The 57,671-nt window shown below is 55.1% G+C and carries 45 protein-coding genes (1 of these 45 running past the window's edge); 17 read left to right on the top strand and 28 right to left on the bottom strand.

The window, feature by feature from the left end:
* The 4 genes in view from SWE17_RS13170 to SWE17_RS13155 are tightly spaced (at most 40 nt apart) and all read right to left on the bottom strand, a layout consistent with a single transcriptional unit that may run on beyond the window.
* A protein-coding gene (locus SWE17_RS13170; RefSeq protein WP_322993548.1) for a type I secretion system permease/ATPase crosses the window boundary here: on the bottom strand, window positions 1-905 show its 5' portion. It extends 841 nt beyond the left edge of the window; the window shows 905 of its 1,746 coding nt (coding positions 1-905); its start codon is at window positions 903-905; its stop codon lies beyond the left edge, outside the window.
* Window positions 902-1,549 (bottom strand): hypothetical protein, encoded by a 648-nt coding sequence (locus SWE17_RS13165; RefSeq protein WP_322993547.1) that lies wholly within the window; start codon window positions 1,547-1,549, stop codon window positions 902-904. Before SWE17_RS13165 ends, SWE17_RS13170 begins: the two co-directional genes overlap by 4 nt.
* 40 nt (window positions 1,550-1,589) lie before the next feature.
* Window positions 1,590-2,924: a PKD domain-containing protein gene (locus SWE17_RS13160; protein ID WP_322993546.1), complete on the bottom strand. Its 1,335-nt coding sequence runs from the start codon at window positions 2,922-2,924 to the stop codon at window positions 1,590-1,592.
* Window positions 2,921-3,298 carry a hypothetical protein gene (locus SWE17_RS13155; protein ID WP_322993545.1) on the bottom strand — a complete coding sequence of 126 codons (378 nt, stop codon included), beginning with the start codon at window positions 3,296-3,298 and terminating at the stop codon, window positions 2,921-2,923. The genes SWE17_RS13160 and SWE17_RS13155 overlap by 4 nt, the downstream gene beginning before the upstream one ends.
* A gap of 162 nt (window positions 3,299-3,460) precedes the next feature.
* Here SWE17_RS13155 and SWE17_RS13150 point away from each other — a divergent pair, with 162 nt between their 5' ends.
* The 4 genes from SWE17_RS13150 to SWE17_RS13135 all read left to right on the top strand — a co-directional run bounded on the left by SWE17_RS13150 (window position 3,461) and on the right by SWE17_RS13135 (window position 6,825).
* Window positions 3,461-3,922 carry a hypothetical protein gene (locus SWE17_RS13150; protein ID WP_322993544.1) on the top strand — a complete coding sequence of 154 codons (462 nt, stop codon included), beginning with the start codon at window positions 3,461-3,463 and terminating at the stop codon, window positions 3,920-3,922.
* A 102-nt stretch (window positions 3,923-4,024) separates the two neighbouring features.
* On the top strand, window positions 4,025-4,828 hold the full coding sequence (locus SWE17_RS13145) for a hypothetical protein (RefSeq protein ID WP_322993543.1): 804 nt from the start codon (window positions 4,025-4,027) through the stop codon (window positions 4,826-4,828).
* A gap of 26 nt (window positions 4,829-4,854) precedes the next feature.
* The gene (locus SWE17_RS13140) at window positions 4,855-6,408 is read left to right on the top strand and encodes a calcium-binding protein (RefSeq protein WP_322993542.1); all 1,554 of its coding nucleotides are present in this window, start codon (window positions 4,855-4,857) and stop codon (window positions 6,406-6,408) included.
* Between the two features lie 30 nt (window positions 6,409-6,438).
* Window positions 6,439-6,825 carry a hypothetical protein gene (locus SWE17_RS13135; protein ID WP_322993541.1) on the top strand — a complete coding sequence of 129 codons (387 nt, stop codon included), beginning with the start codon at window positions 6,439-6,441 and terminating at the stop codon, window positions 6,823-6,825.
* 156 nt (window positions 6,826-6,981) lie between these two features.
* Here the strand turns inward: SWE17_RS13135 and SWE17_RS13130 are convergent, their stop codons facing one another.
* Complete coding sequence (locus tag SWE17_RS13130) at window positions 6,982-9,606, bottom strand: hypothetical protein (protein ID WP_322993540.1); 2,625 nt, start codon at window positions 9,604-9,606, stop codon at window positions 6,982-6,984.
* Window positions 9,607-10,021: 415 nt separating this feature from the next.
* On the opposite strand from SWE17_RS13130, the gene SWE17_RS13125 reads away from it, so the two are divergent.
* A complete protein-coding gene (locus SWE17_RS13125) occupies window positions 10,022-11,155 on the top strand; it encodes a hypothetical protein (RefSeq protein ID WP_322993539.1) in 1,134 nt (377 codons plus the stop codon).
* 132 nt (window positions 11,156-11,287) lie between these two features.
* On the opposite strand, the gene SWE17_RS13120 is transcribed toward SWE17_RS13125, so the two are convergent.
* From SWE17_RS13120 to SWE17_RS13080, 9 genes are all read right to left on the bottom strand, one after another.
* On the bottom strand, window positions 11,288-11,881 hold the full coding sequence (locus tag SWE17_RS13120) for a TlpA disulfide reductase family protein (protein ID WP_322993538.1): 594 nt from the start codon (window positions 11,879-11,881) through the stop codon (window positions 11,288-11,290).
* A gap of 5 nt (window positions 11,882-11,886) precedes the next feature.
* The gene (locus SWE17_RS13115; protein ID WP_322993537.1) at window positions 11,887-12,798 is read right to left on the bottom strand and encodes a hypothetical protein; all 912 of its coding nucleotides are present in this window, start codon (window positions 12,796-12,798) and stop codon (window positions 11,887-11,889) included.
* A 12-nt stretch (window positions 12,799-12,810) separates the two neighbouring features.
* Window positions 12,811-13,839 carry an FAD:protein FMN transferase gene (locus SWE17_RS13110; protein ID WP_322993536.1) on the bottom strand — a complete coding sequence of 343 codons (1,029 nt, stop codon included), beginning with the start codon at window positions 13,837-13,839 and terminating at the stop codon, window positions 12,811-12,813.
* Window positions 13,840-13,858: 19 nt separating this feature from the next.
* Window positions 13,859-14,998, bottom strand: coding sequence for a DUF3570 domain-containing protein (locus SWE17_RS13105; RefSeq protein WP_322993535.1), 1,140 nt, complete (start codon window positions 14,996-14,998; stop codon window positions 13,859-13,861).
* Window positions 14,985-15,206 carry a DUF4266 domain-containing protein gene (locus SWE17_RS13100; protein ID WP_322993534.1) on the bottom strand — a complete coding sequence of 74 codons (222 nt, stop codon included), beginning with the start codon at window positions 15,204-15,206 and terminating at the stop codon, window positions 14,985-14,987. The genes SWE17_RS13105 and SWE17_RS13100 overlap by 14 nt, the downstream gene beginning before the upstream one ends.
* Window positions 15,196-17,226 (bottom strand): M10 family metallopeptidase, encoded by a 2,031-nt coding sequence (locus tag SWE17_RS13095; RefSeq protein WP_322993533.1) that lies wholly within the window; start codon window positions 17,224-17,226, stop codon window positions 15,196-15,198. The genes SWE17_RS13100 and SWE17_RS13095 overlap by 11 nt, the downstream gene beginning before the upstream one ends.
* Window positions 17,219-18,589, bottom strand: a complete 1,371-nt coding sequence (locus SWE17_RS13090) for a DUF1501 domain-containing protein (protein ID WP_322993532.1) — start codon at window positions 18,587-18,589, stop codon at window positions 17,219-17,221. The genes SWE17_RS13095 and SWE17_RS13090 overlap by 8 nt, the downstream gene beginning before the upstream one ends.
* A complete protein-coding gene (locus SWE17_RS13085; RefSeq protein ID WP_322993531.1) occupies window positions 18,586-20,208 on the bottom strand; it encodes a DUF1800 domain-containing protein in 1,623 nt (540 codons plus the stop codon). The genes SWE17_RS13090 and SWE17_RS13085 overlap by 4 nt, the downstream gene beginning before the upstream one ends.
* 124 nt (window positions 20,209-20,332) lie before the next feature.
* On the bottom strand, window positions 20,333-20,704 hold the full coding sequence (locus SWE17_RS13080; protein ID WP_322993530.1) for a hypothetical protein: 372 nt from the start codon (window positions 20,702-20,704) through the stop codon (window positions 20,333-20,335).
* Between the two features lie 15 nt (window positions 20,705-20,719).
* Between SWE17_RS13080 and SWE17_RS13075 the strand changes: the two genes are divergently transcribed.
* The 5 genes from SWE17_RS13075 to SWE17_RS13055 all read left to right on the top strand — a co-directional run bounded on the left by SWE17_RS13075 (window position 20,720) and on the right by SWE17_RS13055 (window position 23,644).
* The gene (locus tag SWE17_RS13075) at window positions 20,720-21,199 is read left to right on the top strand and encodes a hypothetical protein (protein ID WP_322993529.1); all 480 of its coding nucleotides are present in this window, start codon (window positions 20,720-20,722) and stop codon (window positions 21,197-21,199) included.
* Between the two features lie 463 nt (window positions 21,200-21,662).
* The gene (locus tag SWE17_RS13070) at window positions 21,663-22,145 is read left to right on the top strand and encodes a hypothetical protein (RefSeq protein ID WP_322993528.1); all 483 of its coding nucleotides are present in this window, start codon (window positions 21,663-21,665) and stop codon (window positions 22,143-22,145) included.
* 10 nt (window positions 22,146-22,155) lie between these two features.
* Entirely contained in the window at window positions 22,156-22,659 is a 504-nt protein-coding gene (locus SWE17_RS13065) for a hypothetical protein (RefSeq protein ID WP_322993527.1), read from the top strand.
* Between the two features lie 12 nt (window positions 22,660-22,671).
* A complete protein-coding gene (locus SWE17_RS13060) occupies window positions 22,672-23,094 on the top strand; it encodes a hypothetical protein (RefSeq protein WP_322993526.1) in 423 nt (140 codons plus the stop codon).
* A 40-nt stretch (window positions 23,095-23,134) separates the two neighbouring features.
* Window positions 23,135-23,644 carry a hypothetical protein gene (locus SWE17_RS13055; RefSeq protein ID WP_322993525.1) on the top strand — a complete coding sequence of 170 codons (510 nt, stop codon included), beginning with the start codon at window positions 23,135-23,137 and terminating at the stop codon, window positions 23,642-23,644.
* An 89-nt stretch (window positions 23,645-23,733) separates the two neighbouring features.
* Here SWE17_RS13055 and SWE17_RS13050 read toward each other — a convergent pair whose 3' ends face one another.
* A complete protein-coding gene (locus SWE17_RS13050; RefSeq protein WP_322993524.1) occupies window positions 23,734-24,924 on the bottom strand; it encodes a serine hydrolase domain-containing protein in 1,191 nt (396 codons plus the stop codon).
* Between the two features lie 271 nt (window positions 24,925-25,195).
* Here SWE17_RS13050 and SWE17_RS13045 point away from each other — a divergent pair, with 271 nt between their 5' ends.
* Window positions 25,196-27,862 carry a hypothetical protein gene (locus SWE17_RS13045; protein ID WP_322993523.1) on the top strand — a complete coding sequence of 889 codons (2,667 nt, stop codon included), beginning with the start codon at window positions 25,196-25,198 and terminating at the stop codon, window positions 27,860-27,862.
* 41 nt (window positions 27,863-27,903) lie between these two features.
* Window positions 27,904-30,060, top strand: coding sequence for an Ig-like domain-containing protein (locus SWE17_RS13040; RefSeq protein ID WP_322993522.1), 2,157 nt, complete (start codon window positions 27,904-27,906; stop codon window positions 30,058-30,060).
* A 342-nt stretch (window positions 30,061-30,402) separates the two neighbouring features.
* Here the strand turns inward: SWE17_RS13040 and SWE17_RS13035 are convergent, their stop codons facing one another.
* The gene (locus SWE17_RS13035) at window positions 30,403-30,609 is read right to left on the bottom strand and encodes a hypothetical protein (RefSeq protein ID WP_322993521.1); all 207 of its coding nucleotides are present in this window, start codon (window positions 30,607-30,609) and stop codon (window positions 30,403-30,405) included.
* A 49-nt stretch (window positions 30,610-30,658) separates the two neighbouring features.
* On the opposite strand from SWE17_RS13035, the gene SWE17_RS13030 reads away from it, so the two are divergent.
* Entirely contained in the window at window positions 30,659-32,179 is a 1,521-nt protein-coding gene (locus SWE17_RS13030) for a DUF4214 domain-containing protein (protein ID WP_322993520.1), read from the top strand.
* Here the strand turns inward: SWE17_RS13030 and SWE17_RS13025 are convergent, their stop codons facing one another.
* Window positions 32,180-32,917 (bottom strand): GNAT family N-acetyltransferase, encoded by a 738-nt coding sequence (locus tag SWE17_RS13025; protein ID WP_322993519.1) that lies wholly within the window; start codon window positions 32,915-32,917, stop codon window positions 32,180-32,182. It lies immediately after the preceding gene.
* Window positions 32,918-33,029: 112 nt separating this feature from the next.
* On the bottom strand, window positions 33,030-34,529 hold the full coding sequence (locus tag SWE17_RS13020; RefSeq protein WP_322993518.1) for a hypothetical protein: 1,500 nt from the start codon (window positions 34,527-34,529) through the stop codon (window positions 33,030-33,032).
* A gap of 149 nt (window positions 34,530-34,678) precedes the next feature.
* On the opposite strand from SWE17_RS13020, the gene SWE17_RS13015 reads away from it, so the two are divergent.
* Window positions 34,679-35,773 carry a hypothetical protein gene (locus tag SWE17_RS13015; RefSeq protein WP_322993517.1) on the top strand — a complete coding sequence of 365 codons (1,095 nt, stop codon included), beginning with the start codon at window positions 34,679-34,681 and terminating at the stop codon, window positions 35,771-35,773.
* Here the strand turns inward: SWE17_RS13015 and SWE17_RS13010 are convergent.
* The 7 genes from SWE17_RS13010 to SWE17_RS12980 form a co-directional block, all read right to left on the bottom strand.
* Entirely contained in the window at window positions 35,760-36,872 is a 1,113-nt protein-coding gene (locus SWE17_RS13010; RefSeq protein WP_322993516.1) for a glycosyltransferase, read from the bottom strand. The genes SWE17_RS13015 and SWE17_RS13010 overlap by 14 nt on opposite strands.
* 63 nt (window positions 36,873-36,935) lie before the next feature.
* Window positions 36,936-37,718: a glycosyltransferase gene (locus SWE17_RS13005; RefSeq protein ID WP_322993515.1), complete on the bottom strand. Its 783-nt coding sequence runs from the start codon at window positions 37,716-37,718 to the stop codon at window positions 36,936-36,938.
* Between the two features lie 30 nt (window positions 37,719-37,748).
* On the bottom strand, window positions 37,749-37,970 hold the full coding sequence (locus tag SWE17_RS13000; RefSeq protein ID WP_322993514.1) for a hypothetical protein: 222 nt from the start codon (window positions 37,968-37,970) through the stop codon (window positions 37,749-37,751).
* Window positions 37,967-38,863 carry a peptidylprolyl isomerase gene (locus SWE17_RS15370; RefSeq protein WP_416235015.1) on the bottom strand — a complete coding sequence of 299 codons (897 nt, stop codon included), beginning with the start codon at window positions 38,861-38,863 and terminating at the stop codon, window positions 37,967-37,969. Before SWE17_RS15370 ends, SWE17_RS13000 begins: the two co-directional genes overlap by 4 nt.
* A 180-nt stretch (window positions 38,864-39,043) precedes the next feature.
* A complete protein-coding gene (locus SWE17_RS12990) occupies window positions 39,044-40,312 on the bottom strand; it encodes a glycosyltransferase family 4 protein (protein ID WP_322993513.1) in 1,269 nt (422 codons plus the stop codon).
* Between the two features lie 55 nt (window positions 40,313-40,367).
* Window positions 40,368-43,340, bottom strand: a complete 2,973-nt coding sequence (locus SWE17_RS12985) for a calcium-binding protein (protein ID WP_322993512.1) — start codon at window positions 43,338-43,340, stop codon at window positions 40,368-40,370.
* A gap of 288 nt (window positions 43,341-43,628) precedes the next feature.
* Entirely contained in the window at window positions 43,629-46,718 is a 3,090-nt protein-coding gene (locus SWE17_RS12980; protein WP_322993511.1) for a calcium-binding protein, read from the bottom strand.
* 201 nt (window positions 46,719-46,919) lie between these two features.
* Between SWE17_RS12980 and SWE17_RS12975 the strand changes: the two genes are divergently transcribed.
* The gene (locus SWE17_RS12975; protein ID WP_322993510.1) at window positions 46,920-49,283 is read left to right on the top strand and encodes a calcium-binding protein; all 2,364 of its coding nucleotides are present in this window, start codon (window positions 46,920-46,922) and stop codon (window positions 49,281-49,283) included.
* Window positions 49,284-49,370: 87 nt separating this feature from the next.
* On the top strand, window positions 49,371-51,122 hold the full coding sequence (locus SWE17_RS12970; protein ID WP_322993509.1) for an LTA synthase family protein: 1,752 nt from the start codon (window positions 49,371-49,373) through the stop codon (window positions 51,120-51,122).
* Window positions 51,123-51,149: 27 nt separating this feature from the next.
* Here the strand turns inward: SWE17_RS12970 and SWE17_RS12965 are convergent, their stop codons facing one another.
* The gene (locus SWE17_RS12965; protein ID WP_322993508.1) at window positions 51,150-55,088 is read right to left on the bottom strand and encodes a hypothetical protein; all 3,939 of its coding nucleotides are present in this window, start codon (window positions 55,086-55,088) and stop codon (window positions 51,150-51,152) included.
* An 88-nt stretch (window positions 55,089-55,176) separates the two neighbouring features.
* On the opposite strand from SWE17_RS12965, the gene SWE17_RS12960 reads away from it, so the two are divergent.
* On the top strand, window positions 55,177-56,247 hold the full coding sequence (locus SWE17_RS12960) for a Calx-beta domain-containing protein (RefSeq protein WP_322993507.1): 1,071 nt from the start codon (window positions 55,177-55,179) through the stop codon (window positions 56,245-56,247).
* Between the two features lie 11 nt (window positions 56,248-56,258).
* Here the strand turns inward: SWE17_RS12960 and SWE17_RS12955 are convergent, their stop codons facing one another.
* Together SWE17_RS12955 and SWE17_RS12950 are read right to left on the bottom strand one after the other, a co-directional pair.
* The gene (locus SWE17_RS12955; RefSeq protein WP_322993506.1) at window positions 56,259-57,461 is read right to left on the bottom strand and encodes a class I SAM-dependent methyltransferase; all 1,203 of its coding nucleotides are present in this window, start codon (window positions 57,459-57,461) and stop codon (window positions 56,259-56,261) included.
* Between the two features lie 16 nt (window positions 57,462-57,477).
* On the bottom strand, window positions 57,478-57,671 hold a 194-nt coding region (locus tag SWE17_RS12950), incomplete at its 5' end, for a hypothetical protein (RefSeq protein WP_322993505.1).

Below are 57,671 nucleotides of genomic sequence, written 5' to 3'. Positions count from 1 at the left end.
CTCACGACTGCACTCCACTGCTGCACCACCTGGGTCAAGGGCGCCAACAAGCGACCCACCAGTACCGAGCCGATGATCAGCATGGCATCGCCGCCATTGAGCTTGCCTTCCAGCAACATCCAGGCACCCAGGCCCAACATGACCGAGCCCATCAACTGCTGCAGCAACTTGGACACCGCGTTCAAGCCGCCCGCCCGCTCAGAAGCCTGCGCCTGGAATGCCAAAAACGCGTCTTGCTTTTTTTGCCACTGCGCCAGCACGGCGGGCATCATGCCCATCGACTCCATCACCTGCGTGTTGCGCAGCGACGCGTCAGCGTACACCTGCGCCTCTTGCGAGCGGCGCTGCGCCTCCAGCAAGGGCTTACGTGACGACTGTTGAATCATCCAAGCCACCAAAGTCTGCGCCAAAGCACCCACCACGCCCGCCCAACCCAACAAAGGATTGATCAAGAACAGCAAGAACACCGCCACCAGCGCCACCGGCACCTCAAACATCGCGCTCAAGGCCGGGTTGTTAAAAAACTCGCGCACCGTTCTGAAATCGTTTTGCACCTGCATGGCCGCGCCGCCCATTTGCTTTTTCAGCAAACCGTCGAACATCGCGCCATAAATCCGGTCCGACAGTTTCATCTCGAACTGAATGCCCACGCTCCAAAGCAAGCGCGAGCGGATCTTCTCTAAAAGCTCCATGACCGCGTAAGCGCCAAAAGTGACCACCGTCAGCATCACCAAGGTGTTCACGCTTCGGCTGTTGACCACCCGGCCGTAGACCTCCAGCATGTACACCGTGGAGGTGAAGCCCAGCAGAGCCACCACCACACTCATGACAATGGCCGAACGCCAGGCCGGCTTGAAATCGAGCAACGCCAAGCGCAACTCGGACACAGAAGAATCCAGCTTCATGTTGGGGCAACCTCTACAGACACATATTCAGGAATGGAAGACTCGGGGGCTGCCGCAGCATCGCCCAAAGCTTCATCGGACACATCACCGTCTGCGCCTTCAGCCCCATCGGGTGAATCGGCAGACATCAGGAAAAAAGACAACTCGAACGTCTTGTCCAAACGCTCGTTCAGCACAATCTCGCGCAGCTTGACCTGCTCAAACAAAGCCAGCTTGTCGCCGTCCAGCTGCAGCTCAAAGCGCATGCGCCCGTCCATGGTGAACAGCGACAACTGACCCGGCTTGATGCTCAGGGTGTGGCGGTCAAAGTAAACGGGGCAACTGTCTGCAAACTTGAGCAGGGGCAGCGGCTTGCCCGGCAAGCGCGACACGTTGTAAGGGCTGGCCGCAGCCTGGTAAATCAGGCGCGACATTTTGGACACCGCGTAAATGGCGTTGCACACCATCTGCGAGCCCAACTCCGGGAACTTGGCCCGCAAGCTGCGGTAATGCAAATGGTGCAGTGCCACCCGGTTCCAGACCCGTGACTGCTGCACCTGCGGCGCCAGCTCGTTGCACACCCGCGCAAACACCGCCCGCAGCTCGCACAAGCGTGCGTGCTGCTCGGGTGAAGTGTTCAGGGGTACGCGGATCAAAAAATTCATATAGGAGAGTATACACAACTCCTATATGAAGTTTCCTCCGTCACGGAGTAACAGTGATCGCCACAGTTGAAGCGGGGCTATTCACCTTGCCATCAGACACCATCAAGGTGGCCACATACACACCCACCACATTCGGCGTGAAGGTCGATTTGGCCGCATTGAGCGGGTCCACCGTCAATGTCGCGGTGTTGCCTGTTGGCACCGTGGTCAATGTCCAGGTGTAGGTCAAGCGGTCAAAGTTGGCATCGGTGCTGCCCGTTCCATCCAAGGTGACCAATTTGTCTGCCGTAAAGGCGGCCAAACTCACGGTACTCCTGGACGCCGCCGCCACCGCTATTGGGGCCAAATTGGCCACCGCCGCCGTCACCCGCACCGTCGACAACGCCTGGCTGTCGGCCTTGAGATCGTTGACGATCAAGCTCGCCACGTAGTCACCGCTCACATCGGCAACAAACGTGGGCTGGGAAGGCACCGTCAAAAGCAAAGCCGCCGCGCTGCCTGAGGGCCTGCTGAGCGTCCATCGGTAAGTCAGCGCATCGCCATTCGCGTCGGTACTGCCCAAACCGTTCAGCGTCACGGTTGAGCCTGTGATCACATTTTGGTCAGGACCTGCGTTGGCCACAGGGGGCGCATTGACCTTAGAAACGGTCACTGTCACAAAATCTGGTGCGCTGTTCAAGCTGCCATCCCTGACCACCAAACTTACAACATATGCGCCATCGATTACCGGCGTGAACTTGGGCTTGGCAGAGGTAGCCGAGTCAAAAGTCACGTTGCTACCTGCGGGTTGAGACACCCAGGCCCAGGTATGCGTCAACACATCCCGGTTCGGGTCTGTGCTGGCAGAACCGTCCAAAGTAACGGGCGTGTTGATCGTGACACTCTGGTCAACACCCGCATTGGCCGCAGGGGCCAGGTTTTCCGGGCTGGCCGTGACCGTCACCACCTCTCTTGGACTGCTCAAATGGCCGTCTGAGACCACCAAGCCAAAAACGTAAGCGCCCGACAAGGTCGGCGTGAAGGTGGGCTTCACCGCAGTCGCGTTTTCTTCCTTTGCTTCATTCAGCGACAGCCTGAAACCCGTAGGCGCAGAAACCACGGACCACAGGTATTTCAACTTGTCGTTGTTGGCATCGCTGCTGGCGGTGCCATTCAAGGTCACCTCCTTGCCCGTGACCACCGTTTGGTTGCTGCCTGCGTTGGCCACAGGTGCCACATTGGCACCGCCGCCCGACGCGCCACCCGATGCACCGCTGGAAGAACCACCCGAGGAACCACAAGCCAGCACACCATAAGGGCAATCACTGCCCCCACCACCACAAGCCATCAACAAAGACACGCCGCCCAGGGCCACAAAATATTGAAACAGCTTCATGGCATACCCGCATAGTTACAAGATGGAAACACGACCTGCAGCTCTTGCGGGTACTGCAAGCCGCGGGCGGTTGCCACATCGACCCCAGCGCCCACCACGCCGCCCAAAAGCACATTGCCGGCCATCGCTTGCTGCACCGTCGGCCACACACGCAAAGTGTGCGAATCGACAAACACCGACTTGCACGTCACCCGCAAAGCCGTCAAATCACGCTGCACAGTCACTTGGCCAGGCGCAAAAAAGCGCGTACGGCCCCGGCCGTTTTCGGCCACACACTGGGCCGGCATGCTGCGGCCGTAGCAAACGGCTTGCACCGAGACGGTCTGCTTGCCCTCACCAATGAAGCTCGCGCACCCTGTCGTCAGCAACAGCATTATTGTAGAAACGACGATTTTGAACATGCACGACCACCCATTGAGACAACTCGACCTGTGTGAATCGGCACAGCGGCGCACAACTTGAGGCCGCCAATGCGTGCGCGAAGAAGCTGGTTGACCCTGTGGGAGCCCCGCCCTCGGGGCGAAGGGATTCTAAAATTGGGATCTGACCCCAATTCCGTTCAAAGCATCGAGCGCCTGAGCTTTGCGAACCGCCAAGTCGCGCTCGACCTGAACGGCAACGCCGGCTCGGTCGCCCGCGTCATTGGCGCCGTGTTTGGCGAAGCCACTGTGCTCGCGAGGCCCGACTACGTGGGCATCGGCCTGTATTACATGGACACCCTGGGCTACAGCGCCCTCAAACTCGCAGGCCTGGCCCTGGGGGCCAAACTGGGCCCCACGCCCACCCCGCAGCAAGTGGTCGACCTGCTCTACACCAACGTCATGCACCAAGCGCCCAGCTCGGCCGAGCGCGACGCCTTTGTGAACTTGCTCACCACTGGCACCCACAACAACACCAGCCTCACCGACTTGGCGGCGCGGGCCCCACAAAACGAAGCCAACATCCAGCTCACAGGGTTGAGCAACACGGGCATCGACTACATCACTTACACCGGATAACTCGACCAAGAAAAAACAAAGAAACAAGAGTTAACAATTAATTTAGATAAAGCACCATTTGGTGAATAAACTCGGATCTCCAACAACCCAGGAGATTCCCGAATGACCACACGCGCCAACCTCGCCAAATACGGCGTCACGCTGACCCAGGCACACGACTTCATCAAAGCCAACCTCGGCTCACCCGCCACCATCTACCAAGTGGCCAAACAATATGGCGTGGACAGCCAAATGCTGGCCGACATCATGTCGATTGACTACACGGGTCTGAGCGCCGACACCGTGGAAGCATTTTTTCAGAACCAAGGCCTCGCAGGTGCCGCACTGCACAACGCCAACACGGGCACACCGACCAACCTGCAACTGCTGAAAGACAAATTCACCGGCCTGAGCGGCCTGGTGAGCTTCAACCAACACACAGGCGACCTGTCCAACGAAGCGCTGCGCGCCAACGTGGCGGCCAAAACCGGTCTGGACAACTACAAATTCGCATTTGCCCCGTTCAACTACCAAGGCAACGCAGACGGTACTTTCAGCGCCACCGACTTGGGCGTCACGGGACTGAGCAGCTTCAAGGCCACCTGGGAAAACATGGAGTCAGTCTGCATGGGCACCGCCATCTCAATGCTTGAAGCCATTGACCAGACCGAGATGGCCAATGTCAAAACCTTCATCGCCACGCACAAAGACCTGCTGGACAAAGACGACGATGCAACGCTGACCCAGCTTCGCACCAAAGTCATTGACATGTTCAACACGCCGGTCACCAACAACAACCCGTACTACACACACGCAGAAATGGTGGATGCGCTCACCAGCGCGAGCACGCAAGCTGTCACGCTGATTGGCCAGAACGCCGAAAGCGACTTTATTGGCGTCTTACTCGGTCAAATCGTCGGCGCCTGACGGCAGCCCACCAGACAGGAGCCACCATGCCCGTCACCACCACCCAAAAACAACAACTGACCGCCGCCGCCATCGCCATGTTTGGCGTGCCCATGGGCGGCTACGCCAGTTGGCTGCAAGACCAACTGCAGGCCGCCAACGGCAACCTGCAAACCGTGCTCGACCAACTGGCCGCGATCGACTACTTCAAAACCACCTACTCCGGTGACCACGCCACCGTGGCCACCAAACTGGCCGCCACCTACGGCTTCACCTCGGTCAACGGGGGGCTGGGCCAAGGCGTCAAAGCCTTCTTCCAGAGCAACCTCGACGCAGGCGCCTCGGTGGCCTCGCTCATCAAGGCCGCCAACGACTTTTTGCTCAACACCACCGACCCCACCTACGCCGACGCCCACAACCTGCTGGTCAACAAAGTGACCGTGGCCAGCTTTTACACCGACACCCTGCAAGGCAAAAGCCAAGACCTGGGCATACTGGCCCAAGTGCTCAGCGGCGTCAGCAGCAGCACCGACAGCGTGACCAGCGCCCAGCAAAAACTGCTGCTCTCACTCGAAAGCACAGGCCTGTACAACACCAACATCAAAACACTCACCGCAGCAGCGGACAACCACACCGCCACCGCCACCAACGACACCATGGACGGCTTGGGTGGCGACGACAGCATCTCGGGCGGCAACGGCTCGGACCACCTGATCGGCGGCGCGGGCAACGACCGCCTGTACGGCGATCGCGGCGCGGACTGGCTCGAAGGCGGTGTAGGCAACGACATCCTCGAAGGCGGCAGCTACTCTGACGGCAGCTTCGTCAACGGCATCTACATCACCACCTATGAAGCCAGCACCAACGTGCTGCAAGGCGGCGACGGCGCAGACATCCTCACGGGCGGCTACGGCTCTGATGTACTCGACGGCGGCACTGGCGCCGACACGATCATTGGCGACGCATTCACCATTTACAAAGTGGGCATGAGCCCTGAACAACTGGCAGGCCTGCTGAACGACACCATTTATGGCGGTGATGGTGCAGACATCATCGATGGCGGTGACGGCCAAGACTGGATCGACGCGGGCACCGGGGCTGACAGGGTCAATATGCCCACAGGCGGCGGCTACGCCAACGGCGGCGAAGGCAACGACTACCTGGTGGGTAACGAAGGCAGCGACACCCTGGTGGGCGGCGCAGGCAACGACGAATTCAACTACACCAACGCCGGCACGGGCAGTGACCTGCTGGACGGTGGCGATGGCGACGACCTCATCACCACTGGCAGCAGCAAAAACAGCACCGTCACCGTGTTGGCCGGCACAGGCAACGACCGAGTCGTGCTGATTTCGGTGGACGGCAAAGCCACGGTGAGCCTGGGCGAAGGCGCAGACAATGTCGAACTGGGCAAAGGCTTGTACACCCTGGACCTGAGCGAAACCACCCCCATGACCGACACGGTGAACGTGGGCGGCATCTATGCCGGCCAAACCGACACCACCACGATCTCCACCGCCAAAGGCTTCAACGTAGCGACCGACCGGCTGGACGTGGGGCGCTTCAACCTCTGGGGCGGCAACAGTTACAGCAGCGTGTAGACTGGCTACGACCAATTCTCCAGTGGCCTGGTGACCGCCAAATACGTGCAAACCATCGGCTCGGCGGCCACCGCGTTTCAGGGGCCAACGGGCGTTTCCATCTCTTATGTGAACGGCCAACCCGTCTACAACCCCGACTACGCAGGCAAAGGCATCTTCGTCATCACAGGTGCCAGCGCATCGGCCGCTGACAGCACCACCGTGGCGCAGTTCCTCAACCCCTATGGCAACAACGCCACCTACGCGGCCGGGTCGAGCTACTACTTTGTGGTCGACGTGGCGGGCCAAGGCGCGGCGCTGTATTTGTTCAAAGACGACAGCAACGGCGACAGCAACATCGTGGCGGACGAGCTGACGCCCCTTGTACTGCTCAGCGGCTTCAACGCCGCCGACTTGAACTACACCAACTTCATCTGACCCACCGGGCGCAGCGCAGCGCCCCCTGAGCACGCCACCGCAAGGTGGCGTGCTTTTTTAAGCGCCCAATGAAAAAACCCCGCCCCCTTGTGAGGGGCGGGGTTGGAAGGTTTTCACCTCAAACCCCGGCCTTGCGGCGGGGGCTCTTTTCTGGAATTACACCAAGAAGAAGCTGTCTGTACCAACGACTTCCGTCAAGTTGGTCACGCCGCTCACACCAGTCAACTTAACGAGCACATCATTTGCAGAAACATCGACAATACCGACAACGTGAGCTGCATCACCTTGCGCGAACACGTATGTATCACCCAGGTATTGGAAAGCCACTGTTTCGCCTTTTACGTCTGCAAAGTCGTCAGCGATCACCAGAGCGGCAGCCAATGTGGCAGGACCGGCACCGGTAAATGTGAGCACACCGTTCGACAAAGTAGCCGCCAATGCACTCAAGCTTGCATTGGCAACAGCTTCGTTGGTAGCGCCACCCACATCCACGGTCAACTTGTCAGCGGCAGCACTGCTCACAGACACAGCAGCCGTCTTGGCAAAGCCAGTGATGCTTTCGGCACCTGTGGTATTGGACGCAGCCGTTGCTGTGATCACATCGGTGCCAGAACCCAGCTTGATCATGCCGCCATCTTTCAAATTGGCCAGCGATGCGGTCAAACCGCCCGTGGCAGCAGATGCGTCAACCGAAGCCAGTTTGGCAGCAGTTGCCACGGACAATGTCAAAGCTTGTGCACCCGTCACGGTCACGGCAGTCAATGCACCGCCGACTGCTGTGTCTGTCACGTTCAAAACGTTTTTAGCGTTGGCACCACCAGACACCACAGCCAATGTCGTTGCTGCTTTGGTTGACAGCGTGATTGTGGAGACGTTGTCTGTTACTGGAGCTTCATCACCTTGCGATCCGGCCACGTTAGCGTAAGCGGCATCGAATGTTGCCGTGACGGCAGTTGCATTGTCAGCAACAACCGACATAGCAACCGTGTCATCACCTGCAGCTTCCGCGGCCTGATCTGCATCCAGCGTGACTGTCAGGGCGCCTGCAGTCTTCTGTGTCAGGGTCAAGGCATTCACTGCGAGCATGTCTTTCGTTGCGCGGAAGTTAACACCGGCACCTACGTTCAACAAGTTGACCGCAGCACCCAGTGCGCCCGAAGCCACGATTTCAGCGACGGTGTTTTGAGTATTCAGGATGTCGAGGTCCAGAGCGGCGGCCATGGCTTTGACGTCATAAACATCAAAGTTCTTGAATGCTGCCACGTTGGAAGAACCCACCAAGCTCAAGAGCAAGGTATCCGAACCGTCACCAGCATCGATCGTGTCGGTTGCAGCGATAGGTGTTTGCGAAGTGAAAGAGTCAGAGCCATCGCCAAGATTGACAGTCAGCACGCTGGTACCACGGGCTGTGATGGACACGGTGTCGTTACCCGCGCCAGTGTTCACGGTGGTTTTGCCATCGCCGGTCACGTTCACGGTCACTTTGTCGTCGCCATCATTGGTGGTCACGGTGGCGTTGACAGTCTCATCAGCAGCAGTTGCAAGGACATCCTTGGCTGTCACTGTCACAACAGTCACATCATCTTTACCGCTGCCGGTCGTGATGGTTGTCACTGTTGTTTCAGCATCGTTGTACTTGATTGCGCCAGTGCTGGCGCTGGCATCGATGGTGGCCAGCTTTTTAGTGCCAGCACCGTCTGTGATGCGCAGATCGGTGGCCGCAGTGGTGTTCACCGCCAGAGATTGCACGTCTTTACCAACCGTCACTGCCACGATGGTGTTGGCCACGGCACCGCTGACGTCTGTATCGACCACAGTGCCAGAAACTTTGACACTGTTCAAAGTGCCTGTGTTTGTGGCTACAACGTTCAAGGTAGAACCTTCGGCAACCTTGTCAAACGCGACGGTAGCAGTGGCGGCAGCGTCGGCTGGGGCAACGTTAAACGTTTCTGCGGCTGCGATGTTCTTGTAACCGGCAGTGGTAGTTGCCGCCACTTTGGTGATGTTGTTTTGCTTGACCGATTGCCAAATTTGCTGAGCCTCAGCGCCCAAAGCAGAGGCGTCGACAGTACTTGCAGTAGCGGCGGCTGTGTTGTTGATGTTGATGATCTCGATGTTCTTGATGGTGCCTTGGATCACGTTGTTGTAATCGTCTGGAGCACCACCAGAAGCTTTAACTTCGATGTTCAGGGTGTCAGTGCCGTCACCGCCGTCCAGTGCATCCACGGAGTGCAGGGTTGTGGTGTCAGCGCCTGTGATGCTGTTGAAGGCATAAGCGTTGAATGTGTCAGCTGCTGTGCCGCCAGTGAATGTGTCCAAGCCTTGGGTCAGGTTGAAGGTTTGGCTTTGACTGGTGACAGAACCAAAAGCTGGGTTTCCAGTGCCCGAGTAAGCAGCCGCTGAAGTCACTTTGCCATTCCAAGCGGTTGCGGCAGCGCCGTAAGTGGGGTCAGAGGCCAAGCTGGCGAACCGGTTCAAGATGTCAGCAATCACTGCACCGCGTTCGTTCGCAGGCGCGGCATTCAAACGTGCAGTGACGTAGTTGGTGCCTTCTGACAGCGCTGCGCCTGTCAAACCCAAGTTGGCCGCAAACATGGCAGCCACGGAGGCTGTTGTCGAACCGCCGTAGCTGGCTGCGTAGTAGTTGTTCAAAGCTTTGTCCAAGCCGCCTGCGGCTTGGATGTCGCTGGTGACCTGTGCCATGGTCACTGTGCCGATTTGGACGCCGTACATTGCGCCAGCAAAAGCTTGCACTTGGTTTGCATTGGTTGGGATAGCCATTTTTGATTTCCTTAAAGGTTAGAAAAAACTGATTTCTTTGCAAAGAAAGCCGAGTTCGGTTGGGGTTCAACCGCACTCGCTTGAACGTCCTCTGTGGGCTGTGGTCACGGGGTGTGATGTCAGCGAAGGCGCTCATGCCAGTCCGGGTTACGTCTTGTGGATGAATGACTTAGAACCGATACAAGTTCTAAAGCATTCACTTTTCGCAACGTCCGAGAATTCTATGTGCTGATAAACGTTTACCTTGTGACTCAGATCACAATATTTATACCGTATAAGTTTATTTACAACGCCATTTTTGGTACTAAATTAACAATACAAATATCATTAGCAATGTTTGGTGAAAATTGGCAATTTCGGGGGCGTCAGCACAGCCCCATAGAATTCAAGTTCTCATAACCAACCGTTTATCAACATGCCCACCATCCTGCGCAGCGACCTGACGATTTCGGGCACGTACAAGCTCACAGACAACTTGCAGCTGGCACAAGGTTCCAAGATCACGGTGTTGCCTGGGGCTACGCTGGATTTGGGGGGCTTCAAGCTTCTGAATTTCGGCACGCTGTCGCTGGAGGGCAGTGCCACGGCGTTTGCGGTGATGCAAAACGGCACTTACAGCGCCGAAAACACCACTGGCGCGCTGAACAGCAGCTTTGGCAACCTTAAAGGATTGAGGATCGACTCGTTCCGCTCTGAAAATGCTTCGCTCACCTTGGCCAACTCGCTGGTGCAGGACGCCTCCATGCGCGCTTTGGCGGCCAATGACATCAGCAACAGCATCTTCATCAACAGCCCCATGCACTTGGGGCAAGAGCTGGCCACGTTCAAGCAGGTCACGTTCTTTGATTCGCCGATTTCGGTCTACGCTTGGTCGGCCACGCCAACGGCCAGGCTCAAGATCACCGATTCGAACTTTGTAGGCGCGTCGCCAGTGATCGAGTTGGACTCGTTTTTCCCCGGACCAATGCTCATCCACTCGATCAGCATCAGCGGCTCGTATGTGCGCATTGCGCCGGGCAGTAATTTCGAAGGCATGGTCTATGACGCCACAGACGACCTGTCGGTGGTCAAGGATTTGCTGGCCGCCGACTTTGTGACCAGCCCGGTGACCAACAGCCCCAGCGGCTTCAAGGTGGGCACCTACACGCTGTCGACCAACGCGCTGCTCACTGGCGTGGTGGGCAACAGCACGCCCGTGACGGGCACGGAGCCGCACACGCTGTCGGTGGTGGTGGACAAGGGTGTGCTAGGCCCTGACGCGGTCTTGCTCAAGGACTTGGCCGAAAAAATAACGCTCACCGACGGTGTGGTGACGGGGCGCACTGTGACGTATGGCGCCACCACGTTTGACTATGCGCAGATTGATGCGCTGATCATGACGGTCACGCGGGACGGCAACTTCACCGACGAGTTTCGCCAGGAGATTGCCGATGCCGCGCCAACGGCCACCGCCCTGTCCTACACCGACGCGCTCGCCCTGATGGGCAGCGCCAACATCGACGCGGTGGTGCTGCACGTGGCGGGCACGGACGGTCAGTTTGTGGCCTGATTTAAGGTTGTAGGAGCGGCGCCCTCGCCGCGATTGAGCCCTTGAGTCCACCACCGATCGCGGCGGGGGCGCCGCTCCTACAACAGAAGCGCCCTATCGCAGCGCCCACAAAAAAGCGGCCATCAGGGCCGCTTATTTTTTGACGATACGGTCAATCTGGCGGTCAAGGTCGGGGCGCTGGTCGAGTGTGAAGCCGCGGTGTGTCCAGAGCAGTTGGCCGTCGGGCCCAATCAGGAATGAGCTGGGCATGGTTTTGAGTGCAAAGCGTTTGGCCGATTCGCCCGCTGGGTCAAAGGCCACAGCAAAGGCGGCAGGGTTTTGCTGCAAAAACCGGTCGGCGTCGCGCTGCTGTTTGTCCAGGTTGATGGTGAGCACGGTGAGCTCTGACGGTTTGTAGCGGGCTTGCAGCGTGCCCATCCACGGGAACGAGAGCTTGCACGGCCCGCACCACGAGGCCCAAAAGTCCACATACACATAACGCCCGCGCAGGTCCGCCAGCTGCTGGGCTACGGGGGTGCCTTGCAGCGCAATGTTGGGGGCGGGTTGGCCCACCTCCACGGCGTGCGCACTGTGGGTTACACAGGCGCCTAAGGCGACCAGCGCCAGCAGTGCGGCGCGTGAAAGCCGAGCTAACCGGGCCACCTGAGTCACTGGCGGGCAGGCGGGCTTGACTGGCGCGGGCTTAGATGACGCGGGGTTCAAAGGGGCGTGTCTGAGCAGGTGCATGTTGTTCAGACGAAGGCCAGGCCCGTGAGCTGCAGGCCGGTGAGTTGGATGTTGGCTTCGTTGAGGGGGTGTGTGGCCGCCAAGTTGCCCAGCCAGGCAGGCGAATTGGCAGAAATGAGGTCCACAAACGATTGTTGGGTCTGCGCGTCGGGCAGCACGCCGACCACGTTGCGGTAGAGCAAGTCCACCACAGATTGAGGGCTGGCGTTTTTGCTCAGTGCCACTTCGAGGGCATAGCCCATGAGGGTGGTGGCGTTGTACTGGCCCGAGTCGAGCAGCGACAGGCCAATGCCCACAAAGTCGGGGCGCGCCACGGCTGATGCGCCGAACACGGCGCCCAATATTTTGGCCACGCTGCCTGCGTTGCCGTTCAGGTCCAGCGCGAGTTTTTGGTCGGTAAAGGTCAGGCGCTCTACGTTGGTCAGGCTCACGGTGCCGGTGCCGTCTTGGCGCACCAGGCTGTAGCTGGTGAGGTTGCCAGTGGGTTTGGCTTGCAGCTTGAAGGTGCTGGCTGCGGCGTTCAGGGTCACGGTGTCGATGCCCGCCAAGCCGTCGACCGTGGCCGAGGCGGTGGTGACGCTGAGCAAGTCATTTTGGGCGGTGCCTGTGGTGTTGGGTGTGGGTGCTGGTGGGGCTATGACCGTGGGTAGAAAGTACGTGGCCAAGTCGATCACGTCGCGTTCATCGTTGAACTTGATCGTTTCGACGTTGTAGAGCTTGGCGTTCAAAATGTCGCTGGCCCCAGAGACCGAGTCGACCCAGACGGCCCCGTCGCTGGCTTGGGTGATGGTGTAGGCACTGCGCTCAGACGTACCAAAAGACATGGTGTCCACGCCCGCCAAGCCGTCGTAGGTGAAGGCCATGGGCAAACGCACCACCTCGTAGTCGTTTTTGGGTGTGCCGTAAAAAGTGGTCATGGTGTTGGCGGTTTACTGTGTGGGGGCATCGGCGGTCGCGGGAGGGGCAAAAGGCATTCGCGGCGGGGGCGCCGCTCCCACAGGAGATGCTTTTGTGGGAGCCCCGCCCTCGGGGCGATCGGTGAACAACTGGCCTGTGTGGTCGACGGCGATGAAGGGGTGGCCGCTGCGGTGCAAAAAGGCCAGGCCGTCGGCTTCGAGCAGCATGGCGATGGTGGCGACGCAACCGGCCAGCACGGCCAAGGGGGCGGTCACGCTCACGGTGCGCCAGTGGCTCACGGGCCAGCCGGTGCGTGGGTTGAGCAGGTGGCAGTAGCGCTGGCCGCCCACTTCGATGTAGCGTTCGTAGTCGCCGCTGGTGGCCAGGCCGCCCGTGGTCAGCTGTTGGGTGGCCAGCAGTTGGCCGCGCTCACGCGGGTGCTGGATGCCCATGACCCAAGGCGCACCATCGGGCTTAGGGCCCATGAGGCGCATGTCGCCCCCTAGGTTGACGTAGCCGTGCTGCACGCCTGTTTGCTGCAGCAGCGCGGCGGCGCGGTCGGCGGCATATTCTTTGCCAAAGCCCCCAAAGTCGAGCGCCATGCCTGCGCGGGGCAGGCGAATGCGCGTGCCCTCGCGCTGCACTTGCGCCCAGCCCACCAGGGGCAGCAGCGCGGCCAGTTGCTCGGGGCTAGGCAATTTGGCGGCAGCTGGGCCTTCGCCTTGAACTTCGCCTTGGGTTTTGGTTTGCCCAAAGTTCCAAGCTTGGCGCAGCACGCCCGAGGTGATGTCAAACACCCCGCCGCTTTGCTGGTGCATGTGGTCGGCAAAGTCGAGCAGCGACAGGGTTTCGGCGTCGCAGTCCACCCAGTCGGCGCCCGCTGCGGCGTTGATGCGCGAGACGATGCTGTCAGGCCGGTAGCGAGAAAACGTGCGTTCTACGCGCAGCACTTCGTCGATGCCGGGCTGCGCCAAGCGCTGGGCGTCGGCCAAGGTGGGCGCACTCAGCACCACTTCGCAGGTGCTGGCCATGGCGGCAAAGGGGACGCGGTGGACGGGCATGATGTTCAAAACCAGTGGCTCAAAACCAATGGGTCAGGCCCCACGAAACACTGCGGGCGCTGAAGGGCAGCAAATTGACGCTGCCCTTGCCCATGGCCCAGCGGCCACGCTGTTCGTACTGCTCAATTTTGAAGTCGATGCTGGTGTCGCGGCCCAGCTGGTGGCTGAGCTTCAGGCCCAGGGTGACCGCGCCAAAGGCGGACAAGCGGGTGTCGAGCGATTGGTGGTCCAGGCCCGGGGTGATGCGCGGGCCAAAGGGACTGATGCGGCCGTCGGCTTCGACATAAAACCGCGCCGCGCTTTGGCTGTAGTAGCGCACGATGGTGCTGACTTTCCACTGCTCGCCCAGGGGCTGAATGTGTTCCAGGTCCAAAGTGTGGGCGCGGATTTGCCAGCTGTCTTGAAAGTAGCGGTAGGCCGTGCGCACGGTGGCGCCGGAGTCCTCTAAATGGTGGTTCCAGCGCACTTGCAGGGTTTGGCGGGTGCGCGAGTCGGGGCGTTGGTCCAGCCGTTTGTAGGAGTCCGACAAATAGCCCTGGCTTTGCGACCAGCCCACGTTGATTTGCACCAGGTCGGTGGGGCTGAGCACTTGGGTCACGCCCGCAATCAGGTCAACCGTGTCTTTGGCCTGCGGGCCGGGGGGCAGTTTTTGGATGGGCTTGAGCGGCGTGATGTCGTCTTGCGAGAGCGCCAGGCCCCAGTTCCAGGTGGTGTTTTTGCTGTCGTCAGAGCGTGTGGCGGTGCCGTACACGCTGCGCGAGAGGTAGTCAGCCTCTTTGGAGTGCGATGCACCCAGCGACCAAGTGCCTTGCGGCAGATATCGGGTGACCGATGCATCTGCCGCGCGGCGATTGTCGCGCATGGGGGTGATGGCGGCGTCGTGGTACGCCGGAGACGCGCCCGAGATGCTGTCGGTGATCAGCGTGCCAGACACCGACCATTGGTCGCCCAGCGGCACCAAGGCGCTGAGCGCGGGGGCCCGCACGCGGATGCGGTCGGCGCCGGGCTGGCTGTCCAGGTAATCCAGCACTTTGAGGGCCACATAGCCGCGATCGGGCGCGGTTTCGGCGTGGGCTGAGGGCGTCACAACACTGAGGCCCGGCAAAGCCAGGGCGGCCGACAGCAGCGCGGTTTTGAGGGAAGCGTCAGTTGCAGCCACAGCCGCCCCCGCCCACACCCGAGCCACCCAGCGCAGACTCTTTGCTGCTGTAGGTGTGTTCTTTGAAGAGTTTGTCCAGCGGGTCGGCCTCAAAAGCCATGTCGGGTTTGGCCAGATGGCCTTTTTCCCAGGGCTGCACGGGCGTGATGGACGCACAAGCCGACAGGCCAAGCGCCAGCATCAAGACCCAAGTGGCTTTAAACCGCATAATCCAGGCCCGATTGCATGAGGCCGGTGAGTTGGATGTTGTCAGTGTTGAAAGAAGTGTTGGCCGCCATCCAGGCCAAGCTATTGAGGGTGAAAGCGCCGGTTTTGACCAAACCGACGTAGTGGCTAGACTCAGCGGCAGTAGGTGCGCGACCGATCAGGTTTTTAAACAAGATTTGAACTTCGGCGTCAGCGTTGAGGTTATTGCCCAGCCGAAAATTCAAGGCTGCGTCCATCAGTTTTTCGGGGGTGTAACCTTGGTCCATGTAGCTCATGGCAATGCCGGTCACGTTACGGTTGGTCACAGCCTCTTTGCCAAACACCGCGCCCAACACTTTGGCCACGGTACTACCTTTGGTGCTCATGTCGAGCGCCACAGCGCAGTCGGCAAAAAATACACGGTGGATGTTTTGCAATTCGTCAGCGCCCGAAGAACCGTCAACCGCTTGCATGAGCAAGCGGCCCGTGGGTTCGTCCAATAACAGGCTGTACTCCGAACGCACGGCAGACATTTGCACGACGTTAAAGCCCCCTGCCCCGTCGACCATGTCGTTGCCCTTGCCTGGGCTGAATCGGTTGTTGGCGCTGTTGCCGGTCAGCACGTCGTCGTAGGCAGTGCCCACCACGTCTTCGATCAGGGTGCCGCTGTCGATGTACAGGTTGTTGAGCGCTGCACCGCCCGAGGGGGACACGCCGACCGAGCTGAATGTGCCCGGCGTTAGGTCGACATATGCGCCCTGCGTGAGTTGAGACAAATCGAGCGTGTCGCTGCCTGATGCGTCGCTGAGCGTGGCCAGTTGCCGGCCATGCTGGTCGGTGTAGATGTGCGTGCTGTTCCCAGCCGAGGGGCCAACCGAGCCGGTACCATACAAAGAGCGCAGCGCTTGCAAATCCAGCACGCCGTACCAAGACTGCCACAGCCCGCTGGGGGACTGCGTTTCAGACATCAGGGTGAAGCCGTTGTGGTTCCAGCGAGGGAGCAGCACGGTCTTGACGGCAGGGTCTGACTCGGGGTGCACCAACCCCAGTGCGTGACCAGTTTCATGCAGCAGGGCTTGCCAGCCTTCGCTGCCTTCGGTGAGTTGGACCAGGCTGTCCACGTCCATCCAGACATCACCCGCCAAGTCGCCGTTGGCGGGATTGGCTGTGAAGGCAAAGCCTTTGGTATTGGCTTGCTGATTCGACCCAAAGCGCAACTGACCAAAGGCTGCCGGGGTGTCAGCCACTTCGTTAAAGCGCAGCCCAGTTTCTTGGCTAAGGCGGGAGAGGATGGTGCGCACGGCGGCTTTGTAGCTGGCACTGGCGGCTTCAAAACCTGTGGCACCTGACGCAGCAAAATAAGACGGCGCCACATCCATGAAGCTGTAAGTGAGCGTGACGCCCTGGGCGTTGCGGCTCCAGGCGTCAGCGGGGTTTTGGATCAAGGTGCCCGCACCTAGTTTGGAGAAATCGATCAGGTCGGTGACGTTGATTCGCTGATTTTCACCGTTGCTCCAAAACTGAAGTACCTCAACATTTTTGATACTGACTGCGTAACCGTTTTGAGAGACTGTGATCTCGCGAGCGTCGAGAGACACCTGAATTTGCATTTCTGACTTGGATGGACCAAAAGTCACAGCATCAAAACCGTCGGCCAAATCAATCAGCGCTGTGCCGGGAGACCTAAAACCATTGATCCAGACATGATCCTCTTTACTGGAGCCAATGACACGATCACCGTTGTGCCCAGAAGTATGGATGTTGCGGACATCGACCAATTTATCTGTTGTTCCCCAGCCATCCTTGGCAACACCAGTGGCCAGGTTGATATCGATCGCACTGGGGGAATCCCAATAGAGCGCAGCACACCAATTACCACCCGTCTTGTCAATGATGGTGTCGTTGCCCGCTCCCCCTTTCACATTAGAGCCCGAAAGCAACGTGACTGTGTCGTTACCCGCCAGCCCAAAAATGTCCACCCATTGACCGTCTTTGGTGTTTGTGTAGTTATCGTCTTTATCGGTCAGAACCACTTCAGCCATGCATCACCCCGACCGTTTTCTGGCTGAAGTTTTTCAGGTTGGGTAAGACAGTGTCGAACGCGTTGGTGGGCAAACCTAACCAAGTCAACAAGTCGGCCGCCACTTGGTCAGATGACCATTGCGGCACAAAGTAACCGCGCTTGCCGTCGTGCGCATCGTCTGTGCCACCCAGCACAGGGCTGGGGAATTTTTGTCCATACAACTTGCCACCACTCACCCCTTGGCCCATGACCATCCAGTGACCACCCCAAGCGTGGTCAGAGCCATTGCCCGAGGCTGGGTCAACGGTGCGGTTGAATTCGCTCATGACGAGGACCGCCACTTCGTTGGACATGCCAGCGGCGCTCATGGCTTGGTCAAAAGCGGCCATGGCTTTGGCCAACTGGGCCAACTGCGAATCCAGGTCCATGTTGCCAGCGTCGATGGTGGTGTTGCGCTGGTTGGCGTGGGTGTCAAAATTACCCCACTGCGTGTGGTAAATCTGCCGCGAAGAGCCCGCCGATTTGTAGTACGGCAATATTTTGGCAATGAACTTCAAGCGCTCATCGATTTCGCTGTTGCCAAAGTTGCCCTTGGGTTCTGCAGCCACGCCTTCGGCAATGGCGATCTCTTGCGCATCTGAAAACGCACCTTTAAAAGTTCGAGCGTATTCCGCCTCGACATGGTTGGTCGATTGCAAGCGACCTAGCGAAGCCAATGTCTGCGTCCAGTGGTTTCCGGGGCTAGTCAGGTCGGCAGAGCCCATCCATTTGGAGCCACCCGAGTTGGCCAAAATTACTCGACTGCGTTGGCCGAGCACCACTGTTTTGTCGTTGGAGTTCACCGCCAACAAAGGTGCTTTCATGGTGCGATTGGTGTTCAGACTTTCAATGGCACGGCCACCCCAGCCGCTGGCGTCTTCGTCTCCCATCCAGCCTTGTAGAAACTGGGTTTGCTCGGGATGCGAATACAAAAATGGTGGCAAAGTAGCGCGGCCGTTCAGCACTTCAGCGACGGTGGTGGGCTTGACCAGAGCCCCAGCATTGACCACAAAGGCCAAGCGCTGGCTGTTGAACAATGGCAACAGATTGGCCATGGCGCTGTTCAAGCCCATGTTGTGGCCCAAATGGCTACCCAAGCTGGTGATTTGGCTCTTTGCAAGGCCAATGCCCGGACGGGCTTTGGCGTAGTCAGCAAAACCACCGTCCAGCGGCACCAAGATGTCATTGCTGTCGCAGCCGCCGTTCAAGTGCACGACCACCAACGCTTTGTAACCAGATGGCGCAGCAGAGTGGCCGTTGACCGAATACAGGCCCAAGGTGGAGCCCAAAGCCCCAATACCCAAACGAGAGGCTTGCCGCAAAAAGTGTCTACGGTTAGTCATTTCACCACTCCAAAAGTCGGTGTACTGATGAGAATTTGCAGCAACTCAGTGAACTTGCGCTGCGGCGTTTGGTTAGCCAAGTCTTGGGACAAGAGGTTTTTGGCACCCAGGCGCAAGGGTGCAGGCAAGGCTCCTTTGAAGAAGCGCTCGTTGATGAGAGCAATCAAGGCCTCATCTGAAGTCGCGGCGGCATTGATGAACAAGTCCACCTCGCAGCCTGCTTGGGTAAAGTCGGTTTTCACTTCCATGCGATTTGTCAGATCGCTGGCCTTTCGACGTAATTCATCGGCGGTTATTAACTTTTGCTCTGGTGCAGGCACCAATGATTCCGGGGCGGTGTGACCCGGGGAAAAATACCCAAACACACTCGGGGCAAAATAAGCCTGCTGGGTCCAAGCCTCATAAACCCTGTCGGAGTGCCAGTTTTTACTGTCGGCCACCGCCTGGGTGCAGCCCATGGCACGGAGCAAGTTGGTGTGCGCCAAAACAGGCTCTTTCATTTTGCCGTTTCGGGCAATTTGTTGGGTAGGGTCATCGCCAGCACGCGCTTCGGGGTCAAGCAAGATGGCTTTAACCACTTGTGCCAAGTCGCCACGCGAGCTGGAAAACACGGCCGAAATGCGGCCTAAATAGGCAGGCGATGGGTTGCTGCTGACCATGTTTTGAATCAATCGACGTGAAACAAATGGTGCGGTGTTGGGATGGTTCACCAAAATGTGAATGAGTGAGTCCAAGTCTTGCGAGGCCGATTGCCCACCTGAAATGGCACTGCCCAACACACTCTTGCTGGAACTGTCATGCGCACCTTGCCAGGTTTCGGCAATCATGGGTTTGCCGTAATTGGAGCGATTGGTTTGTGGCAAAAATGGATTGGAATCGTTGTTCCAACCTGACAAGGCTTTGGTGGCCTGAATCACGTCTTGCTGGGTGTAGGTCTCGAGAGCTTTGCCCGTCGCATCGCGCTGCACCGATCCGTCGGGGTTGAGTTTGACCAAACCCACCGTGAACAGTTGCATGAGTTCGCGTGCATAGTTTTCGTTAGGGCGGTCGGCTCGGTTCTGGTTGTTGTTCAAAAACTCGCCCATCAACGGGTTGAGGGTGACGTTGCGAATCAAGTCCGAAAAACTCCCCAAGGCACCCCGCTGTAAGGTGTTGTAATACTCGACCTTGCCGTAAGCATATCCAGCGCTTCCCACCACAATAAAGTTATACAAGGCCCAAGCCGCTCTTTGCCGCAGTTGGTCTGGGCCACCTAAAGTATGGTCATAAAACGTTTTGGGGAAGAATGCCCATGCCTTATCTCTGATGACCCGATCGGTGTCATCGTAATCAATGACATAGCTCGGAGCCACTGCAACGGACACCGCAGTTTTGAACTGCTGGTCGATCCAGCCCGACATCCCCAAGCGCTGCACTTCTTGCACGCTTTGCGGTGTAGGCCCCCAAGAGGCCTGCTCTAAAAAACGTGCCGCGGCGTAGGCCGACACATTGGTGGGCGAAGGCGTGGTGACGGTCACCTGCCCCGTCGAGTTGAGAAAACCACCACCACCGGGGTCACCACTGCAGGCGGCCAGCAGGGCCACGCCACTGGAGACAAAAAATATTCGCAAGGCTTTCACGCGCATCTCCGAGGGCTTTAATTGTTACTTTTGTTATTTTAGTAACAAAGACAGTTTTGCGTTGCCTTGCATAGCCCCCCCATCGCGACGAGGGCTTCGCTCCCACGCAGGGAGGGACTCACCTTCACTTGCCAAAGGGAGAAATAGCGGCGTCTTCTGACTTTGTTTTGCTCTGAAGCTCCAAGAACGCTTTGAAGGGATCTGCGCCAGGTTTCACTGTCGCTGTCACGTTGCCATGAACGATCTGTACCGGTTGGCTGTTTGGGGATGGCAGCGCTTGTGCTGCCCCATTTTGTTGCTGTTTGATCAACGCTTCTTTGAATGGATCTCGGCCAAGGTTTTGATCTTGGCCAGCCGCTACATCAAGGTCAGTTGCTCGGGGCGTACTCACAACGACTTGACCGGGTTGACTGCCCCAAAAAAAAGTGCAACCGATCACGAAGACCGTTATGATCGCGATAAACATAAAAAATGTCGGCTTTATTTTTTTAATCATTTCGGAAGTTAAATTGTGAACTTTATGAGTTTTAAAACTTTAAAATTGATTTCGCTGCTTTTGTTGGCGATTGTCGGAATTCTAAAGCCCGCTGCTGCTGAGCCCAACCCCTCAGGACTGACTGGCCAATACAGTTGCGTCATTAACAGACAACATGCCCCCTTCAGTACAAATTTGAATGGTGCTGGTGGGGTTGGGGTCATGATTACGGGTTTTTTTGATTACACCAAGAACTCAGGATCCATGATCATTACTGGGGTGAATAATTTCGGCACCAAAAGTGTAAATTCCGAGCAGGAATCTGTCGATTTCACATTCACAGAAACCAAACACCCAACTGTAGCCAATACATTCAATTTGACTGTAAAACTACCTGGAAACGAAATCGCAAATTTTATCCATATGCCAGTTAATGGAAAAAATACTTTAATGGTAACCTCTTCAGATAATAAATCCAGCAAAGCACCTTGGAATGGCATTTGTCAAAAAATTTAATTTAATATCTTCAAATTAAAATTTATATGTTAAAAAAAATAATCATCACTCTTTTGCTCAGCATCTCCTCTGTTGCTTGGGCAGCAGACACATACAACTCAGCAACCAATGAGCTAACCATTAATAGCGTGTTGTATGACAATAAGATATACACCAATGTGATAATTAAGGTTGGCTCTTATGTTCAAATCAATGGCGGCGCTCCAAATGGCTCGATGGATATTTACAATTCGGAAACCCAGAGACTTTTCATCCCCTCTGTCATTTCCAATGGTTTGACATACACCAATGTGGTAGTGTCTGTCGGCCGAATTCTCTTTGTTGGGGGTATAACTCCATTTGATGGCACAACCACAGATCCGGTCACGGCCAATTCCTCATCGGTTTTGGTAACCTCCTTCATTTCCATTAATTAATACAAAATGCATTGGTCTTTCTAAGCCGCAACGAGAAGCATCATCGAATGATTGCCAAAAATTTCATCTTCATTTTTTTGATAACCAGCTTTACATGCTTGCTCGTCAATGCCCAGCCCATCACAACCTTGACTGGCCAATATGGGTGTATGGCGAATAGAAATTTTGGCGGATACGATCTTGCCTTGATTCAGGGCACCGATGATGGCAGCATCACAGGTTCAAATTTCATGATGTACATTGATTTTACAAATAAATCAATGGAATTTAATGTTGTCGGCAGTAAAACCTGGGGTGTATCGAAAATCATCAAAGGGGAAATAGCTTTCACCAATGGGAAGATCTCTGTTGAAAATGGACCACTGACCAATAGCTTTCTCATAAAATCAACAACATCAACGCCCAAACAATCTTATTTATTGACTTTCAATCTAATGCCCGTCAACGGTGGCGCTACGCTTCTTTTGCAGTCGGGCACGTCAGGAAATGGTGATAGCACTCCTATCGCAGGGGCATGCAACAAAATTTAGGAATCGATGCATGAACTTCATTTCAGTGATTAGATTTATCCTCCTGATATCCATTGCTCTTTTGGGTGCAAGTGCGCACGCTCTGCTGGCACTCCCTACAACAGGCACTTGCGGCTTTCTCATCACAGAGCCGGTGCCTTATGGCATGACCGATGTCGACAGAATGGGTGAAACAGGCTACAACTTCATGGGGGTCATTGTTTTCAATAACGCATCCTCCGCCACCTTAAATGGTGTTTACATGAATGCGGTTTACTCCAGCCAGAATAGTCCTCAGTTGAGAACCCCTGCTTATTTGAACAATGCCGCTGTCAGCATTGCACCCCTGACCGCCAGCAACGGCTTTTTAGGGGGTTACAGACTGGTTGTGACCGGCCAAGCGGTGATGGCCAATAAAACCACATCCAAAGCCACATTGAATATCAATGCCCTACCTGTCAACGGTGGCAAAAGTATTCTGCTTCAGTTTGCAGACGGGACACAGCCCGGCTCTGGTGTTTGTCAAATGCAATAACTACTTCAAAAAATGAAAAAATATATCATTGCCAGCTTGTTTTCCTTGGTCGCAACCTCTTTTGCAGCGCCCCCTGTTCTAACGGGTAAATGTGGCGGTGTTTTACAGATGCAGCGAAAACTTTTTACGAGTAAAGAGTACGATGGAAAAACTGCAGATGCAATGATTTATCTTGATTTTGACACCAATACATTCTCATTGCAGGCGAATCAAATATCACTACCAAGCAACTTTCCCAGTGGTGAAACTCAGTATGTATTCAGGGAGTCTAAAAGTGCGCCCATGAAAATTTCAGCCGGGAAAATGCCCAACACTTACCGCGTTGAGATCCCGAATTTCGACGCCATCATGTACATAATGAGTGTGAACTCTGGCAATAGCTTTTTGGTACAGGGTTACAATGACCACATCAGTGGCGTTTGTCAAAAAATTTAACGCATAAGCCCAAACTCCTTTGAACTTAGAAAACCACCCCATGTTAATTTTCAAAAAATTTCGTCAAACCATTAGCCTTTTTGCGGGCATTAGCATGTTGGCCATGGGCTCTTTCAGTTCGACCATGGTCAACGCTCAGTCCTCTTATTCGGCACCCACCGGCACATTTACTTGCTTGATCAATGCTAATTACAGTGGCTATACCAACAAAACCTCAAAAGGCTCGGACCCCCAGGCTGTGAATGCTTTTTTGGTCATCACCTTCAGCTCTACAGCTCCCTATACGGGCCAACTGGTGGCTTCGGTCACCAATAACGTGGCTGATTTTGAAAAAGCCAATCCAATAACGACGACCACAACTTCTTTACCTTCCCCAGTGGCTTTTAAGTTGACACAAATAACTGCAGCCAAAAATATTTACTTGATGAAATCGGACACAGACGGTGATACGCCAACCTATATAGCGGTTGTGAACAGTGGAAATAGCATTTTATTCATGAGCTCCCCTCCTGATAACAGAGTACACAACGGTGTCTGTCAAAAAGTTTAAGAATAAACGATCGGTATTTGCTTTTCCCGCCTCTAGAGCACTCGACAATTGCCGTGAGAGAACCGCAAAGCGGACTCAAAGACGCTTCATCACCATCCAGCAAACAATTTGTACAACTCGCCCATGTAGCTTTCTTTGTATGAGAAGACGAGCATGATGCGCTGCTTCTTGGGGCTAATTGCAATGCGCTGCCCAAACGCACCGTTCAGATAAATGGCCTCACTGTTCTCATCGTTCTGTGTCCAGAACTGGTAACCGTAGCCTTTGAACGATCTGCCGATCCAATGATCGTCCGGCATCGTGTTGCCCGTGTTTTTAATTTGCGTTTGGGTTGCTGCCTTCATGTAGTTTGTAAAGCAGTCATTTTGTGAGGATGAAATCGTTTCAAGGATTTTCAGTGCAACTCTTGCCCAGTCGAGTGCCGTGCCGTGGAACCCGGCTGCCGTGTGAATGACATCCAATTTGTCATGTACCCAATAACCTTTATTCTCAGCGCCGGCATCTTGCCAGACGTCTTTTTCGAAAATGTGGGCGAAGGATCGCTCTCCTACCGTAGGAAACAAAAACGCCAGAGACTGTGAGTCGAGGTTTTTGTAAGAAAACTCTTCACCCGCTTTGACCACAGAACCATCTGGTTTGAGTTGATGGTCTTTGAATTTTCGAACTTGATTCAAGGTACTGGCGTAAATGAAGGGATCGTAAGGATTGCCCAGCCCCGCCTTATATGGTGAGCCACCGCTGAAAACGGATCCACGCACAGCTCCACTCGCCATCATCAACAGTTGTTTGATAGTGGCCTCGCCATAAGCCGTGCCATCCAAGACCGGCACCACCTCTTTCATCGTCGCATCAAGATTTTTCAAGTCACCAGCACAGTGCGCCTTGCCCACCACCATGCTGGTCAAGCTCTTGCTCATGGAATAACTCAGCAGCGGTGTTTTTTCGGTCACCTCGGGGTGGTATCGCTCATGAATGATCTCTCCTTTTTCGATGAGGATCATGGCCACCGCAGGGTTTCGGTCAAACACAGCGTCGGCTTTTCGAACGAAGGATCGCTCAAAGAAGCCCAAATTAGTTCGTCTCTTGAGAGTAACTGGGGTTGCCGCTGGTTGGATTTCTTTGAGCTGTCTGAACTTCGAGAGGGCATCCACACAGTCCAGCTTGTCACAGACAAGCGACATTGACGAAGGTTGCATCACCTCGGGTGAAATGACCAATTGCGCCGCATGGCCCTGAAAGGCCATCACAATAAAAAGTGGCAAAAGTAAAGTCTTCAACATCAGGGGCCGATCAGTTTGTTCGAAACCAGTAGAAATTGCGGTTGATGTCACTTGGATGGAACAACGACTTCTGGCCCGAACCGTCAAATTTGCCCCTGACCACGATATGGCCTCAAGTTTGGTCTGCTGGTGCCGATACAAAAAAGCATATTATCGTTAGAAGTCGCAAAAACTATAACCAATTAGGCATTGCGCTCTTTCAAGTCGGCCACTTCGGGGTCGGTAATTCGCATGTCTCAGAGACAAATCACACATATCTGAAGGAAAAGTCATGGCTCAAATCAATCGCGGCGTTAAGTTTGACTCCAACAGTACCACGCCCGTCTTGGCCTCTGTGGCCAGCTTGTCCAACGCAAGCTCACCCAACTTGGACTTTTTGGCGGGTAACAGTGGTGCAGCTGTCTGGACCATGACACCTGCCTTGCGACAGGCCCCGGGTGTGGTCATGCTGATCGAGGGCAACAAGCTGGACATCGGCATTGAATACGACAGCGGCAACCAAGTCAGGTTGATTGCCCAAACCGCCACGAGCATGTTTGTGTCCAATTGGGTGGCAGCAGGCGCCGAACACACATTTGGTGTGAGCTACCAAACACCACAAACCATGGCCACATCGACCTTGGTACTGTCCGTAGACGGGAACAACAAAAAAGAAATCGGTGTCAACTTATCAGCCGATTCGGCCGGTTCCGTGAACCGAAACATATTGCCAGGTGGCAATTTTGATGGTTTGCTGTCCCAGGTGGCTGTGTTCAACGACGCCTTGAGCGACACTGAAATCAAGGCCATGACAGGTGATGCCGGCTACTTGGTCAGTGCATTGTCCAAAGTTGCGCCGTCATCAACGGTTTCTGGCGTCACCAACACGCCCACCTTGAGTGCGGGTTCGACCACAGCCGCCTCCAAAATTAACTTGACGGGCACCTACAACGTCGGGGACACGGTCAGCATCACTTACAAGGGTTTGACCGCCAGCTATACCTTGGTTGCCGCAGACAAGCCCACCGGCACTACAGATCCGATGATGCGCACTGTGCTGACCAACAAACTGGCAGCCGCGATAAGCACCAAATTCACCATCGGCACTTACACGATCACAAAAGACACTACTGGGCCGCACTTCATTCAATTTCAAGAAAATGCGGCGACCACAGCACCGCAGCCCCTGATCACGTTCACCAACGCGTCCAACTTCCGTGAATCTGCACTTGATGTGTATGCGAATTTGGGTGTCAGCACGCTGGGTTACTCCACGACGACAGGTGACACATTGGGTACGCTCAAAGTCGTGACCGGCAATACGGGTGATTTGCTGAGCTTTTACGATGCAGCGGGATTCACATCAGGCACCACCCCTAAATTAACCCCTGCTGCAGAAAATGGGTCTGTCACAGCAGCGCCAGAAGTCACCGTCTTGCAAAGCTTGCCGACCAGTGGGCCATTTTTTGCAGAACTGAGCAGCTACACACCAGGCGCCAATGCCGGTGACGGCGGCGTTGCCAAGTACCAAATTTTCATCGACCCCGCGCAAGACACTGTGACCCCCAATTCGGTCAAAAGCATGGGCTTGACGGTGCAGCTGGATGCAGCCGCGGGCACGCTGAGCAACTTGGCGTCTCTTGCACCCCAAAGCCTGAACCCGATCACCAACATCAACAAAGTAGGCAACGCCGCCACAATGCAGTGGTTCACCCAGAACGCGACAGGTCTGACGGATTACAAACAAGCCGTTGCCGAAGTCACTGTTCAGCTGCCCACGCCGCCCGCCGGTCAGCAGCCTTCGCCCAGCATCAACCTGACGTTCAGCGAAATGTCGTTGGATGGCAAAAACTTTACTTCAGCCACTGGGCCTGTGCCTTTGTCCACCATAGAGACTGTGCAGTCGCAGGTGTTCAGCGTGACAGGGAGCGTCAAGCAATACACCAGCGATGCCAATGGTGCAAACGGCGCTGCAACCACATTTGGCCCCAACAGCGGCGCCATCAAAGGCGCGTCGGTGGTTTACCAGGTGTATGACGATGCATCCAAAGCCCCAGCCAAATTGACGGTGCAGATGCCCACACAGCCTGGCGCAAAAGCTTTCACCACACCCACTGCGCCTGATGGCGATCTAAAAATCAACTTGAGCATTCAGAAACCGTCCACCTTGACGGGCGTCACTGGCTACAGCATGGTGCTGGAGTTGCCAAGCAATAACGTGGCTGCTTCCTTCGCACCCTTGGTCAATGCCACCGCTTTTGCTGCGCCCACCGTCAAAGTGGAAGGTCGCATGTTGACCATCAGCGGCACGTTTGCGGCGACCTCTGCGTCAGACACCGACTTTGCATTGGGCACCATCAGCCTCAAGCTTAGCAATATGTATGGCAAAACCGAATCGGTTGGCTTCAATAGCGTCAACTTCGTCACAAGCGCTGGCAATGCACCTGCCGCTGGCCGCGACGTAGCGTTTGGCGTCATTCAAACCGATGCCAATGGTCAGTACCGCATTGACAATTTGCCCAAAGGGCAAATTTTCCCGATGGTCGTCGACACAGTCGACAAACAAGCCTTGGTGGGCAGCAGCCCCTTGATTACGACCGAAGATGCCTACAAGGTGTTGCTGATGGCAGCTGGCCGCAAAAACGGCGCCAATGATTGGCTGCCTTCTGACTTCATTGCGGCCGACTACAACCGCGATGGCGTCGTGACCGCCGAAGACGCCCTGAACTTGCTCAACTATTCAGTGAGCGCCAACAAGGCAGCACCGGCCATGGCGTTCTTTGGTTATGACAACAACACAGTTGGCATGAACAAAAGCAGTGTCGGTACGCCTACCCTGGACAACACCTACACCTACCAAGACTTGACAGCCGATGCGGCGCAATCGACTTTCGATGGCACAGGCCGTGGTCCGGTGATGGACTTTGTGGGCGTCTTGATTGGTGACGTAGCGCATTAAGCACCTTGACCCGACAAGTGTTTTAAAAAGTCAGCCGCCCAATGCTCATCGCTTCCTCTCGTCTTGTCAGCAGCGCCGCCAACACCAAACTGATCGAGGTCCAGGTCGGTGTTGATCCCACAGTGCGGCCGGCAGTTAACGGTTACACAACATATCAGTTTGAGCTCAACTGGAACCCCTTGTTGGCCAGTGTCGATGCAGCCTCGGTCAAACTCATCGGCAGCTCCGCTAACAATGATGTGTCAGCGTTTGATGCCAACGCACTCGCGTCTGGCACGCTCAGGGCGGGTGGTTGGTCGGGTACGGGAACGTTCAGCGGCGCCACACCGCTGCTGACTTTCCAATACACGCAAACAGCCTTGGTGCAGGTCAACTTTGTGGTGAGCGAAGAGCGCTTTGACAATGCCAGTTATCTGTCTAACCAAAGCCAGCGCAATGTGATTCAAGTGGCCATGAACGCAGCGGGCCAGGCTGTGACGCCAATTGCCTACGAGGCGGTGCCACCCGCCATATTGAGCGTGAGCCCCAACAGCTCAGAAAGCGTGTCCAAGCTCGACAACAATCTGGTGGTCACTTTCAGCGAGCAGGTTGTCAAAAGCAACGGCGTGATCACGCTGCGCTCAGGGGCTGCACTGGAAACGCTGGTCGAGTCATTCAACATCGCCACCAGCACCCAGGTCAGTTTTGTAAACAATGTGCTGACGATCAATCCCAAGGCCAACTTGGTGGCCGGGACTTCTTATGCCTTGGTCATCCCAGCAGGTGCAGTATTTGATGTATCGGGCAATGCTCTGCCCACCGCCAGCACTTATTTGTTCGCCACCACGGCCTTGGACAAAACGCCGCCCACGGTGGTCACTGCCAACCCCGCCTCTGGCGCCGCGGCCGTGACCGATCTGAACACCTCTTTGGCGGCCACGTTCAGCGAAAACGTGGTGCCCAAAAAAGGCTTCATTGAGCTGCGCGTGGGCACTGCCACTGGTCAATTGTTTGAAACCTTCAACGTGGAAACCAGCAACAAGTTGGTTTTCAGTGGCAACACGGTCACAGTCGACCCTACCAACCCCTTGGAGGCTGGCAAAACCTATACCTGGGTGTTTCCTGCCGGGGCTGTGGCCGATGCCGCAGGCAACGCTTTGGCTGCCAAAGTCAGCTCCACATTCACCACCGCAACGGCCACCGTCTCTTTGCCTATCAGCGTACCCAACCCTGACCTGAAGGCGGTGCCTGCGCAAAGCAAGTTGAACTTAGCCCAGCTGAAGTCGCATCTGCCTGGCGTAACGGACGCGCAGACGATCAGTCAATACAAGTTGGGCGATGTGCTGGTCCTCAAAACGACGCCCGCAGACCCGCTCAGTCCATCGGGCATGTCCAGCGAAACGGTGGTCGTCAACCACCCCACGCAAGCAGCAACTGGGGCCATCAATGACGCGGCCTTGAGTTTGAATGTGCATGTGCCTGCAGGCATCAAGCTCGTGAGTTCCGGCCCCTCTGCTGCGACCACGGCTGGGCAGTCGCAAAAATACTTTGACGATTTGTTGGAAAAGTACTTTCCTGCGCAAAGCATCGGCCCTGAACTCCGTACGTACAAAGCCACTGTGTCGTCAGCCCTCAAAGACATGGCGGATCATTCTATTGCCACGCTTGGAAATGCTGGTGTTTATGCGGCGAGATTGTTCACGCCCATCGGTAATGCGGTAGACAATTTAAGCCTTTCAGGCAGTGCGCAAGAGCAAGATTTTTCTGTCATGAACTTGTTCAACCTGAAGAACAACGTGGGATTGACGGTGGACAACCTTTCACACCTCGTGGTCGTCGGTCCAGGCCAAGTCACGGCTACCGGCGGCGACACATACTTGGCCGCAGATGGCAACAACCAAACGCTGACCTGTGGTGCAGGCAACGATGTCATCCATGGCGGGGGGGGCACCGATGTGTTGACCGGCGGCGCTGGACGTGACACCTTTATCTTGGGTTCACATGGCCACATCACACTCAATGATTTCACGGCAGACGATGTGATGAATTTTGAAATTCCCGGCGTGCGCAATCTGACCGAATTGGTCTCGCGCGTCACAGCCGGCTATGCAGATGCGCAAAGCGTTAGCTACACGTTTGACACAGGGTTGGTGGTGACCTTGGTCGGCAAAACCGCCTCATCGGTCTACACACCCGAGATGTTTGCTTTCAGCACTTGAGGTAGTGGTTACCCTCTGCGTAAAAGGTTTTTGTTCTGAATACGGCTGTTGCTGAAAGACTCAGCACCGCCCAAATAAACGCACTGATTGATGGTCTCCAGCCTCGAGCTGTCTAACCATAAGATTGACCTCACTGGCATCATACAAACAGACTAAACTAAGAGATCGAACCCACCCGACTCAAACAGCGAGCACCATGGCTTCATTTCAATCGACGTCTTGGCAAGATGGTTTTGCGTCATCCACTGTCAACAATATTTTGGGCAAAACCAAGGCGGTTGGAGACACACTTTCCGACTCCATGGATGTCACTGACTCATACATCATTGGCAATGATTCTTCTTATTTGGGAATTGGTCTGTTGCCCAGCGGAAGGATAGAACTGTGGGGCTCCAATTTTCCAGATCTGAACAGTTCGGTCACGAGCGCTAAGTTTTCCATTTCCAAAATGGTCATCAGTTTGTCGAATGCAGAACTGATTTTCAATGGCTCGCTCAACTTCCGAATCACGCAGACCTCGGAAACCTTCAGCGGTTCGATTTCCAGCATATCTTTTTCTGGTGGTGGGGTCAGCCTTTCAGGTGTCGGCAGGTATTCTTTGACGAACTACGGTGATCTGGTGGCCATCAATTGCACAGAAACCTTGACGCTCCAGGACGGCTCCAGTTTACGGATGGTCACTGACTCATCGGGCAAATACACCAACATCACTTACAACGGCGGGGGCAAAACCTTCACTGCGACAGGCAGCTGGGCTTATGACGGCATAGACACCATTGCAGACTTGTTCTCGGCGAACGACACTTTCAATGGCACAGCGAGCAATGACTACTTGCAGGGCTATGTGGGCAATGACACCCTCAATGGCGGCGCCGGAAGCGACACAGCGGTTTACACAGGGCGTTATTCGGCTTCAACCATCACCAAAACGGCCACAGGGTTCACCGTTAAAACAGCGAATGAGGGCACGGATGTCTTGAACGACATGGAGTTCGCCAGATTTTCGGACCAGACTGTGAATCTGTCGCAGATTACAGCCAGCGTGCCTGGGACTCCAGTCCCCCAACCGTCAACCACCCCAAAAAACCTCAAAGGAACAGCCAACAACGAGACACTCGAAGGTGGTTCAGCAAACGACACCCTCGATGGCGGTGAAGGCAACGATGTGTTGGTTGGGGGGGCCGGCAACGACAAACTCTATGGCGGCAAAGGTACCGACACCGCACAATACGCAGGTTTTTACGCCAATTTCACGGTCACGGCTTTATACGAAGGCAAGAACGGGGTTTTCTCGGGCTATCAAGTCAAAGACAACTCGGGCGCCGAAGGCCTGGACGTCATCTCGACCGATGTGGAATTCTTAACATTTGGCAACAACCAAACCAAAATTGCTTTGAATTCAACGGGCACAACGTCGGTGGTTTTCAATAACTTGACCCCGAGCGCCAACGTCATCAACGGCTCTGATAGCGTTGACAATTTGGTGGGCACCCCCGGCATAGACAACATCTCTGCAGGTGGCGGCAATGATTTGATCAGTGCATCCGCCGGGAATGACACGATCGATGGTGGCGCAGGCATTGACACACTGTCCTACACGGGTCTTTACACGACGTTCACCGCTGCCGCAGGCACGAACGGTGCAGTGACCTTGACCAGCACCAAATACAACACCGACACCTTGCGCGCCATTGAACGCATCAAATTCACAGACAAGTGTTTTGCCAACGATGTTTCCGGTTCAGCGGGTCATGCGGCCAAGGTCATCACTGCTGCTTTTGGCAAGGACTACGTCCCTCAGTTCCTGGCCATTGGGTTGACCTTGGCAGACTCAGGCCAATCGGTCACCGACCTCTGCCAGACGATATCAAAGTCGCGTTTGGTTGAATCCATTGCCGGAGTGAACAATACTTTGGGGTATGTGGAAGCCATTTACAAAAATGTGGTCGGGCGTGCCCCCAACGTACTGGAATCAAACTCGTTCGTGAACATGATCGACTCAGGAACCATTTCCAGACAAGACTTATTGCTCATGGCAGCTCAACACAGCATGGTGTCCGAGACTGTGAACTCACTTAATGTGAGCTTGATGGGCATCGCCTACGACCCAGGCTTTTGATCAAGCCAGCAAGCGACGCATCAATTTGAAGTTGCTTGGGGAAAACGCGTCATGGGCCAAGAGGCCGGTTTGAATCAGATCAACATACGTACCTGTTTGCGGGTCTAAAACGTGCTGACGAAGCCGTCCCTCCACCTCAAAACCCAAATGCAGAGTGCCTTTGAGAGAGTGCGCATTGTCTTCGTAAACAAATGAGTAAAGCTTGTTGAACTTGAGCGCCTTGAAGAAAAACTGAAACAAGACCAGCATCGCGGCTGCAGACAGCCCCGTCGGTGCATTGGGCAGCATGCCCATCATGACCTCTGCCCTTTTGTGCATCAAAGAAATTTCTGTCAGACTGATCAGCCCCCAGGGCTTCGACTGCCTGTCTCTAACGATCCAGTGCAGGGCTCGGTTGTCGCCTACCGTGTACAGAAACTCCTTCTCCAAAATGGCTGTCAGTTCCTTCAAATCTTGTGGAATGCGGGCCGCGTGCCGATGAAAGCTGTAAACAAACTGGCTGTCTTGCCATAAGTGTTGTACGAACTCGGCGTCTGCGCCTTGACGGCGCGTGAGTTTGCAAATGCCCGCTTGGATATCGCTCCACAAAATAGGCTGGTGCTCCCACAATAAGTGCGACATCTCAGGACATTCTGCCACCCGTTGCTGCACCAGTTGATGGGCATGTTCAAATTGACGCGCCTGTCTGAGTTGGCGTGCCAAGCGTTGAACTTCTTGAATGATTTGCAGATGGGCCACTGTGTGCAGATGCGGTTGTCCTGGTCACACAGTGTATTTTGATTGAGGGAGCCCCACGCCCCATTAAAGTGACCAGCCAGACCCGAATAGCCTGGCTGGCACTCTGTGCGAATTAAGCGAACTCGATACCGTTGGCGGCCAAACCAATCAGTCCAATATTGGTTTCGTTCAGGCTGAGGTCAGCAGCAAAACGCACCAATTCGCCATTGGTCACACCACTTTTGAGCATCTGAACAAACAGGGCCTTATCGCCAGCCGGGGGTTTCACACCCACAAGGTTGGTATAGATGAGATCGACCACATCACCGGGATCTGTTTTGCGTGTAACCGACAAGGCCAACGCACACAAATCCGTGTAAGACATGCCTGCATCCATATAGGTCAAACCAATCTTCACATATTCTTTGTTCGTCACTGCACTCTTGCCAAACACAGCACCCAGAATTTTGGCAACCTGGGAGGCATTCGTGTCAAACGCCAGCTTTTTGTCCGAGAAAACAAATCGCTCAACGCTCGTCATGTTGTCAGAGACAACGGTTGTCGGGGCGGTTTTGTTGCGAACAGTGAATCCCTCATAACCGACACTGGCTGCATATTTGGTCAGGGTGTAATCGGTACTGGCTTGGGCGTACACCACCGTGTCAATGCCGTTGCCACCGTCAAAAAAGTTATAGAAGTTTTTGTTGCTCCAGCGGTTCATCAGGTCATTGCCATCGTTGCCCCAGGCACGGTAGGCGGTTCGATCTGCGCCCATGCCCAAGCTGTCTGGCTTGAAGGTGTCGTTCGCCGCGGTTCCGGCCTCCACCATATTGGAGCCGGTGGTCGAGGCCACTTTGAACGCAAATCCACGCCATGGCCCCAGGTTGTCTGCAGCATAAAGTGTCAAGCCTTCCAAGCCCGAGTTGGGCGTGAGGTATTGGCCTTTGGATGTGAAGGTGTATGTGCCCACCGCGTCATTGACTTTGCCCAACAAATCGTTGCCCACACGCTCGAAACTCACGTTCCACGTGCTTCTGGCCGTCAAATACACCTGCAAGGCGTCATGCTCGCTGTCAGTGCCCTCCTCGATGATGGTGTCGGTGGAGAAGTACTCCGTTTTGGTGCGGTAGGTGTCCGCGCCATTTTTGCCTTGCATCTCGTTTTTGCCAGGCCCCCCTTGCAAGGTGTTGTCGCCGTTGCCGCCAATCAGGGTATCGTCGCCCAACCAGCCCTGCAGGCTGGAGCCGAACAACGAATTGAGCGGGGCGATGAGGAGGTCATTGCCACTGGTGGCGTAAAAAGAATACCCCCCTGTTTGGGCGCTGTAGTCACCAGGGCCAGCAAAGAGCGCCAAGCTATTGAAACTTTCCCTCGAGGAGCCGGAGCGTTGGAAGCCCTCCACCGCGGTGGCCGGTGAGGCATAGGCGAAGGTGTAACTGGCCGATTTGCTGATGCTCGCGGCATCGATGGCCATCGTCAGATTGCCCACCGGGTTGACATAGAAGTCGGAAAAAATGGGCACCGATGTGGCTGCAAATTCAACGTAATCGTCGGTGGCACTGGTGCCGGTGAACGCCTTGCTGGCCGTGAAATCGGTTGCTGTGTTGACTGAAATTTTTCCAATATTGGCCATGGCGTTTTGCTCCAGATGTTTTTAGTCAAGCGGTGGGGGTTGCGTTATCGGCATGAAAACTGACATTTAAATCAATGACAACTGATAAAAGCCTTAAAATTATAAGCACTTATTCAATTTCAGTTTGATTCGGGATACTTAACGCTGTCATGTCTATCACTTTTCAAAATCTGAATCTACCCACGGGCCTGTACAACCTCCCCAAACGCCCTGAAGACAGCAGTTTGCCGCGTGATGCATTTGAGCTGGTTGGCACCCCCACAGCCAACCAAATCGTGGTCAAAGCCACCTACAAAGGCATGTTGGTGCAAGCCGTTGTGGATGGGAATTTTCAGTACCCCAACGGGCTGCCCACCAACCTGGCTGATTTCTCTGCCAAAGCTACAGGCACCACGACCAAAATCGAAACCTCTATCAACGGTGTTGTCATGGAGCGCACGGTGTTCAGCCCCGGAGTTGACGCCAAACTGGAAAATCAAGCCAAATCCTCGAAAGCCGCTGCTGAAATCATTTACAGCGGCAACGACACCTTCATTGGCTTTAAAAGTGGCAAATCCACAGCAGCCTCGGATGTGGTGGACGGCTTTGGTGGCAATGACATTTTTTATGGCAACGGCATTGGCGAAGCCAGTGATATTTTTTATGGTGGCTCAGGCAGAGACACCTCCGTTTACCGTGGCAAAAAAGCCAATTACACCATCGCACCAGCCACCGTTTGGGATGAATACACACAAAAATCCAATTTGCCAGGCCTGAAGGTCACAGACAAAGTCGGGATCGATGGCAGTCAATACCTTCATGCCGTAGAACGCCTGCAGTTCACCGACGGCACCTTGGCGTTTGATTTCCAGCCAGGCGAAAACGGTTACAAAGCGGCCATGCTGATTGGCGCGGCGTTTGGTGCACAAAGCGTAGGGACCTTCTTTGCGCCAGCCGTCCAGCTCTTTGACCAAGGCAAAACCACCGCAGAAATGGCCCAACTGGTGGTGGATTTGAAACTCATCGAAAACACCATCGGCAACACCAGCAACAAAGCGTTTGTGGTCGAGGTCTATGAAAACGTGGTCGGTATGAAGCCAGATATTTTTTCTGAAGCCATCTACATCAATTATCTCGACACAGGTGCCATGAGCAAGGCGCAACTGTTAACCATGGCGGCCAGTGCAGGCTTGCTGGAAACCCAAATCAACCTCACGGGTTTGCAAACAACGGGAGTGTTTTATTCCGGGTTTATCGGCGTCTGAGTTTTAACCAGTCCGGAATTTTGAAGCGGACGATCATCAAATAAGCGCTCACGTAAGTCGCGATGAACAGCACGCAAAAGCCAATCAAAACTGGTGTATTCGACCAAAATAACACGGCTGGTGCCACAGACATGAGCGTAAAAGCCATCAGGTAGGGACTGGTTCGGTTGTTGCGTGAGAGCAAACTCCGGGCTTCGTCTTCATCAAAAACCGAGCGCACCAAACGGCGATACACCAACTGGTGCAAATGCAAGGCATCTGCCAAGCTGGGCGACATGCCACGGGACGATTTCCTGTAGATGGAAAACACCGTTTCCCACACGGGGTAGATCAACAACAACATGGCAAACCACGGAGAAACCGAGTCGTGCCGTTGCACCAGCAAGATGCAGATCAAGGCGATCGAAACGCCCCACAAGTAAGCCCCCCCGTCACCCGCAAAAATCAAGCCTCTGGGGTAATTCCAGAACAAAAAACCCAAAGTCGTTGCAATCAAGCACAGACACAAAGCGGCCAACTGCCGGTCACCCACTTGTAAAGAAACATAGGCCAAGGCCAAGCCAATGAGCACCGTCACGGAACCCGCCAACCCGTTGTAGCCATCAATGATGTTGAAGGCATGTGGCAAGCCCATGATGGCCAGTATCGCCAAAACCATGCCGAGCATTGGCCATGTGGTCCACCAGGGGTCTAACCAAGCCAGGCCCAAGCGCGGTACAGAAATGTCCAAAAGGACAACGGCCATCAGGCCTACGCAGCCTGTAGCCAGCAAACGCCAACGCACAGCCACACGCTGTGTGACGTCTTCGGCCGAACCAACCAAGACCGCCGACAACACCACCAGCGACAAACCGACAAAATCGCTCCAAATCATGGGCACACCCAAATGCATGCCCCAGAAAGGCGCAACAAATGCTGTCGCTAAGCCGGCCACCCATCCCACCACCATGCCCAAGCCACCCAAACGAGGCACGGCCCCATGGTGAAATCGCTGGGGTGCATCTTGGACATAGTTTTGCGCGTGCCGACGAAACCACCGCCGCACAAAGCGAACAGCGATAAAAGAAACGACAAAACTTATGAAAGAAAGAAAAAGCACAACTCTGATCAGTTATTTATAAAAACGATTTTAAAGCAGTGCACTGCTGTTTTGGGGTAACGGTTAACGATAACGGCTATTGAATTGTCGGTACGGGGCAGACCACCACAAACGCCACAAGCTTTGGACATGCCAAGCCAAGTGCCGCCACTTGCGCCCTGTGTTTCGTTGTGCGTCGTGCACCACCGCGCCCCCCATCGGGGCGATGGACCAGCCAGCCAACTGCAAACGAAGGCAAATGTCGGTGTCCTCGCAGTACATGAAAAACCGCTCGTCAAAACCCTGCAGGTTTTCAAACACCTCGGTTTTGAAGAACATGCAGGCCCCATTGACCCAGTCGGCCTGCGCTAAATCCATGGCCTGCGCTGAAGGCGCCACACCCACAAAGCGCAGGGCAACGCGCCGGAGCAACTGAATCGGTGTGATCAGGCGCCGCGCATAGTCTTGTCGCTGCCCGTTGGCGCCCAGTTGCTCAGGACAGACCAGCCCAACATGAGACGGCCAAGCGTCTTGCGCCAAGGGTTGCCAAAACCAGCTGTCTTGTGGCCAAAACACATCGGGGTTGATGACGCCGAACCATTGCGCCTGAGACGCACGAAAGGCTTGGTTGTGATTGGCCCCAAACCCCAAGGGCTGTGCGTTGCGCAGAAAGGTCAATTCAAACGGCCACTTTTGCGCATGGAGTTGCGCCTCCAACTCCGGCTCTGGCAGATTCAAGGTCAGCAAAACGCGGGTTTTGAGATGGCTGTGCTGCAAAGATTCTGCCAATGACGCGAGCGACTGACGCACCAAATCACCATGGCCGTGGCTTACCAAAGAAAAGTCAACGGCCACTTGGTTTGACATCAAAAGAGTGGCCTTTGCCTGTTCAAACCCTCAAACCACCCACAACACATTGCACCCCGCCATGGCGGCGGTGGCGCAGCCAGTGATCTCGACCACGGCTTGGTCGGAGCCGACGTGCAGGTAAACACCATCGTCCAGCGCTTGCCAGCCGATGGACTCGGCTTCGATCTCGGCCAATTCGCGCCAAAAATCGGCCTCGATGCTGTCTTTGGCATCGATGGCAGACAGGGATGTGCCGGTGATCGGTGTCATTGGGTTTGCCGAATGGAAGTGATGGTCATATCGGTCACGGGCACATCTTTAAAGCCACTGATGCTGTGCGTTGTCTGCTGAATGATGGCGTCGGGCACATCCATGCCTTTCACCACTTTGCCAAACACCGCATAGCCCGGGCTGGCCGTGCTTTTGTAGTCGAGGAACAGGTTGTCCACCACGTTGATGAAAAACTCTGAGGTCGCGGAATTCGCTGACCCCTCTGGGTCTTTAGGGTCATCACCCAATCGGGCCATGGCGATGGTGCCGCGCAGGTTAGACAAGCCCTTGTTGCTCTCCAGCACAATGGGCGCCAACTGCCCTGTTTTCTTGACCAAACCTGTGGTGTAGCCGCCGCCTTGCACCATGAAGTCCGGAATCACGCGGTGAAACAAGGTGTTGCTGTAAAAGCCGCGGTTCACGTAACCCAAAAAATTGTCGACCGTGACGGGTGCCACCGCTGGGTCCAGCTCGACCACCACAGCGCCATTGCTGGTGCCGCTGCTGCTGGTGATGGTGGTGGCGATGGTGACCTGGGGCTGAGGCACGGTGAGCGATGATTGGTAAATGACTTTGCCACTGCTGTCTTTGACGGTAAGCGGCATGGCCCCCACTTTGACAACCGTGCAGTTGAGCACTACCAAACTGGTAGAGCTGCTGGCCGCAAAACTGGGGTTGGTGCATGCGCCGCCCGTGTCCACGGTCATGCTGTTGCGCAGGTCGTTGCCACCAATGTTGATGACCGCCGTGCGGCTGTACTGCAAAGTGCGTGCGCTGACACCCGTCACCACAGGCGGAAACTCATTTCCACCACCGCCACAAGCCAGCAACTGCGCGGCCACCACCAGTACAGCGACGGATTTGAGTGTCAACAATAAAAAGCGGGGGGGCATGGCGTGATCGAAGGTGCTAACTGAACAGGGGGTTAACTGTAACGCAGGCTCAGCTCACTGGGGCCGTGGCTTTTGCCCTTTTCATTACAACAAAAGGTCATTTCTGGTTGAATGGGCTCTGGACACCATAAAGCAATCGAAATGCCCCGCCTCATAAAAATGGGGCCTGAACCGTGCTGATCAATTGGAAGACGGGCTTGAACGGAGAACCGCCAAGTCAGCCACCCACTGGATCTGTTTGGGCAGGCACACGGTGTTGAGATCGTAGTTGCGCTGTGCAAAGGTGCGGGCGTTGGCCCCCAGATTTTGGCGCTCTTGTGGCTTGTCGAGCAAGTCGCACACCTCTTGAGCCAAGGCTTTGGGGTCAAAGAAATCGACCAGCTTGCCTGTCTCGTTGTGTGTGATGGCCTCATGCAGTGGCTGGGTGTTGCTGGCCACAATGGCGCAGCCCGCGCTCATGGCTTCGAGCAAACTCCAGCTCAGCACAAAAGGGTAGGTCAGGTACACATGAACGGTGGACAGTTGCAGCAGCGAAACGAAGTGTTTGTAAGGCACTTTCCCTAAAAACAAGACGCGCCCCCAGTCTTCATCGGAAATTTGGGGGCGAACTTCTCGGCCAAAGACCTCTTTCCACGTTTGGCCACCGTGCTGCTGCAAAGTGGGTCTTGACCCGTAGCTCACGTCGTCCCCGCCCACGATCAGCACACGGGCCTGAGGTCGGCGTTTCAAGATTTCGGGCAGCGCCCGCATGAAGACGTGGTAACCCCTGTAAGGCTCCAGGTTGCGGTTGACGAAAGTGATGACCTCGTCCTGCTTGGTCAGCGTCAGGTTTTGGTTGAGCGTGAGTTTGATCCGCGGGTTAGGCGCAACCGCCTCGGTGTCAATGCCGTCGTGCACCACCGAGATTTTGGACCTGAACGGTTCCGCGAAAGTGCTGGCTTGCCAGTGGGTGGGGCTGATGCCCGCGTCGGCCACCTCAAAGTGCAGCAGGTTATTCAGGTTCTTCAACCGCAAACGGCATGCATCGGTCGGGTCATGATTTGTAAATTCCGGGTCAAAGCCGACATCGGCCCCCTGGAGCTGGTAGAAAAACTCACAATACATGCCCAGCTTGGCCCGAGGCCAAACCTCTTTGATGAACAGGCTCTCACCCCAGCCAGGGTGGGCGATGATGACATCGGGGGTAAAGCCCGCTTCCTTCAGCTTCAAAGCCGCCTGAAAGCACGCTTCGCCCCGGATGGTCTTGGTCTCAAAGTCTGACAACCACGGGTGCACGTTGGCCGTGCTGCCCCGGCTGGCGGTGTAAGTTACCAACTGCACACCCTGCCATTCTTTGGCCTCAGTTTTCCGCATGGTCATGGCCACCACCTTGTGGCCCTGCTGGGCCAGTGCAGGGGCCAAAAACTTGAATTGACCAGGAAAGTTTTGATGGATGAACAGGATGTTCATGGCTATGGTGAATAGAAAGACAAACCCACTATAGCCCGGTCACAGCCCACCCCAATCAAATGAAGCAGGCGGTTGTGAAGTCGGTCACCGTCACACCAGTGATGTTGATGACAACATCTGAAGCGTTGAATACACCGTCGCCATTGACGTCAACAACCAACAACATACCATCGTTAAAGGTCGCAAGTACGGCCGTTGCATTCGAGCCACCCGTGAACCGCTCGCCAGCAGCTACGGTGCCCGTAGCACTGTTGAATAACCCGGTGATTTCCGCTTGGGTGTCAGCCCCTGTTGAGTTAGCCGACACAGTGGCGGTACGCACACTGAGCGTTCCGGTCAAAGAAAAGTCCAGCAGATCGCCATTGGCACCGTCCAGAACCAGGTCGGTGATCCGATCAATTGCAGAGTTTGCGTTCGAATGGCTCGCTGTGGAGTATAAAAATTGATCACTACCTGGGCCACCGGTCAGTAGGTCGCTTCCTATGTTGCCCTGAATTGAGTCTTGTCCATCTCCGCCCACCAAAGTGTCGCTGCCGCTACCACCACGAATTGAGTCATTGCCAAAACCACCATTAATGGAGCTATCTGAAAGAGAAGTCGCTCCAAACAACAAATTATCATTGCCTGAACCACCTTGAATCGAAGCGCTTATATCTGGTATCGTAGATATTGAAATTCGAACGGTTAAAAGAGAACCTTGTATTTCTACAGCCGAACTGCCGGCAAGGTACAAAAACACACTAATGCCGTTCGCATATGCAGCACTTGTTACTGTACCCAGTGTCAGGACATGAGATCCCGCAGTTCGCGTTACGAACAAATTCTCCATTTCGGAAACCCTTGTGAAATCGCTGTCCACAATTGCAAGGTCTGAGGTGCCTGTAGCGATTGCCACTCTATCGGAACCAGCGCCGCCATTGACTGAAGCGGCCTGAGCTAGCTGAGCTGATGACGCAAAATTAAAGACGTCATTGCCCGCTCCGCCTGTCAATGTATCCGCGCCGCCAAAACCATTGAAGGTGGTGTTGTGACCCGCACCTCCAACAATCTGTTCTGCGCTGGTGGTTCCGGTGATGGTGAACGCTTCTGTCTGACCTGTCAGCGTCACGCTGGCACCAGCCCCCAAGGTGATTTTTTCGACAGTCGCCAGGTTGGCATCCACTGCAAATGCTATTGCAGCGCCTGCAGCCACAGCGATCGTGTCGTTGCTACCAGCACCACCCACGATGCTGTCATTGCCGTCGTCAGCCGTGGTGGTGACATAGAAGGTGTCATCGCCCGAGCCACCGGTCAAGGTGTCGACGCCTGCGCCACCGGTGATGGTATCGGCCAGGGCGCCGCCTGTCAGCGAGTCGTTGCCTGTATTTCCGTTGAGGGTCACTGCACCTTGCCCAGAGGATGAAGTCGCGTTGACCACGGTGTTCACACCCGCCGCACTGTTGGCGATGGCATCGGCTGTTGTGGCGATCAGCGTCACTGTGCCTGTGCCTGTCACGCTGATGGTTGTTGAGCCACCCGTGATGCTTCTCCTGATCGTGTCATTGCCCTGACCCGCATCCGTCACCACGTTGATGCCGCCACCGGCATTGATATCGTCATTGCCAGCACCGCCAGCAATGGTGTCGTCTCCCGCACCACAAACCACCGTTTCATTACCACTGCCACCGGTGATGTTGAAGCCTTCAAGCTGCCCAGTCAGCGTGACACTGGCACCAGCGCCGAGGGTGATGTTCTCTACCCCGGTGATGTTGGCATCGTTGTTAGCAAACACAATCGTTCCAGACACGGAAATAGTGTCTGAGCTACCGGCACCACCGTCGATCGTATCGCTGGCGTCTTCTGCTGTGTTGGTTAAGTTAAAGATGTCATTACCACCTGCGCCACTCAGGCTGTCCAAGCCAGCGCCACCACTGAGTGTGTCATCGCCAACGCCCCCCGTCAGCGTATTGTTGGTGCCGTCACCTGCCAGGGTCACGCCTGGTACGGCCGGCGCTGCCAGCGTGACCATGCCGTTGACCGCTGAGCCACCAAATACCCCCACCAAAACGACTGCCCCCAAGTCGCTGCCCGCACCTGCGCCATTGGTGTCATACACCAGCAAAGTGTGGGTGTCGGTACCGGTGTTCTCGGTGAACACGCCATTCACATAGGTGCCCCTTATCAGGCCCCAGCCTCCGGCAGTAGAAACCGCAGCCAGGTTGCTGGACACAGCAGCGCCGTTGATGCTGGCGTTTAGCCCCAGAGCGGTCAAGTCAAACCGGTCGCCCGCGGCCAAGTTGCTCACCACATCGATGCTGGCGCCCAAGTTCGTGGTGCCTGTGCTGATGCTGCCTGCAAAGCTGTCGGCCGCCGCCGTCAAGGCCACCGTGTCCACATCGGCATCGGCACCCACATCGATCGCGTCTGCACCTCCGCCGCCGTTGATGCTGTCCACGCCTGCACCTGCTGCAATGGTGTCATTGCCAGACCCGGCCACCACCGTCTCGTTGCCCGTGCTGCCTGTGATGTTGAAGCCCTCGGTCTGACCCGTCAGCGTCACGCTGGCGGCTGCGCCCAAGGTGATGTTTTCAACGCCTGTGATGTTGGCATCGTTGGTGGCAAACACAATGGTCTGCCCGGCGGTGACCGCAATCGTGTCGGCAGTGCCATCACCACCATTGATCGTGTCACTGCCGTCGCCCGCTGTATCGGACACATTGAAAGTGTCGTTACCCGCACCCCCAATCAGGCTGTCTGCACCTGCGCCACCGGTGAAAGAATCGTCACCTGCATCGCCCGTCAGGGTGTCGTTGCCATTGGTGCCGGTCAAGGTCAGGGGCGCAGCACTGGACGCACCCAGAACGCCGAACAAACCAGTCCACATCAGGTAGGCCGCCTTGGGAGTGAACCCCGGCGCACCTGGGATCAGCTGCACACCATTCACCGTATGCGAACCATGACTCTCAAGACGCCACCAAGTACGATTAGCTTTGTAGGTCCATGGAATGTTGAGTTTGCCCAGCAGTGCCCAGTGATCAGTGTTAATCATTTATAGTCGGTATTTATTACTATTGTTGATTTTAATCAATTTGTACGATCAATCAACTCAAGGTTTTCCTCAGTCCAAATCTACCCGACGGAGTTCAAATACGGGGTAAGTTCTGGTCAGAAACTTGCGAAGAAACATATTTGAAGAGTGGCCGTTCTAGGTGATTGGCAGTCGAAGGTGCACGTGGTGCGAACTGCCCCGGGAAAGTTTTGGTGAATGAACAGGATGTTCATGGCGATGGTGAATAGAGTGACAAACCCACTATAGCCCGGTCACAGCCCAACCCAATCAAATGAAGCAGGCGGTTGTGAAGCTGGTGTTAGTTATGCCGGTGACATTGATGACAACATCTGGTTTAAATGATGTATCAGCGATAAATGCACCATCGCCATTGACGTCAACAATCAGAAAAATACCATTGCTGAACGTCGCAAGGACTGCTGTGGCATTGCCGCCGCCTGTGAATTGCTCACCAGCAGACTCCGAGCCACCAGGTCGGAACCACCCGTTGATATCATTAGAAATCCATTGCCAACTAGTTAAGTTCGTCGCCACAGTTGCAGTGCGAACACTGAGCGTTCCGGTCAAAGTTAAGTCCAACAGGTCGCCATTGGCACCGTCCAGAACCAGATCAGTGATGCGGCTAAACTTTCCATTAAAGGAATTCGAATCGCCCGCACTGCAGACAAATACGTCACTTCCCTCACCGCCGGTCAGACTGTCATTGTTAGTCCCAACCTTGATCGTGTCATTACCAGAGCCACCGATGATCGTGTCATCGCCGCCCATACCCGTGAGCGAGTCATTACCAGAGCCACCGGTGATGGCGTCTGCGCCGTTACCACCAGTCAATGAATCATTGCCCGTGTTGCCGTTGAGCGTCACAGCTGATCCCGAAGGCGAAGCGTTGACAACAGTGTTCACCCCGGCAGCACTGGTAGCGGTTGCTCCACCTTGCGAAGCCGTCAACGTCACTGTGTTAGTGCCCGTGACTGCAATCGCAACAGTTGATGCGGCCGAGTTGTGCGTGATACTGTCTGCGCCTTGGCCTGCATCGGTGATGGTGTCAGTGCCGACGCCGGCGTTTAAGAAGTCATTACCACCGCCACCGGTCAAAGTATCGTTCCCCGACTCACCGTTAATGGTGTCATTCCCGCCCCCCCCAATAACGACTTCGTTGCCGATGCCACCATAAACCGTGAAAGCTTCTGTCTGGCCTGTTAGCGTCACGCTGGCCCCTGAACCGAGCGTGATGCGCTCGATATTAGTAATATTGGTATTTACAGCAGAAAAAACAATCGTTTGACCAGTCGCTACAGCAATCACGTCTAAGGTACCCGCACCGCCATCGATGGTGTCGTCGCCATCGTTGACTGTCGATGTCACGTTGAAAGTGTCATTACCAGCTGAGCCACTCATGCTGTCTGCGCCCGCCAATCCACTGATGGTGTCGTCACCCAGTCCGCCGGTGAGTGTGTCATTGCCAGTCGTACCGGTGATGTTGTAACCGAGATGAGCCAGCGTGACAGTCCCGGCTGTCGCTGAGCCGACAAACAAGCCGGCCAGCACCACGGCGCCCAAGTCGCTCCCCGCGCCTGCGCCATCGGTGTCGTACACCAGCAATGTGTGTGTATCGGTACCGGTGTTCTGGGTGAACACGCCCCCCACATAGGTGCCCCGTATCAGCCCCCAGCTGCCAGCTGTTGTCACTGCGGCCAGGTTGCTGGTCACAGCAGCGCCGTTGATTGTGGCGTTCAGCCCCAGCGCGGTCAGATTAAATTGGTCCCCCACCGCCAGGTTGCTCACCACGTCGATGCTGGCACTCAGGTTCGATGAGGGAGATGTGATGGCCCCCACAAAACTGTGGGTCGCAGCCGCCAGCACCACCATATCCACATTGGCATCGGCCCCCACATCGATTGCGTCTGCACCACCACCTCCGTTGATGATGTCCGCGCCTGCACCTGCTGCAATGGTGTCATTGCCAGACCCGGCCACCACCGACTCGCCGCCCGTGTTGCCTGTGATGTTGAACCCCTCAGTCTGACCCGTCAGAGTTACTCTTGAAGAAGCGGCCAAGGTGATGTTTTCAACGCCGGTAATGTTGCCATCGTTGGTGGCAAACACAATCGTCCCAGACACGGAAATAGTGTCTGCGCTACCGGCTCCACCATTGATCGTGTCGTTGGCATCGTTGGCCGTGGTGGTCACATTGAATGTGTCATTACCGTCACCACCGCTCAAACTGTCGGCTTGCGCCAATCCGCTGATGGTGTCGTTTCCTGCTCCACCTGTAAGTGTGTCATTGCCAACTGTACCTGTGATGGTGTTGCCGGGGAGCGCCAGCGTGACCATGCCGTTTACCGCTGAGCCACCAAACACCCCCACCAAAACGACTGCCCCCAAGTCGCTGCCCGCACCTGCGCCATTGGTGTCATACACCAGCAAGGTGTGGGTGTCGGTACCGGTGTTCTGGGTGAACACGCCATTCACATAGGTGCCCCTTATCAGGCCCCAGCCTCCGGCAGTAGAAACCGCAGCCAGGTTGCTGGACACAGCAGCGCCGTTGATGCTGGCGTTCAGCCCCAGAGCGGTCAGGTCAAACCGGTCGCCCACCGCCAGGTTGCTCACCACATCGATGCTGGCGCCCAAGTTCGTGGTGCCTGTGTTGATGCTGCCTGCAAAGCTGTCGGCCGCAGCCGCCAGCACCACCGTGTCCACATCGGCATCTGCACCCACATCGATCGTGTCTGCACCACCACCGCCGGTGATGCTGTCAGCACCCGCGCCACCCGTGATCGTGTCGTTACCATCACCCCCGACCACCGTTTCGTTGCCTCCACTGCCAGTGATGTTGAAGCCCTCAGTTTGGCCCGTCAGCGTCACGCTGGCGGCTGCGCCCAAGGTGATGTTTTCAACGCCTGTGATGTTGGCATCGTTGGCGGCAAACACAATGGTCTGCCCGGCGGTCACCGCGATCACGTCGGCAGTTCCATCACCACCATTGATCGTGTCACTGCCGTCGCCCGCTGTATCGGTCACATTGAAAGTGTCGTTACCCGCACCCCCAATCAGGCTGTCTGCACCTGCGCCACCGGTGAAAGAGTCGTTTCCGGCATCGCCCGTCAGGGTGTCGTTGCCATTGGTGCCGGTCAAGGTCAGGGGCGCAGCACTGGACGCACCCAGAACGCCGAACAAGCCAGTCCACATCAGGTAGGCCGCCTTGGGAGTGAACCCCGGCGCACCTGGGATCAGCTGCACACCATTCACCGTATGCGATCCATGAGTCTCGAGGCGCCACCAAGTACGGTTGGCTTTATAGGTCCATGGAATGTTGAGCTTGACCAACAAAGATGAGAAGTCAGGTGTTGTCGCCATGCTAGATAGTTTTAACAATTTATTTAATTTTAACAAATGACTATAACGGATTCACTTGACTAAAACTCACATCACTTGAACTTTTGAATTGATACTTTCACCTATTCTTTTCAATGATTATCAGAATTTTGACTTTTATGGCAATAATGTATTTACCTGATCACTTACCTACTTAAACCACTTTTACTGGATTGAATCACCATGGCTGCAATCACACCCGACGGAAGACAAGAGTTGGTCGCCCTTTATTTGATCATGTTTGGGAAAGCGCCGAACGTGACCCAGTTGGCTCAAATGGTGACGCAAAAAGAGAACGGCAATACAGTGTTTCAGGTTGCCGCGACTCTTTCAGCGGAAGCGGATTTTGCGCCGCTCAGCGCCAAAGACCCCGATGCATTCGCCACCTACCTCGCAGACGCCTTGTTGGCCATCGATGTACCAGCCAGTGCTCGAGCTTGGGCCATCAACTGGGTGGTGACCCAAGTTTCAGGCACCAAAACCAAGGCCCAGGTCATTGCAGAAGCCGTGCAGGCCATCCGCGCCACCACTAACACCAATTACACATCCTCCAAATTAGAGTTGACAGCAGACGTGACCAACGCTCTGGCAATCATTGATGCACCGCCAAGCTCTTCAATCGAAGTGCAACTTGGTCATGCAGCGGTCACAAAAGAAGCTTTTCTAAGCTTTATCGCAGCCAACCCTAAGCATCTGGCTGTTAACTATGCGTACGCCAATGAATTGGGTCTGAGTTTTGAAAAGATGCTCGCCCTTTTGGACCTTTCAAGCTCCACAAAGACCGCACTCTGGCGCGCTTCATTCCAAGAGCATGGCCTGAACTACAAAGCCTTAGGCGCCAACAATCCAGCCACCGCTGGTTACACCATCAAAACAACACCTTTGACTGCCTCGGCCGATAGCCACATGGCAACGACCGGAGACGATTCCCTGGACGCTTTGGCGGGCGCCGACAAGGTTGAAGGGCTTGCCGGAAACGACTTGATTTTGGGTGGCGAAGGTAACGACACCCTCGATGGTGGACATGGGCGCGACCACCTCGATGGCGGCTCAGGCAATGACACGCTGTATGCGGGCACCAACGTCACCAAGGTGGTGAGCTGGTACTTTGATTCTTACAGCGTCAGTGAAATAGAGACCATCACTTACACGTTCGACGACATCTTCAGTGACACGCTTTATGGCCGCGCCGGCGATGACCAAATCTATGGCGGCTACGGTTCTGATTACCTGAATGGGGGGGATGGCTTCGACTTGTTGGAAGGGGACTACAACGCCCTGAACGCCTCTCAAGCTAGCCCTGCGGAACGGGCCACCATGATGAACGACACGCTGGTGGGCGGGGGCGGTGCCGACACTTTAAGGGGCGGCGAGGGCAACGACACCTACCTTTACCAAGGTTTGCCGGGTGCACCCGAGGTGGTGATGGGTGAGATCATCACCGACACAGGCGGCACGGACACTTTGTGGGCCATGACCAGCATCGACTTCACGCTATTGAACATGGGAACCAACACCCTGACCAGCATGGGGCTCGATCAGGTGTTGATCAATTCTGGTGAGCAAGCGACTTTCACCGCTGCCCAGTTGTCGGGAAGCGCTATTCGCATCATGTCATCCGGTGAATTGCCTGCTCAATTGACCGTCAAAGGGTCAGCAGGCACCTTTGACTTCAGCCAACTCAAGTTCGATGTGGTCAGCGCTAACAATGCTTTTGACAGCGGCATCGACCGCATCACCTTGGACTTTTCAAGCAACATCAACAGCAACGTGACGGGTACGAGTTTGAGTGACACCATTTTGGTCACCGGTGAAAGCACGGTCAATGCCGGATCGGGCGATGACGTGATCATCTGCTCGTCCCCATTCAGCACTCGCAATGCGAACCTCAACGGCGGGACAGGCACCGACACGCTGAACATAGTCACGCTCAAGGGTGCTGGTGCGGTCAATCTGGCCGACAGTTTCTTAGGCGGCGTGACTCAGATGGAAAGTCTGTCATTCAGCGGCGGTCAAGCCGCAGAGTTGACTGTCGGGGCTGCAGCCAGCGTGAGCTGGACTTCGGGGATTGTCATCACCCAAGAATCTAATGCGTCGCTGACTGTGAATGGCCAAAACAGTTTGGTCGAGATCACGGCGTCTGGCAACGACCAAAACGATGTGTTGATCGGTGGCGCTGCACATGACAGCTTCAGCGGCGGTCTCGGATCAGACCGGTTTGTCTTCAAAACTGCGGACCAAGACACCGCAAAGTTCCGCGCCACTGACACGGTGACAGACTTCCGCAAATCGCAAGGCGACACCCTCAACGTGGGCATTCAAACCACCGCCAGTAATTTCGTTAAAAATGGAATTTCTGCGAGTTTAAGCAGCTTGTTGACTGCAGCCGATCTGAGTCTGGATGGCACCATTCAAATTTTTGCGGGCCAGGTTGGCAACGACTCTTTTGTGGTGACCGACCAAGATGGCAAGGGCATCACCCAGATCATCCGCCTCACGGGTGTTCAGTTGACAGAGTTGGAGTCGACAAGCTTGGTCGCACAATAGCATCGGCCACTGATGTCCTGAAGGTGAGCGTCAATTGATAAACAAGAAATGTAAGACTCCTTGATTTCAAAGCCAACCACCAACGGCATGTTCCCCAAGTTGAGCGGCCTGTTATCCAAGGTGTCGCCTTGGTCCATTGCGTTGTTGTTCTTGCTGGGCACATTGTTTCGCTGGTCATTTGCCAACGATGTATCGGTCATGCTGGACTGTGATTCTTGCTTGCTCAAGCAGTCTATGGTTCATGAAATACAGTTTTTGCTGATTGCGCTGGCTTTGCATCAGTTTTCCAGCTGGCTTAACTGGCGCTGGTTGGGTACAGCGGTCAGACTGTTGCTGTTGACGTGTCTCCTGATCATGTTGATCGACGTTGCTGTGCTCCGACTCTTTGGGGTCCGATTCAACTGGCAAGAGTTGCTTAAGTTCTCTGGCGAGCTGGTTGCAGTCAAAGCATTTACGTTGCAATTTTTCAACGACCCCATAGGTGCTCTTGTCGCCATTTTTCTGACTTTGTGTTTGATGGCTTTGAGCCTTGTCTATGTTGTACGTTCAACCGCCTCCAGCACATCCAAACGATCGGTTTACCCATGGACCTTACCGATGGCCATGGCATTGTTAATGCAACCAATGCAAGAAAGAAATTTCCACACGCCTTACTTAGAAAACTCAGTTTCCGCCTTTACTCGCCCCCAAACTCGACTTACGGCTTACGGTAAAGACCCGTTGATGAACGCCAAGGAGCCCATGCCCCAGCAGTGCTCACAAGGTATGGGGAAGTCGCCAAATCTGATTTTGTTGGTTGTAGAGTCACTGTCCAGCTTCCACAGTCAGGCTCTTGGCAAAATGCACAACTGGACCCCTCAGCTGGATCATTGGCTTCAGAGGGGTTTGAGTGCCAAAAACTTCCATGCCAACGGCATCACCACAGAAGATGGGTTGGTGGCATTGCTCACAGGTCTTGCGCCCATACCACGCCCGCAAGCGGGCAATATGTTCACTCAATACGCTCAAGTTCCGAACAGCATTCCTCAACACTTGGGCAAGGCCGGTTACAGCACGGCTTTTCTGACGACAGGCAACCTGTCTTTCATGGGCAAGCAGGCTTGGCTTCGTGGCATTGGATTTCAAGAGATCGAGGGCCATGAACATCCCTTTTATGACGGCATGCCACGCTTTCATTTCGACGCAGCAACGGATGAGGCTCTTTATGCGCGGGCTATTCAGTGGATGGGCGGGCGCTCAGCGTCACCTTACTTTTTAACGTTGGAAACAGTCTCAACCCACCAGCCATTTAAGCATCCTGTGACAGGCGAAAAATCTTTAGAGAGTGTGGTGCGCTATGCAGATGTGGCCATGGGTGAATTCATTTCCAAGCTTTCGTCTTCAGGCTTCTTTGAAAACGGTTACTTGATTGTCACGGGAGATCACAGATCCATGGTGCCGACCTCCGCCAAGGAAGCCAATTATTTTGGTGACCGGGCTTACGCAAAAATTCCATTGTTAATTTTGGGCCCGGGTTTAAGTGGACAGCAGACAGTGGGCAACTTTTCCCAAACCGATGTATTTCCAACACTGATGCATTTGACCGACAAGGGCCCCAGTTGCGCCGCCAAGGGACAGGGGAACATTTGGCCCGGCGCTTCGCGTGAACCCGATTGTTTGCTGACGCGTCGCCCCTATGACTTGGACCTGGTGGTAGCTCAATGTGGCGATCAAAATCATCCGATTAAATTGAACGGTAATCAAACCGCCTACATTGCGCCGGCGACAGGCCCATCTCACTGGATCGATCAAATTCACGGCTTCAGACTAGGGCTAGGATGGCTGTCCGCATCAAGGTGACTTGTTTCGCACCAGCGCTTCAGCACATCATGTATAGACCAAGCCCGACTCCTGAATCCCAACCAAACCCACATGGCTTTGAGCGGCCATGCTGCCAATCAAATTGGTGAGGAATTCAGCGGGTGAGTTGTTCACTTCATCGATGGCTGAGGCCAAGGTCGCAGCATCGGCTTGCCCCTCATGTACGTTATTGACCAAGTAAGTGGCAATGTCTGCAGGCGTGACCGATGATTTACCGGTCAGGCTGTCCCAAATGGGCAGTTGGAAAATCGAATCGGCCAACGATGAGAGGCTGACCCCCTGATCAAGCAGATCGATGACAGCACCCAAAACAGACTGAGAAGTTGGGTCCAACACAGTTTTTCCAGGCAGGATGGCGCCCACCAACAAAGCGGTTTGGCCGGCCACCTGCGTTTCTTGTGTGTCAAGCGCAAGCGACGCGTCGTTGAACCTCAACCGCTCCACATTCGTCACCATGCTTTGGTTATTGGCCGATGCGTCGGTGACCATCACCACATTGCCATTCTTGAGCAAATTGTGCTCGGTCAGTGACCCCTGAAATACGACTGTATTGACGTCCGATGTGCCATTGATCACCGCATTGGCTTGCGCATGAACAACATTGGAATTGCCGCCATAGAACTCGGCCGAAATTTGCGCAGCTGACAAATGCGTTGCAGAGGCACCAGATGGCCCCACTGTATCTTTTTGCCAACTGGCATTCATATACCAAGTGTGGCCACCACTGAATACCACTACGCGGTAGCCATCGTGATAACCAGCCGCCACGATGTTCGAAATTTGCGTTGGGGAGTTGCTGCCCATGTCCTTGATCAAGACCGTGCCTCCAGCCTCCTTGACTGTCCATGTACTGTCCGCATTTTTGAGCAAAGTGACGCCCCCAGCGCTGCCCACATACTCGCTGCCAGTAGGACTGCTACCGGTTGTGACAGGCATAGCACCAAAGAAGCTTGTATTGATCTGCGCCTGACTCAGTTGTGTCGTTGACATCCCACCTGGGCCGGCATTGTCTTTTTGCCAATTCGCATTGACGTACCAAGTGTGGCCGCCGCTGAACACGACAACGCGGTAGCCGTTGTCGTAGCCTGCTGCAATGATGTTGGAAATGGTGGTCGGCCCCAGCCCCCCCATGTCTTTGATCAGGGTTTTTTGCCCTCCTTCTTCGACAAACCAAGTGCCGTCTGAATTCTTGAGGAGTGATACCCCACCAAAGCTCTCCACCATCTTGCTGGTCAAGGCGCTGGCTTGGCTTGTCAGGCCTAAAAACACGGTGTCGATTTGCCCCTGAGTCCGCTGTGTGGTCGATGCACCACCAGGACCGACATTGTCTTTTTGCCAATTGGCATTCATGTACCAGGTATGCCCGCCGTTGAAAACCACTTCACGGTAACCACCGTTGTAACCAGCTGCAACGATGTTGGGAATGGTCGTCGGACCCAAAGAACCCATGTCCTTGATCAAATATACCGAATTGCCATCACTCACCTGCCAAGTGCCATCGGTGTTGTGCAGCAAAGTGACGCCACCATTGCTCATGACCAAGTTACTGGTCGTAGGGGCATCCGCCGGCGACCCACCAAAAAAGTTGGCATTGATTTGTGCTGGTGACAGTTGAGTGGTCGAGGCACCAGAGGGACCCACATTGTCTTTTTGCCAATTGGTATTCATGTACCAAGTGTGGCCACCATGGAACACCACAACCCGGAAACCATTGTCATACCCAGCGGCAATGATATTGCCGATTTTGGTAGGACCAATGGAGCCCATGTCCTTGATCAGCGTGGTCACGTTGCCCTCTTTGACAGACCAGGTGCCATCTGAATTGCTATGCAAAGAAACGCTACCCGAACCCATCACGGCGGTGCTGGTTATTGCCTGGGGTGTGCTGTTGGAGTTCGCTCCGCCTTGAAGGGATGTGGCACCAAAAAACGCCACATTGATCTGATCGTTGGTCATTTGCAACGTATCGGCACCAGCGGGCCCCACCGACGCTTTTTGCCAATTTGCATTCATGTACCAAGTGTGTCCATTGCTGAACACAACGACACGGTAACCATTGTGAAAGCCGGCGGCAATGATGTCACCTGCAGTCACTGGCGCATCGGAACCCAGATTTTTGATCGGCACCAGAGCGCTGCTGCCTTCTTTGACCAACCAAGCACCCGCCCCATCTTTGTACAAGGTTACTGCACCTGAACTCATCATCAAATTGGACGGCACAGGTGTTGAAGTTGGCACCACTTTGACCCCCATCAGTTCACTGCTGATTTGCGATGGCGTCAACTGCGTCGTGGATGAACCATTCGGACCCACATTGTCTTTTTGCCAATTGGCATTCATGTACCAAGTGTGTCCACCGTCAAAGACGACAACTCGGTAAGACCCCAGATAAGCCGCGGCAACAAGGTTGCTGATTTTCGTAGGGCTCATGGAGCCCATGTCCTTGATCAGGGTGATATTTGCACCATCTTGTGCAGACCAGGTGCCGTCTGAGTTTTTCAAAAGCGTCACACCGCCACTGGACAAAACTGCTGTAGAAGTAGTGCCCGCACCACCGGAAGCTCCGCCGTTGGGAACATTGGGCACATTGGGCACCGCCGGTCCACCAAAAAAGTCGGCATTGATTTGTTCAGGAGACATCTGCGTGGTCGAAGCACGATTTGGCCCTACGCTGTCTTTTTGCCAGCTGTCATTCATGTACCAGGTGTGCCCACCCTGAAACACAACCACCTTTTGGCCATTGACGTAACCTGCAGCAATGATGTTGGCGATGGTCGTGGGGGAGCTGGACCCCATGTCCTTGATCAAGGTCACTGCGGCACCTTCTTTCACAGACCAGGTGCCATCGGAATTCTTGAGCAGAGAGACAGGACCAGCAGTCATGAACACTGAACTGGTGACAGGCTGTGAATTCCCGGGCGTTCCACCCGGGACTACCGGCGGGTTGACCGCAAGGCCTGCGCCAGAAAAGAAGACCGTATTGATCTCAACCGGCGAGAGTTGTGTCGTCGACACACCTGAAGGACCCGCATTGTCTTTTTGCCAATTGGCATTCATGTACCAGGTGTGGCCTCCACCGAAAACGGCCACTCTGAAGCCGTTGTAGTAGCCCACAGCTATCACACCGTTGAACATGGGCACATTGGAGCCCATGTCTTTGATCGGCGTGTTTTGTCCCCCTTCTTGTGCAGCCAAAGAGCCATCACTCATGCGCACCAGCGACACCGAACCGGAACTCATGACCACCGCACTGATCACCGCTTGCGAACCGCCTCCACCTCCTCCCGTTGAAGGACCGGGCGGCGGCGGCGTGACGGCAGGGCCACCAAAAAAATCGGCATTGATCTCGGCCTGGCTCAATTGAGTTGTCGACCAACCACTTGGGCCAACACTGTCTTTTTGCCAATTGGTATTCATATACCAGGTATGACCACCATCGAAGACCACAACCCTGTAGCCATTGTGATAACCCGCTGCGATCAAGTTGTTGATCGTTGTGGGATTGCTTGAGCCCATGTCTTTGATGAGCGTAGTGGTACCCGCCTCTTGAGCAGACCATGTCCCGTCGGAGTTGCGCAACAAACTCACGCCACCCGCAGACTCCACGACCGTGCTGGTGACAGGAGGCACGTTCACGGGTGGTGAGATGCCAAAAAATTGGCTGTTGATCTGGTCTTGACTCAGTTGCGTGGTTGAAGCATTGCCGGGACCAACACTGTCCTTTTGCCAACTGGCATTCATGTACCAAGTGTGTCCGCCACCGAACACCACGACCCTGTAGCCTGCGTGGTATCCGGCCGCCACAATGCCTCCACCCATGAAAGGTGAACTTGAGCCCATGTCACGAATCACCGTGCTGGTGCCACCCTCATCGACAGACAAAGTGCCGTCAGAGTTACTCAGCAAGGAAATGCCGCCTGAACTTTGTAAGACTGTGGAACTCATGACTCTCTCAATTCACAATTTAGATATATTCAAATGACTTTTATATCATTATCGTTAAAATATCAATTTTTGGTCAGGCCATTTATCAATGAAGCTGTATTTAACTGCCGCTGGCACCGCTGCCAAAGAATCGGACGGCACGTTCGGTGTGGTTGTCCGGCTTTCTGCTGGAGCAACCAGCCAGGTTCAAGTCAACTTTTCAACCGTTTTTGACACCGCCAGCGACAGCGATATCGGCTTACCGCTGATCACGGACTCCGTTTTTGACAGTGGCGCACAAAAACTCCAAACTGCCCTGAACGCGCTGGTCAAAAGCGTCGACCCCTACAATGGAGTTCTCGTTTTTGCGCCTGGTGAGATCAGCAAAGAGATCCGATTTGCACTCACCAACGATGCCAAGACCGAGGCCAATGAACAGTTTCACCTGAACTTCAGCATCGCCAGCAGCGCCACCAACGTGCGCTTGGCCCAAAGCCGCAGCGACGCCTTGATCCTTGACGACGACACCTCAGCAGGTTCTCCCGGTACAGTCAATTTGGTCCGACTCACTGAGGCAAACACCGCCTCACCCACGTCATTGACCACTGACAACTTGATCCTTGGGACAGCCGAACTGGAATCCGTTCGCTACGCCGCACCCATGGCCAGCTATCAGATCTCTAAAACCGACAGTTCATGGCGCATCAGCTCCAAAACTGCTACTGGGCAATCCGATACATTGCTGAACGTTGACCGGCTGCAATTCACTGATGTCAATCTGGCACTGGATTTGGCCACCAGCGCGGGCGAGGTCGCCAAAACACTGGGTGCAGTGTTTGGCAAGTCATCTGTTGGAAACAAAGAGTACGCCGGCATCGGTCTCTATTACAGTGACACATTGAACTACAGCTACACCCAACTGATGCAATTGGCCATCACCGCCCGATTGGGGGTCAAGCCCAGCCATGACAAAGTGGTCGATCTGCTGTACACCAATGTGGTCGGGCACGCGCCGGATCCAGCCACGCGCAAATCGTTCACAGACCTACTGGACAACCAGACCTATACCGTGGCCAGCATCGGCACCATGGCCGCTGACACGAGCCTCAACAAAACCAACATCCAGTTGACTGGCTTGGAACAAAGTGGGCTGGCCTATTGGCCGCTGAGCGGCCAGTAGGTTATCACTCGTCACAAACTCATGGCCATAAAGTCCAGCGTCCATAACTTGTGAAACAGCTGCGTCACAGACGCCAAGCTGTCTGAGCAGACAGCCTCTGCAATGACGCCCGATGCACAAGCCATTGCAGCGATGTCCTCAATGGTCCGCCGACCATCGGCATATTGCAGTACGGCCATTTCCACAGCGCTCAGCTCCAGACACCAATCACTTCTGCAGATCTTTTGCGCTTGAATGCTGCAGCGGTAACGGAGTGTGGGTATGTACCTCGCAGCATCGCCCAGCGAGAAGTCGATCTTGTACGTTGCCAGCGCACGGTCCGGGCGGCAGGCGGTAAAAAAATGGCAACCGTTGCGGAAGTTGATCTGCTCCATGATGGACCATTGCTGCTCTTTGCGCAGGCCAGCCAATCGCCTTGCAACCGCCCCCTCGGCCATGGGAGAAGGATGGTAGGGCGCTTTGAACAGCCAGTCCTGAAACACGAGTCCGGACTGGGCCACCAGGTCCAGACAATCGTTGGTGCTGTAGTTGCGCTCACGCCCATGCAAAAACGTGTCGACCAGCCCTGCGTCATAGCTCAGGTCAGGCGCAATGGCCATGTAGCTTCTGACCGGGTGGTCGGCGGGCAAGGCCGCCAACACCTCGCGAACCACCTGGATGGATGCTTCACTCTGATCGAGCCCCATATCACGGAAAACCGCTTGCATCATGTCCACACCGATGCGGCCATATTTGGCATAGAGCATGATCGCGGCCACACCGTCTGGCCGCAGGCAAGCGGCCAGCGCTTTCATGCCGGTTTCTGGCGAGGCCATGTGGTGCAGCACCCCGGTGGACATGATGAGATCGAAGTCACGGTTCAGGCTGCCGATCTCTTCGATGGGCAGAAGGTGAAGATCGAGGTTCTTCAAGCCATATTTGTTCTTCAGAAAGCGGTGGTGCTCCAAAGAAGGCTGGCTCACATCCACCGCCACCACCTGCGCCCCAGGGTTGGTGAATGCGATGACCGCCGCCTGGTTGGTGCCGCAACCGGCCACCAGGATGTCCATACCGCTTCTGTAGTCCTGGGTCGGCCAAAACAAGCGGTGGGCATGGCTGGGGTCAAACCACTGCCAATTGCGCGACAACCAATCCGGCAGATCCAGGATCGGCTCGGGGTACATCCATTTGGTGTACTGGCTGGAAACGACGTCGGACAGGGCAGTGGTTGGCATGCGGGCGTGACTCGCTTCAGAAGCTCAGTCGGTAACCGACCACAGCAGAGGACACCGTCTGCCCCGAGTAGGGCTGGCTGCGCACGCTGAAGTTGGCTGTCAGTTGCTGGTTACGGGTCAGCGCTTGGCTCAGGCCCGCAGTTGCAAAGCCTCGGGTCTTTTTGTGCACGGGGGCGGTTGGCAATGCGAAGCTCTCCATATCGATGATGG

Source organism: Limnohabitans sp., assembly GCF_034680285.1.
In the GTDB taxonomy this organism is placed as follows: domain Bacteria; phylum Pseudomonadota; class Gammaproteobacteria; order Burkholderiales; family Burkholderiaceae_C; genus Limnohabitans_A.
The sequence above is the reverse complement of the archived record's forward strand: the minus strand, read 5'-3'. Positions and strand labels throughout refer to the sequence as shown.

Excerpts from the sequence above, each read along its gene's own strand:
- SWE17_RS12980 (WP_322993511.1), bottom strand. The coding sequence starts at position 46,718 with ATGGCGACAACACCTGACTTCTCATCTTTGTTGGTCAAGCTCAACATT.
- SWE17_RS12965 (WP_322993508.1), bottom strand. The coding sequence starts at position 55,088 with ATGAGTTCCACAGTCTTACAAAGTTCAGGCGGCATTTCCTTGCTGAGT.
- SWE17_RS13155 (WP_322993545.1), bottom strand. The coding sequence starts at position 3,298 with ATGCTGTTGCTGACGACAGGGTGCGCGAGCTTCATTGGTGAGGGCAAG.
- SWE17_RS12990 (WP_322993513.1), bottom strand. The coding sequence starts at position 40,312 with ATGAACATCCTGTTCATCCATCAAAACTTTCCTGGTCAATTCAAGTTT.
- SWE17_RS13070 (WP_322993528.1), top strand. The coding sequence starts at position 21,663 with ATGATTGCCAAAAATTTCATCTTCATTTTTTTGATAACCAGCTTTACA.
- SWE17_RS13015 (WP_322993517.1), top strand. The coding sequence starts at position 34,679 with ATGTCTATCACTTTTCAAAATCTGAATCTACCCACGGGCCTGTACAAC.
- SWE17_RS13060 (WP_322993526.1), top strand. The coding sequence starts at position 22,672 with ATGAAAAAATATATCATTGCCAGCTTGTTTTCCTTGGTCGCAACCTCT.
- SWE17_RS13130 (WP_322993540.1), bottom strand. The coding sequence starts at position 9,606 with ATGGCTATCCCAACCAATGCAAACCAAGTGCAAGCTTTTGCTGGCGCA.
- SWE17_RS13040 (WP_322993522.1), top strand. The coding sequence starts at position 27,904 with ATGCTCATCGCTTCCTCTCGTCTTGTCAGCAGCGCCGCCAACACCAAA.
- SWE17_RS13020 (WP_322993518.1), bottom strand. The coding sequence starts at position 34,529 with ATGGCCAATATTGGAAAAATTTCAGTCAACACAGCAACCGATTTCACG.
- SWE17_RS13080 (WP_322993530.1), bottom strand. The coding sequence starts at position 20,704 with ATGATTAAAAAAATAAAGCCGACATTTTTTATGTTTATCGCGATCATA.
- SWE17_RS13125 (WP_322993539.1), top strand. The coding sequence starts at position 10,022 with ATGCCCACCATCCTGCGCAGCGACCTGACGATTTCGGGCACGTACAAG.
- SWE17_RS13005 (WP_322993515.1), bottom strand. The coding sequence starts at position 37,718 with ATGTCAAACCAAGTGGCCGTTGACTTTTCTTTGGTAAGCCACGGCCAT.
- SWE17_RS13110 (WP_322993536.1), bottom strand. The coding sequence starts at position 13,839 with ATGCCCGTCCACCGCGTCCCCTTTGCCGCCATGGCCAGCACCTGCGAA.
- SWE17_RS13095 (WP_322993533.1), bottom strand. The coding sequence starts at position 17,226 with ATGGCTGAAGTGGTTCTGACCGATAAAGACGATAACTACACAAACACC.
- SWE17_RS13100 (WP_322993534.1), bottom strand. The coding sequence starts at position 15,206 with ATGCGGTTTAAAGCCACTTGGGTCTTGATGCTGGCGCTTGGCCTGTCG.
- SWE17_RS15370 (WP_416235015.1), bottom strand. The coding sequence starts at position 38,863 with ATGCCCCCCCGCTTTTTATTGTTGACACTCAAATCCGTCGCTGTACTG.
- SWE17_RS13140 (WP_322993542.1), top strand. The coding sequence starts at position 4,855 with ATGCCCGTCACCACCACCCAAAAACAACAACTGACCGCCGCCGCCATC.
- SWE17_RS12985 (WP_322993512.1), bottom strand. The coding sequence starts at position 43,340 with ATGATTAACACTGATCACTGGGCACTGCTGGGCAAACTCAACATTCCA.
- SWE17_RS13045 (WP_322993523.1), top strand. The coding sequence starts at position 25,196 with ATGGCTCAAATCAATCGCGGCGTTAAGTTTGACTCCAACAGTACCACG.
- SWE17_RS13115 (WP_322993537.1), bottom strand. The coding sequence starts at position 12,798 with ATGACCACTTTTTACGGCACACCCAAAAACGACTACGAGGTGGTGCGT.
- SWE17_RS13000 (WP_322993514.1), bottom strand. The coding sequence starts at position 37,970 with ATGACACCGATCACCGGCACATCCCTGTCTGCCATCGATGCCAAAGAC.
- SWE17_RS13165 (WP_322993547.1), bottom strand. The coding sequence starts at position 1,549 with ATGAATTTTTTGATCCGCGTACCCCTGAACACTTCACCCGAGCAGCAC.
- SWE17_RS12960 (WP_322993507.1), top strand. The coding sequence starts at position 55,177 with ATGAAGCTGTATTTAACTGCCGCTGGCACCGCTGCCAAAGAATCGGAC.
- SWE17_RS12975 (WP_322993510.1), top strand. The coding sequence starts at position 46,920 with ATGGCTGCAATCACACCCGACGGAAGACAAGAGTTGGTCGCCCTTTAT.
- SWE17_RS13065 (WP_322993527.1), top strand. The coding sequence starts at position 22,156 with ATGAACTTCATTTCAGTGATTAGATTTATCCTCCTGATATCCATTGCT.
- SWE17_RS12955 (WP_322993506.1), bottom strand. The coding sequence starts at position 57,461 with ATGCCAACCACTGCCCTGTCCGACGTCGTTTCCAGCCAGTACACCAAA.
- SWE17_RS13145 (WP_322993543.1), top strand. The coding sequence starts at position 4,025 with ATGACCACACGCGCCAACCTCGCCAAATACGGCGTCACGCTGACCCAG.
- SWE17_RS13120 (WP_322993538.1), bottom strand. The coding sequence starts at position 11,881 with ATGCACCTGCTCAGACACGCCCCTTTGAACCCCGCGTCATCTAAGCCC.
- SWE17_RS13035 (WP_322993521.1), bottom strand. The coding sequence starts at position 30,609 with ATGCTGGAAATCGAACCGCTGAAGGTTTCCGAGGTCTGCGTGATTCGG.
- SWE17_RS13050 (WP_322993524.1), bottom strand. The coding sequence starts at position 24,924 with ATGTTGAAGACTTTACTTTTGCCACTTTTTATTGTGATGGCCTTTCAG.
- SWE17_RS12970 (WP_322993509.1), top strand. The coding sequence starts at position 49,371 with ATGTTCCCCAAGTTGAGCGGCCTGTTATCCAAGGTGTCGCCTTGGTCC.
- SWE17_RS13055 (WP_322993525.1), top strand. The coding sequence starts at position 23,135 with ATGTTAATTTTCAAAAAATTTCGTCAAACCATTAGCCTTTTTGCGGGC.
- SWE17_RS13090 (WP_322993532.1), bottom strand. The coding sequence starts at position 18,589 with ATGACTAACCGTAGACACTTTTTGCGGCAAGCCTCTCGTTTGGGTATT.
- SWE17_RS13160 (WP_322993546.1), bottom strand. The coding sequence starts at position 2,924 with ATGAAGCTGTTTCAATATTTTGTGGCCCTGGGCGGCGTGTCTTTGTTG.